This window comes from Streptomyces sp. NPDC054841 (assembly GCF_053611045.1).
Window position 1 is genome coordinate 1 of record NZ_JBSGZO010000003.1, and the last position, 57,671, is coordinate 57,671.

Here is a 57,671-nt window from a genome sequence, read left to right on the forward strand (position 1 = left end):
GGAGCGCGTGCCCAGGCACGCGCTCCGCCGTAGCCCTTCGGGCACGGGAGCTGCCCCCACGCTGCGTTGTCGTCAGTCGCCGACACTCCGCGTGGGATTTTTCCTCCGCCTTGCACACGCACCGCTGTGACATCAGCCGCTCACGCGGCGGGCCGCTCGCTGAAGCCTGATCCAGAAGACAGGCCCTGGCTGCTCACGTCGAGGGCGTGCCCGGGTTATCCACAGGTGGCGGGGGCTGTCGGACCCCTGCCCCACAATGGGAATCCGCAAGAGGAATCCGCAAGGGATCCGCAGCAACCCCTCGCACGACGTCGGAAGGCGGTGACGGCTGCATGGCCGTATGGGACGAGCTGGTCGGGCAGGAGCGTGTCCAGGCGCAGCTCGCCGCCGCTGCCCGGGACGCCGACGCGCTCGTCACGGCACAGGCGGCGGGCGAGCAGCCGCCCGACGCGTCCAAGATGACTCACGCCTGGCTGTTCACCGGTCCGCCCGGCTCCGGCCGCTCCACCGCCGCGCGGGCGTTCGCGGCCGCCCTGCAGTGCACCAGCCCGGACCGCGCGCTCGGCGGCGCGCCAGGCTGTGGATTCTGCGACGGCTGCCACACCAGCCTGGTCGGTACGCACGCTGACGTCGAGGTGGTCCGCACCGATCTGCTCTCCATCGGTGTGAAGGAGACCCGTGACCTGGTCCGCCGCGCGCAGCTCTCGCCTGCGGTGGGCCGCTGGCAGGTCATCGTCCTGGAGGACGCCGACCGGCTCACGGAGGGCGCGGGCAATGTGCTGTTGAAGGCCGTCGAGGAGCCTGCCCCGCGCACGGTCTGGCTGCTCTGCGCGCCGTCCCTGGAGGATGTGCTGCCGACGATCCGGTCCCGCTGCCGCCACCTCACGCTCCGCACCCCGCCCGTCACGGCCGTGGCGGACGTCCTCATCCGGCGGGACGGCATCGAGCCCGAGGCGGCGACGGTCGCCGCCCGGGTGACCCAGGGACACATCGGCCGGGCCCGCCGGCTCGCCACGGACGAGCGGGCCCGGGCCCGCCGAGCCGTCGTCCTCAAGCTCCCGCTTCGTATCGAGGACGTGGGCGGCTGCCTCAGGGCCGCGCAGGAGCTGGTCGATTCCGCCGCGGAGGACGCCAAGCAGGTCTCGGAGGAGATCGACGTCAAGGAGACCGAGGATCTCAAGGCAGCCCTGGGGGCGGCGGCGGGCGGCCGGATGCCGCGCGGCACGGCCGGGGCGATGAAGGAGCTGGAGGACAGGCAGAAGCGCCGCAAGACCCGCACCCAGCGCGACAGCCTCGACCTCGCGCTCACCGACCTGACCGGCTTCTACCGGGACGTGCTGGCGCTTCAGCTGGGTTCCGCGGTCGCTCTCGCGAACGAGGACGTGCGGGACGCGCTCGACCGTGTCGCCCGCGGCTCCAGCCCGGAGCGGACCCTGCGCCGGATAGAAGCGATCCTGGCCTGCCGTGAGGCCCTGGACGCGAATGTGTCGCCGCTGCTGGCGGTGGAGGCCATGACGATGGCACTCCGTGCGGGCTGAGCTGTCCCCGCCGGTGCCGGCGCCGGATTCCGCAGAATCACCCATATGGGAGCGAAGGGGTATGTTCCGGCATTCGGGCGGCTAGGCTCCGAGAATGGACACCAGGCAGCTCCTCCGGACCTCGGCCATCGCGCTCGCCACAGCCCTGGGGCTGCTTGTATCGGGGTGCAGCAGCGGCAGTTCCACCCCGGAGGCGTCCGAGCCGCCGGCGACAGGAGCGGCCGCGCCCTCGCCGGTGCCGACGGCCGCGCTGAAGCCGTTCTACCAGCAGCGGCTGAGCTGGCGGGACTGTGGTGTGCCCGGTTTCCAGTGCGCCACGCTCAAAGCCCCGCTGGACTACGCCGAGCCGGACGGCCCCACGATCAGGCTTGCCGTGTCCCGGGTGAAGGCCACCGGACCGGGCAAGCGCATCGGCTCTCTGCTGGTCAACCCGGGAGGGCCGGGCGGTTCGGCGATCGGCTACCTCCAGGGGTACGCGGGCATCGGCTATCCCGCCCCGGTCCGGGCCCGGTACGACATGGTGGCCATCGACCCGCGGGGCGTGGCCCGCAGTGAACCCGTCGAATGTCTCGCCGGCAAGGCGATGGACACGTACACACAGAGCGACCAGACCCCCGACGACAAAGCCGAGATCAACAAGCTGAGCACGGCGTACAAGGGCTTCGCGGCAGGCTGCGAGTCGCGGTCCGCCACGGTCCTTCCGCATGTCTCGACGGTCGAGGCCGCCCGGGACATGGACATCCTGCGAGCCGTACTGGGCGACGAGAAGCTGTCGTACGTCGGGGCGTCGTACGGCACGTTCCTCGGCGCCACCTACGCCGAACTGTTCCCGGACCGGGCCGGCCGGCTCGTCCTCGACGGGGCGATGGACCCCTCCCTGCCGGCCCGCCAGATGAACCGCGACCAGACCGCGGGCTTCGAGACGGCGTTCCAGTCCTTCGCCGCCGACTGCGTCCAGCGCGCGGACTGCCCGCTCGGCACCGCCTCCACAAAGGACGCCTCGGCCCGGCTGAAGGCCTTCTTCACCAAGGTCGACGCCGCCCCGGTCCCGACCGGCGAGCACCGCGAGCTCACCGAGTCACTGGCCACGACGGGGGTGATCGCCGCGATGTACGACGAGGCGGCCTGGCCACAGCTCCGTGACGGCCTGACCAAAGCCATGAACGGCGACGGCGACGGGCTGCTGGCACTGTCCGACACGTACTACGAGCGGTCGGGCGACGGCTCGTACTCGAACCTGATGTACGCCAACGCCGCCGTGAACTGCCTCGACCTGCCCCCCGCCTTCAACACCCCGGCCCAGGTCTCGTCCGCCGTCGCCGACTTCGAGAAGGCCTCCCCGGTCTTCGGCGAGGGCTTCGCCTGGGCTTCCCTGAACTGCGCCTACTGGCCCACCCCGGCCACCGGCTCCCCGCACCGCATCGAGGCGAAGGGAGCCGATCCGATCGTGGTCGTCGGCACGACCCGCGACCCGGCCACCCCTTACAAATGGGCCCAGGCACTCGCCGGCCAGCTTTCCTCCGGCACCCTGCTCACCTACGACGGCGACGGTCACACGGCGTACGGCCGCGGCAGCGACTGCGTCGACACGGCGATCAACACCTACCTGCTGGAGGGGACACCGCCACCGGCGGGCAAGAAGTGCTGACCGCGACGGGCGCTCCACAGACCGGCCCACGGACCGGCCCAGGGGCTGGTCAGGGGCTGGTCAGGGGCACCCCGATTAACCCTGTAGACTTAGCGCCGCTGCTGATGCGAGCCTGCTCCTGCCGGGACGGGTATATCCGCAGCTTGCCGCCTTAGCTCAGTTGGCCAGAGCAACGCACTCGTAATGCGTAGGTCTCGGGTTCGAATCCCGAAGGCGGCTCACTCTGTGACCAGCGGTTTCCTTCGGGGAGCCGCTGGTCTTTTTTGTGCCCCGTTGCAGTTCCCGTTGCGATAGAACGGATGCTCACCCCCATAGGGCGTCTCCCATCCGCTTCGCCGCGTCGTTCGCGAGCACCGATCCAACGTGTAATGGTGGGCTCGGGTATTGGAACCTCCCGAATGCCTGCCTGAGGGCGGCCGCCCTTTGCGCCTTTTACATTGATATGCCCTGTCCTTCGTAGGACAGCCTCAGCAGGTCTTGCCGCCGCTGACCGAGATACCAATTGCCGGACTGATCGAGATCGATGGTGGTTCTGATGACGGCGGTGTCGCCGGAGGTCACCTCGGCCAGGACCTCTCCTCGCGGCGAGATGATCATGCTGGGGCAGTGCTGGTGAGCGTCCGCGACGTTCGCCGCAAGGACGAACCGCTGGTTCTCCGCTGCGCGGCTGATGAGGTGGCTTCTCCAAACCCCAGCTGGCTCGGCTGTATTTGCGGCGTGGGTGAGATAGATGAACGCCTGTGCTCCGCTGCTGGCAAGGTGCTGCCATTGCTCGGGAAAGCGGATCTCCCGGCAGATCTGGACACCGAGGCTGACTTGCCCGCCGGCCATCGGGATGGAAAGGGTGGAGAGGTCGGTCCCCGCTTCCAGTCGGCCGCGTTCGTTCATCGCCAGGTTGATCTTCCGGTAGATCCACCTCGCGCCGTTGGGTGAAAAGTAGATGGCGGCGTTGCTCCAGACTCCCTGGTCGAAGAGCAACGTGCCGCAGAACAGATGGACCGCTTTCCGCTGCGCCAGGTCGGCGACACGGTCTGTGGCGTTCGCCAAGGCCAGAGTGTCGAGGTCGCCCAGGACGGACAGGTCGCGCCCGTAGCCGGACAGTGCGCCCTCGGGCAGGACGACGATGTCGTCGGGCCGGGCTTCGGCCAAGACCTCGGAGATCAACTCCACATTCCGCTTAACGTCCCAGGTGATAGGGAACTGTGCGACCGTAAGCGATACCTTCATGAATCCTTCTTCCGGCGGCTGATCTCGGCTGCGTATGCCGCCCAGTCTCCGGCGGCGGCTCGTTGCCATTTGACGGCGACGGTGATGTCGATGCCGAGGGTGCGGGCGAGGACCGCGGCGGGCAGTTCGGTAGCGAGCTGGAACAGGGCGGTCGAGCGGGCCTGGGCGAGCCGGATGCCGAGTTTGCGGAGTCGTTCGCCCATGGCCCAGGCGCTGATCGGGCGGCCGGGTTGGCCTCCGGGGAAGAGCCAGGGCGAGTCTGTCCGGGCGAGGACGGCAGGGCTGCGGCGGGCCTCGACCTGCAGTCGGGCCAGGTCAGCGACGGGTGCGGGAAGCTCGACCGGGACAGCGCCGAGACGGATGCGGATTGCTCCGTCGGTCTCCTCGATGTGGTCGACGGTGAGCCGGGAGATCGCCGCGGGCCACTGGGCATAGAGGAGCAACAGCAGGCCGGCGAGGCGGTCTTCGGGCTTGAGGGTGTCGTCGTGCAGCAGACGTCGGGCGGTGGCCCAGCGGGCCTCGTCGTCCATCGGCTGCGAGGGGCCGTTCCATCGCTCGGCCGGGAAGCTGAGATCGCGGGCGATCTTCTGGGCCAGGGCCCAGCGCACGAAGTGGCCTGCCTCCTGGCGAAGACGGGCGTCGTCGCTGGTCATCCAGCGTTCGAGGTCGGTCTGTCGGCAGGAGGCAAGGGTCAAGTTCTGGCCTTCGAGCCAGTTCAGGAGATAGACGCCTGCTCGAAGGTGTTGCCGCGCGACCTGGAGCTGGTAGTACGTGGTCTCCTTGCCGCGACTGCGACGGCGAAGCCGTCGTAGGAGGTGCCAAGTCGCGTACCGGTGCAGGATCTTCCGCCCCTCGGCCGTCTCATGGGAGGTGACGAGGTCTTTGACGTGTCGTTCGAGACGGACCATCTGCTCGTCCCGCATGGGCAGGGCGCCGCTGGCGACGAGGACGCTGCGGATGTGCTCGACGACCTTGCCTTCGGGGAGTTCGTCCAGGGCTTCGTGAGTGAGGAGGCGGCGGCCGGAGCCGAGGTCGGACAGTACGGTGGAGACGATGCCGCCAGAGGGCCAGCGCAACCCGGTGGCGGCTCGTTCGGTGCTGGCCAGGGCCTCATGGAGGGCTTGAAGCTTCGGAGGTATGGCGCCCGAGTCGTTGGCGAGGAGTTCGTGGAGCCGCTGCTTGAGCGTGCAGCGAGGGCACGGACCGGAGGATCGCAGTCGTTCCGCTTCCCCGCAGGTGGGACACGGGCGCCAGAGCTCGGCGTCCGGTGCGGTGCAGGGTCCGCAGATGGGGGCTTCGGCGGTGCCGGAGTGGATGCCGCGGAGCCTCCCGCAGGAGGTGCAGTGAGCTTGGCGTCTGTCGCAGCCACCGCAGCGGGGCAGTCCGGTCAGACGGGAGTGGGTGCCGGGTGCGGTGCGACCACAGATCGAGCAGACCAGGATGGGCAGGGGGCAACAGTTGGGGCAGAGAGGACCGTCAGAGGTGCGGTTCTGTACTCGGCGACGCTTGCCGCAGCCGATGCAGACCTCGACGTTCGCAGGGTCGGTGACCAGGCAGTTCGGACAGAGCGGCCGTCCCTGAGCGTCGCGGATGGCCGGCTCGCGCTGGGCTCCGCAGCGTACGCATTCTTCGATGCGGGACTTGGCGATGCAGTTGCGGCAGACCCGCTGCCCGTCGAGCGGCTTGTCGATGCGGACAACCCGGTGGCAGCGGGGGCAGGCGGGCCTCACGATCCCGGCGACACCGGCCTCGTGCAGAAGGTCGATGAACTTCAGGATTGCGCGATGCGGCGCCAAATGGCCCTCCCCGGTCAGCAGTCGGGGATTCCCTTCCAGGGCCCAGACCAGTCGCTGCCGGTAGGCGGGACGCTGGGGTGCCGTGCGGCGGAGGGCTTCGGCGATCGCATCGCGGTCGGCGCCTGAAGCTATCGTGGTGATCAGTTCGTGGACGACCGTGACCGGATCACGGTCGTCGATGTCGGGGCACATCTTGCAACGCGGCAGGCCCTTGCGGTCCCGGAAGCCGACGCGTCGGACGTTTCCGCAGGTGGTGCACTCGGCGGTCTCCTGTCCGCAGACCGAGCAGAACCAGTCCTGGCCCTTGCGTTGGAGGGTTCGCAGTTGCTTGCCGCACTCGGCGCAGACCGGCGCCGCGATCGCCGCGGCGCCGGCCTTGCGGAGCTCGATGAGGAGATCACCGATGGCCCGTGGCGCCGGGGACCGGCCGTCGGTCAGGACCGCGGGCCTCATCGCCAGGGCCTTGGCCAGGTGCCGCGACTTCGCGCGGCCGCCGACGACGGCGGTGACCACGACCCGGATCGTGTCAGCGTCGAGTGCCTTCTCGGCGTCGGCGACGAGGTCCGTGATCAGGCCGATCGGGTCTGCGACGGCGCGATCGAGATTGTCAGCGGCGGTCATGACCGGTCAACACCCCTGATCCTGGCCCGCTTTGGCCGCAGCCCGCCGAGTCCCTCCGAACCGGATGACGGGCCGCCGCCGACGGCCGCCTTCTTCGGCTTCTTCACGGTGCCAGCCACGGCGATGGGCTCGATGAGGTCGTCCATGGCGCAGTCCAGGATGTCGAGCAGGGCCATGAGGATCTTCAGGCTCAGTCGCTCCGGTCGCTCGACGACGAGCCGATAGACCTGGCTGGAGGACAAGGTGATGCCGCGTTCGGCGAGCGGAGAAAGGAGGTCGGTGGTGGAGAACATCCCGCTGTCGGCCATGACTTTGCGCAGGTGCCAGTGGTAGTCGAGTTTGGCGGCCATCGCCGGATCCCTCCTGTCAGGCTCCGGCGAACGCCGGGGCCAGTGCCTTGTGCAGGGAAGTGTTCATGAAGTCGTCGCTGACGTGCGTGTAGATGGCCAGGGAGCTGTCGCACTCGTGGCCGACCTGCTGCTGGATGAAGCGCCGGTCCACCCCGTCCTCGGTCAGATGCGTGACGTACGAATGGCGAAGTCCGTGCGGGGTCAACTCTTTGTGCAGCCCCAGGGCATCCCGGTATGCCTCGAACCGATCGTTGATCGGCCCGGGCTGCAGGCGGCCCCGCGCTCGGTGATCCACAGAGCAGGGTGATCGGGGAACCCGAAGCGCGGGCGGACATTTTCGACGTAGTCCGCGACCGCCTCGACGGCCCAGTCCATCACCGACAGCACGTTCCGCCGCCGCGGCGGCTGGCCCTTCTTCGCCTTGCCGTAACGGACGTTGAGCGTGCCGTACCGGCCGAACTGCCGAGCCTGCGGGTTGCGTCCGAAGTCGACCACATCGAGCTTGGACGTCTCGGTCCGGCGAAGCCCCCACCCGTAGATGACCTTGAAGAGGGTGGCGTCGCGGTAGGCCGCCAGGACTCCCTTGCGTTTCGCCCGTACCGCTCGTTCGACCTGGTCGTCGGCGTAGTCGAGGAAGAGCTGCAGCTCTTCCCTGGTGAACGGCCGTGCCTCCGGGTCTCCTTCGTAATCCTGCAGGTGAGGGACGGTGTTCCATTCGTGGCAGATCGCCACCGGGAAGGTGCCGAAGGCTTCCTCACAGGCCGGGACCCAGCCGTAGTGGGCGTCGATGAGGAGTTCGGTGAACAGCCGGACCGTGCCCTGGTAGCTGCGGACCGTGGACGGCGCCAGGTGCCTCTCGCTCGTCAACGACGCCGACCATTCGTCCAGGTGGGCAGGCGTCCACCGCCACGGGTACTCGTTGGTGAACTCCAGGAACCGGCGGATCAGCCGTTCCCTCGGGTCGATCGTGTCGTCCTTCAGCCCCCGCGACTTCTGCTGAGCCCGCCAGCCCCGCAGCATCGCGTCGAACATCGCGTCCTCAGGACGCAGCTGGACCACCCCGGAGACGAGCTCCAGGTGAGCCGACCCGGCCAGGGCCACCTTGCGCTGATGCACCACTCCAGACCATCCCTTCTGGAGGGCAAATCATGCATCAGAAGGGATCAGTTCGGCAACATGCCTGCTCAGGAGGCCAGTTCGTAGAGGCTATGAACTGCTTCCGCTTCCTGTCGCGACCAGGTGACCTGCTGATCCTCACCCGTCTGATGCAATTCCCGAGGGTTCGTGTACCGCTGCGTCATTCGCATCGACGAGTGGCCGAGGATCTCCATCACCACGCGCGGGCTCACCCCGGACTCGATCAGCAGAGTGCCCGCTGTGTGCCGGCCGTCGTGCACGCGCGCGTCCCGGATCCCGGCTGCGTCGAGGATGTCCTTCCACTCCTCCCAGTCCATCCGTGGATCGATCGGGCGCCCGTTCTCCTGGCAGAACACGAGGTCGTGCTCCTCCCAGAGCTGACCGGCCGCCAGGCGTTCGCGCAGCTGCTCGGCCCGGTGTGCCCGCAGGATCGGCACCAGCGGCGGCGGGATCGGCGCCAGGCGCTTGTTCTTGCCCTTCGGCTCGCGGAAGACCAGCCCGCCGCCCCTACGCTGCGGGCACACCTTGGCGTGCGCCGTGCAGCCCTTCGGGCACGGCTTCGGGCAGCCGTTCTTCAGCTTGGCGTGCTGCTTGCACGTCGCCTTGCATGCCTTCCGGTGGTGCTTCGTACCGCAGTCGTGTGGGTCCTCGCATCCGTGCTGCCATGTGAGCCGTTGGAGCTGCCACCAGATCTTCATGGTGCCGGTGTCCAGGTCCACGTACTTCCAGCGCAGTCCGAGCGCCTCGCCCTGGCGCAGGCCTTCGGCGAGCGCGACGGACCAGCGGGCCCCGTTTCGGCGCTTGCTCGCATCGGTGAGTACTGCCTTCGCCTCGGCCTGCGTGAGTGGGTCGATCTCCACCTCGGCCGCCGACGGCGGCTCGACCAGTGTCGCTACGTTCCGCGTGACGATGTCCCGCTGCATGGCCACCTTTAGCGCGCGGGCGATGATCCGATGCGTCTTCAGCACGGTGCCCGACGACAGGTCACGGCGCAGCATGCCGAGGTACATCGCATCGAGGCGGTCGGGCGCGAGCTTGTCGACGCGGTGCTTCCCGATGCCCGGGAAGATGTACAGGCGGCACTTGGAGCGGTAGTCGTCCAGGGTGCGCGGCGCCATGGTGCCGTCGGCCACCTTGCGGGCGCACGCGATGTCCATCCAGGTTGTCAGCCACTGCTCGATGGACGGCGGGCGGCCGGCCTTCCGCGTCTTACCCGCGTCCCGCTGCTTCTCCAACTCCTTGACCTTGCGGCGCACCTCCGCCTCATCCGGGCCCTGGCGGTGCCGCCGATCGGGCGCGCCGTTCGGCTTCGTGCCGACGGTAACCCAGCCGTGCCATCTGCCGTCTGCCTCGGAGAAGTAGACCGAGGATTCGCCGTTGCTCCGCCGGCCGCTCATCCCGCCCGCCCCGGACGCCCAGGCGGTACAGGTCACTCCGAAGGTGCGGAAGGTGCGGCCCTACAGGAGAGAGGCCCCATGAAGCCCCACCGCTCCAACCTCATCGCCGGACCCACCGACCTCATCGCCGCCATCGTCCGCAGCTACAAGTGCGGCCACTGCAACAGCGACACCGAGGCACGACGCGACCAGCACGGGAACCCCCACCTGGTCATCCACCACGACGACGGATGCCCCGTCCTCACCGGAGCCATCAGCAGCATCCCCGACACCCTCCGAGCCGCCGCCGGCCAGCCCTGACCGCGCGCACGGCCCAGTTCAAGCCTTACGCGCGAGAGGAGATCAACCCCGATGCCCGCACCCCTCACCCCCGAACAGCGCGAGGCCGTCCTCGACGCCGCCCGATCCGGCGCCTCCCGTAATGAGGTGGCGCGGCAGACCGGCGTCTCACCCGCCTCCGTCACCCGGATCTGCTCGGCCGCCGGCGTCGCCTTCGACCGCACCGCGACCGCCGCCGCCGTGGAGGCCCGCGTCATCGACCTGAAGGCCGCCCGCGTCAACCTCGCCGGGAACCTCCTTGACGACATCACCGAGGCCCGCATGAGGCTCCACCAGACCACGGAGCCGCGGGACTTCTTCGACCTGGCCCGCTCCGTCGCCGTGCTGACGAACGCGCACGTGCGGATCGTCGGCGTGGATGGGCCGCCCGACGAGTCCGAGGGGGCCCGGAGCATGCTCGGCAGCCTCATGGGGCTCCTGAAGGTGGCTTACGACGAAGGCGCTGGCGAGCACCCCACGGCCGCTCTGGACCCCGCAGAAGAGGCCGAGCAGCCGTGACCGACGACGAGCTCCAAGACCGCACGTGGGCCATCGTCGCCACTGTGGCCGATGGCCGGTACGAGGACGTCGATGCGCTTTTGGTCGACCTTGACGAGGACAACCTCGGTCACGTCGTCACCGGCCTGGCTGGCCTCGCCGTGGGTTTCCTGATGCCGCGCGGCACCCGATGGCAGGACACGGGCCGACGGTCCCGTGTCGCGGACACGCTGCGTGCCGAGCTGCTGCGCCGTGCTGTGGCCTATGGGCCGCCCGATGACGCCGCGTAGGCCCGCGGTCATCGAGGCCGGCGGGGTGTTCCTGCCCGCGGAGGTCTGCCACCCCCTGTGGCTCGCCCTTCGGGCCCAGCTCGCCCGCCACCGCGCGGACGGAGGCCAGGTACGGCCCGAAGTCGCCGCGGCGCTGGACGCGTTGCGCGCTGCCGCCCTCACCCACCTGTCCGCGAACGGACATCCCGAACGGACACCAGCGGACATCAGCGCACCCTCGACACGTCGCCTGGTCACCACCGAGGAACTATCCGGCCGCCTCGGGGTGACCGGGCGCCACATTCGTCGCCTTGCTGCACAGCACGGCGTCACAGCCGCCGCACGGGGGTTGTGGCACCCGGAAGACGCCGAGCACCTCGCCCGCCTACGGAAGGACCGCTGATGGCCCCCCAGCCGCTCCCCACCCAGGACCAGGACCCCGACGTACAGGCCGCCCGCACAGCGCAGGCCGCGTACCTCACCGCGGCGCAGGAGGCCCGCTCGTCGTACCGGCTGTCCGCCCTCGCGAAGGCCGAAGCCGTCGATGCTGCGTACACCGCCTACCTCGAAGCGCTCCAGGGCGCGTGGGACCGGCTCCAGGCCCGCCGCCGCGAGCGCCTCGAATGGCTGGAGACCCAGGTGCCGACCGGTCCCGGTATCCCCGCCGGCACGTCCCCGGCCGACCGTGCGGTCCTCATGGCCGCGTTCCGGGCCGCGTACGACAAGGCCGCCGGCACCGACTGCGCAGGCCGTATCCGGCTGCTCCAGGAGGCCGAGCGGTTCGACGACGACGCTGGCCGCCGCGGTGCGCTCACTGCGATCGTCGACTTTTCCGAGCTGCACACGATCCGCGATTGGGCGAACGAGCACCTGACCACCGCGGGGTACCTCGACGAGGTGGCGAGCCTGCGCGAGGCCATCGCAGGCCGCTCGACGCGCCCGGATCACCGGCTCGCGGTGCAGGCGTTCCGCGCCGTGCGGGCCCCGGAGGAGGTCCGGCAGCTGCCGCAGCTCCTGCGCCTGCGGGACGCGGCGGAGACGCAGGGACAGGGCCAGTCCACGGCAGCTCGCGCGCACAGCGTGGCGCACTCCCGCTTCCCCCAGCCCGGCCGCTTCTGACCTCTGCCCGTCCTTCGAGGCGGGCTCCCCTGCGCCCGGCACCTCACCACGAGGCGCCGGGCGCCGCTGTGTTCATCGCGTCAGCAGAGCAACCAGCCGGGCCGTGTCAGCCAAGTCGGGGAGCGTCACCGCGGCCCCGGCCTCCGTGAGGTCTTGCTCGCTGCTTCGCCCCGTGGCTACGGCGACCACCCGGACGCCCGTGTCCAGCCCGGCCCGGACATCCGCTGGGGTGTCGCCGACGAGGACCGCGTCCGCGGCCGAGACCCCGGATCGCGTGAGAGCGAGGCCCACTAGCGTGGCGCGTTCGTCAGCGTCCTCCCCGTACGCGCCGGCCGTCAGGTCGATGTGTTGGTCAAGGCCGAACGCGGTCAGCTTGACCTCGGACACGGCTCGGATGTTGCCCGTCACCACGGTCTGGACGACGCCGGGTACCTCGGCCAGTGCAGCGAGCGCGGAGGCTGCCCCGGGCAACGCGTGCCCCCGCTCGCGCAGTTCGGCGACCTGCCGCAGGTGCCCCTCGGCCAGTGCCTTCGCGAACGCCTCGAAGTCGTCCCGCCCAGTCTCCAATCCGTGCAGCTTCGCTGTCTCCCGGAAGATGACCGGCTCCGTCAGACCGTCGATCCTCGCCTGATGCGCCATCTGCCGTCCGGTCACCTGGCGGAAGGCGTCGGCGAACAGAGACCGGCCCACGCCGCGGGTGTCAACCAGCGTGTGATCGATGTCCCACAGCACGAGGCGCCTGGCCATGTTCCCTCCCGGACGTCGACAGCGGACCCCCAGCGTTTCACACGCCCAACCAAAGCCGTGACCCCCCGTGCAGGCAGCGTCTACGCTGAGGAATCGAGCCGAAATCGTGGGAGAGGGGGCAGGCCATGGTGGCTCCAGACCTGCCCATCGGAGACCGCATCCGCCACCACCGCCAGGCAGGGCAGCGCCGGCAGGACGTCATCGCGGGACTGGTCGGGATCACCCCCGACTACCTGTCTCAGATCGAACGCGGTCTGAAGATCCCCACACTGCCCGTGCTGCACGCCATCGCCCGGGAGCTCGGAGTGCCCACCGCCGCCCTACTCGCCGAGAGCGCCGACCCTACCCCCGCGCCCTCGGACACCACCGCGCCAGCCATCACACAGGCACTCATGGGCTACGGGCCGCCGCGCAGCGCAGCCGTCGACCCGCCCCACGTGCTCCGCGAGCGTGTAGAGAGCGCCTGGCACGTCTGGCAGACCTCGCCCAACCGATTCACCCAGGCCTCCGACGTCCTGCCCGACCTGATCGCCGACACCGAGCACGCCTTACGCGCCCACCGCACCGGCAACGACGCCGCCGCCCGCCGGGAGACCCTGCGCGTCGCGGCAGACCTGTACTTCCTGCTTCGCTCGTAACCTCCGCCGCACCGGTCGAGTCGACCTGTCCCTGATGGCCGCGGACCGAGCAGCCCGCGCCGCCGAGGACGCCGACGACCCGCTGCGGATCGCCGCCGCGAGCTGGAACCTCGGGCACGTCCTGCTCGCCACACAGGAACCCGACGGCGCAGAAGAGGTCGCCGCACGCAGCATCGAGCAGCTGCGCCCACGCGTCACCGACGCGGCCCCGGACTACGCCGCGATGGTCGGTGCCCTCCAACTGGTCACGGTCGTCGCCGCCGCCCGCCGGAGGGACTGGTGGGCCGCCCGCGACCGGCTGTCAAAGCACGCGTGGCCCGCCGCCCGCCAGGCCGGGGAAGGCAACGTCATGTGGACCGTGTTCGGCCCCACCAATGTCGAACTACACCGGGTCAGCATCGAGATGGAAGCCGGAGAGGCGGCGGAAGCACTGCGCGCGGCGGACGCCATCAACACGGGCGATCTGCCATCGCTAGAGCGGTCGTTCACCTTCACCCTCGAAGTGGCGCGCTGCTACGACCTGCGCCGCGAGGACGCGGCGGTCCTGCTGCACCTGCTGGAACTGGAGCGGTTGGCGCCGGAAGACCTCGCACGAGCCCCGATGGCCCGGGCCATGATGCTCGGCCTGATCCGCCGGGCACGGGCGATGCACGCGCGGCAGGCCGAGGCGCTCGCCGAGCGGATGGGCGTGCTCTGACCCGAGCTGACAGTTCGGCTGAGCTGTCAGTTCGCGCCGCTCCGGGTCGCCATACCTACGGTCCTGGTCATGGAGACGGGAACCCGGCCTGCCGCGGCCGTGAGCGCGGCGAATCCAGGATGGTGCCACTGGCACGTGGGCTCGTCGGAGACGGCGGTGCTGATCCAGTACGGTGAGCGGTCCTCCGGGCCGCCGGTGGCTCTGTACGCGTGCGCGCCGTGCCGCGAGCAGCGCCACCTCGTACCTCTCCGGCGAGGTGCGTGATGCTCCGACAGTGGGACTACGCCAAGACCACTTATGACGGCCGCACAGGGCTGATCACGATGGACCTTGGCAGCATGTACCGCGTGCGTTTCCACCACGGGCCGGCCCCCCGGCCCGGACTCGTAGGAGAGGCGACCATCCGCCGCGAATACCTGGTGCGGGCGGACGAGCAGCAGAAGGCCGAGGCCATCGCGGCCGGACTTGTCCCGGAGCGCGAGCGCAGTTTCCTGCCCCCCAAGCCCCGCACCCGACGCTAACGGCGCAGCGTGCGGTGAAGCGGTCGCCCGACGGCGAGCAACACGAGGGCACCCGCTGCAACACCCCCGGTCGGCCATAGGTCCCGTCGTCCTGGCCGGCTGGGGCTCCCCAGACACCCGCTCTGGCCCCGTGGCCCTGGAACAGCTCGGACGCCATGCCGATCCGGGTGGGCCTTCGCAATGCGCATGTGGCCAGAGCGGGCCTCCTTCACGAACTCCCAACCAGAGAGGCACATCCATGGGAACCATCAGCAACGGCCGTACGACGAAGGCCTATGAGAACGTGAGTGCTCCGGGCCTGGACTGGCGTAAGGCGAGCCGGACGGACCTGGATCCGATCCTGAAGGACTGCGTCATCCTCGCCGAGGCACCGGCCGCCGAGGACCACCCGCACCCGCACGTCCCGGACGGAACCCGCATGGTCGCCCTCTCCGACGACAAGGACCCCGGCAGCCCCATCCTCTACTTCACCCGCGCGGAGATCGGGAAGTTCTTCGAGGGCGTGAAGGCCGGCGACTTCGACGACCTCATGCCGACCCACGGGGAGATGTTGCAGGCCGCCGCCGTGGCCAGCTGACCGTGAACGCGCAAGAGGTCACCGCGGCGTTCGCGCACGTGCAGAAGCAGTTCAGCCGCACCCCGTGCCGGGAGTGCCGCGGCCGCAATACGGTCGCCCTAGTGTACGAGGGCGTCGTCATCGTCTCGTGCGAGAGCTGCGGCGGCGCCACCCGCAAGGGCCAGCTCGCGCACCGCTGACCCGCCGCGAGACCGCCCCGGCCTGCCGTCCGTCCCCCGTCGGCCGGCCGGGGCAACACCCCAGCGCTACTTCCCCATCTGGTCCGACAGGTCCTGGACGAGACGCCAGTCGTCCCCGTCCCGCTCGAAGACGAGCCGCTGGGACGAACCCCATGGCGTGTTCGGACTCAGCTTCCTTCCGTACGTGTCGGAGGTGTACGGAGTGGTGATCTCATCGACGTCCACGATGAATTGGTCGCCCTTTTTCTTCACCTCGTCCACGACGGCTCTGGCGTCGGCCTGATTCCAGACCATGCCGGCCAGCGGGGCGTGCTGCCGCCACTGCGCCTCAGGTGCATCCGCGCGCCGCTGGAAGAACTCCTCGGCAGCCTGCTCGAGAGACTTCCGTTCTGCCTCCCGCTCGGCTGCCGCGGCCTGGTTCTTCACCACCAGTCCGCCGGGCACCGCCACAAGCACCGCCGCAGCCGCGGCCAGCCCCACCTTGTGCTTCTTCTGCACCTTGCTCCCCACCCCTATATGCATCGACATATCGATGCATCGATCTGCCGGGAGAGTAACAACGATCAAACCGCCTGCCTAGACAAATCCGCAGGCAGGAGCGTCTCGCTCGCCGCCGCACTGGCGGAAGTGGTCCTCATTGGAGGATGGCGACGCCGAGCGCCGCGAAGGTCAGGATGAGCGCGCACGTCCCGAGTGCGGGCAGCGCGTAGAGGTCGCGGCGGTGGGCCGGGCCCGCGAGGCTGAGCCCCACGAACCCGGCCACCGTCGCCGCGGCGAAGAACACGGCGAGAAGCACGGGCTACCCCGCCTCGGGGCCGTCCGTCGCGCGCCGGCTGAGGGCTGTCGCACGGCCGTCGTACGTCGGCACCCGGAGCGACATGCGCGGCGGCGCGACGCCTTCGGGATACAGGCCCTCGTCCCACGCCCACCGGTAGCCATGGGCGACGAACGCGACGGCCAGGCGTACGGCGTCGCGGGGCGTCAGTCCGGTGCAGGCGATCGTCGCAAGGTCGCGGCACAGCTGATCATCGAGCTCGAGCTCCAGACGCGGCGCGACGGGCGTCTCTCCGCTGTCGCGGCTCGGTGGTGCCGGCTGCGGCGGCGTCGCATGGGCCTGTCGTGCCTCGTCGCGTTCGGCCGCCTTAATGTCGCGCGACACGGTGTCCTTCGACGTGCCGAGTTGGTCAGCGATGGCTCGGAGCGACAGGCCGTCGCGACAGAGCCGCAGGGCCGTCGCGCGACGCTCTGCCAGGGCGGTACTCATCGGCCCTCACCTCCGCGGCGTGCCGGATCGCACATCGGGCAGGCGTGGAAGGCGTCCGTGGACTCGTGGCAGCGGTCGACACAGGCGCGGCACCACGGGGTGTCGGCGTGCCGGGCGCGGCCGTCGAACCGCTTGTCCGTAGGGTCGAACGGCTGACGGCAGTGCCCGCAGGCCGGGGCCGGCTCGCTGCCGTGGTGGCGGTATCCGTTGGGCGGGTGGTCGGCGAGCCGCTCGCGGAGGTACTGGGTGGTCCACTCGACGTTCGTCAGCGGCTTGTCGTCGAGGACGCTGCGGAGCGCGATCACCGAGTGCATGGCGCGGTCATTCAGCACGCGGTCGCGCGCCTCGCGGTCGCCGATCGTTGCGGGGGACGGGATGTCGAGCGCTTCGAGGACGGCCGCGAGGAGGTCGCGCATCGGGTCGGTGATCACTGCGACACCCCCTCGGCGACCAGCCGCAGGAGCGCCGCGTACTCGCCACGGGTCTGCCCGGGGCGTACGGGCGGCGCGGCGGCGAGTAGGGCCTGCTCGCCGCCGTATGCGGCCTCGGTGGGGCCGTGGAGTCGCTCGGCGAACACGAGGGCCTGCGCGAGTCGGGTTGCCTCGCGCATCTCGGCGTTGGGCCGGTAGCTGCTCAGTTTGTCGGCGAGCTGGGTGAGGAGGGTGCGGGTGTCGGCACTGAGTACGGGCGGACTGCCCGCAGCGGCCGTTGTACGGTCCTGCATGGGTCTGAGCTCCCTTGAAGCCGAAGGGGTTCGGATCAAGGCCCCGGGCTGGTGTTTGCGTCACCGGTTCGGGGCCGCCGTGTCTCCGGAGCGGAGACCGGTGGGGGAGCGGGGGGCCGCGGGCACCGGCCGTTGCAGTTGCCGTTGCAGTTCGCCACCGATCGGGGTGGGTCGTAGGCGTGCGATAGCGCGCGCGACCAGCGGTTTCGACCCGTGGCGACTCTCGGCAGCTACGCAGTACGGAAACTCGTAATGCGTAGGTCTCGGGTTCGAATCCCGAAGGCGGCTCCATTCATACCCAGGTCAGGCAGTGTCTGACCTGGGCTTTTGTGTTCCCGTGCTGACTGCCCGTCAGGTCGCGCGACGGTGGGACGGGCAGGGGAGCGCGAGGGGAGTGCACTGAAATCCTTGGATCACGACCATGTCCGCGTGGATGAGTTCCATGTCTGTGTGATGGCCGCACCTGAACCACCCGGGGTTCGGTGGGCCCCGTCCTCTCCGGGGTGAGGCCACGGCACGGTGCGGCCCCTACCGAGAGCTGACGTGCTTCTTCGCGAGTCGGGATCGCCACGCCCAGCTGGTGAGCCCCCCAACGGCGAGGGAGACGATGATGGCACCCCAGTCGATGACGTGGGGGAGGCCGGGAAAGAAGGCGAAGAAGGCGAGGACTGCGGCCGCGCCGACGAGGAAGGCGATGATGCCGGCGCGGCGGCGCTTGGTTTCCCAGTCGGGGACTTCGTTCGTGGGCTGAGTGCTCATGTGCGGCTCACTTCGTGATGTGGTGGCACTGGCTGACCCGGCGGACACCGTTGATGTTCAGGTGGGCGCATGCCTTGCCGTAGTGCGGAAGCTTCTGCGGTGCGTTGTTCCGCATCGGGTCGATCTTGCACTCGGTGTGGGTCTTGCCACGGGAGGTTCGGTACGTCTTGTTGCCGGTGTCCGCGTAGGTGAAGTCGATCCGCCAGTTGCAGAAGCCGGCGTTGAGGGCTCCGACGAATCCGCAGTCGACGCCAGCGTTCTGGTAGGTGATGTCCTTGCCCTCGCCGCGGATGATGTGGCTGAACATGCAGCCGTGGGGACCTTCATGGTGACGCCACCGACTTGGTAATCGAAGCTGGCCACGGGTGTGGACCCGATGGCCGTGGCGCGCGCCTGTGCCGGGGCTAAGAGCGCGAGTACGGATGCCGCGGCGACAGCTGTCGTGGTTCGGGCCATGAGGTGAGCGAACATGCTCGGTGCTCCTTTGGGTGAGTGTCCCTGCAGAGCAGAGAACGCCCCTGAACGGCCCTTGTTTCGTCTCGGTACGACGGTCCACTACGAAGAGTGATCAACAGATAGGAGTGCTGACCGGCTGTTGGGGCTGGAAGGGGCAAGGTCGGACGCGTGAGCGCTACGTGAGCGGACTGGATGGGCAGGGTGGATAGGGTGGGCACGCGGGCTGAGGGTCGTAGGTCCATGACCTGGGAAAACGGGATTCCGGAGCACCCTCCAGCACCAGCCGGGATGATCTTTTGGGGCCTCGTAATGCGTAGGTCTCGGGTTGGAATCCCGAAGGCGGCTCCGCGCAGGGCCAGGTCAGATATCAGCTGACCCGGCCCTTTTGCTTTCCCGTGACGTGCCGGGGCATGCCGCGGCTGGGTCCGGAAGGCCGTACGTGAGCATGTGTGAGTGCCGGACGGCGGAACTGACTCCGAGGTAACCGGCCGGGGCCGAGGGTGAGGGCCGATTCCAGGAGGCCGTCTCGTTCCAGGCGATCAAGTACATCACCCGCAGCGCCGTGTTCGCTGTGCACGAACTTTCGTAGGTGTCCCGGTCGGCCAGTAGGCACACCGGGGTGCCCGTCTGTGCGTACGCGCTCGGTTTCTCTTCCCGGTCGCGTTTGAGGGTGTCGGTTTCGGAGCCGTCCCGCGGCGGGGGGGATCGGGGCGGGCGCGTAGTTTACCTGCGCTGATGGATTCGTTGAGCAGGTTTTCCCCAGCCGGGGTCCGCGCGGCAGACTGGGGTCGGGCCCGGCCTCGTCCCGCCGGTTCCGCCCCGTCGTACGAGGAAGCTGCTGACGCCCGTGAGTGACGATTCCCTGGCCCCGCCCCCGGCTGTGCCGGCAGGCTCTGTGCCCCCGGGCTCCGTGCCTCCGGGTCCGACGTCCCCGGAGGACGGAGACGAGGATGCTTTCGGGATCGACGCCTTCACCCTCGACGACCGGCTGCGGCTCTTCCACTTCGCAGCTGCAGAGAAGCGTCACGAGTACCTGTGGCTGCTGCGTGCCTTCGAGAGGGGCCGGGCCAACTACCAGGTGCTGCTACATGCTTCCGACGCGGCCGCCCTGGTGGGCAGGCTGGTCGCGGACCATCCAGGGGCGGCCGTGGGCGACGTACAGCCGCTGCTGGACGCGCTCGCCGAGTGGCGGGTCCTGGACCGCAGCTACGACGGGACGCGGGCGGCAAACCTGGCGGAGTACCGCAACCGGCACTACGTGTACCAGTTCACCCAGGCCGGATACCGGGCCTACCGGGCGGTGGAGGACGTGCTCGGCGCCGCCCTGGAGGACGCGCAGCTCTCCCGGCTCGTCTTCCCCGACATCCTCGCCGACTTGACCGCGCTCGCCGAGGCGAACGCCGCGGGCGACGCCGAGGAGGTCTATCGGAAGCTGGGCCGCCTGGACTCCGTGCTGAACGAGATGGCGCAGCGGGCTGCCCGCTTCTATCTGATGCTCGGCGACCTGGCGCGGACCAATGACACCCGGCCCGAGGTGTTCCTCGCGCACAAGGACGCGCTGCTCGCGCACATGCGGGAGTTCACCGCCGAACTCGGGCGCTACGCCCCGCTGCTCGCCGAGGGGGTGGAGAAGGCCGCGGCCAGCGGCGTGGACCGGATGGTCGAGTACGCCGCGGAGGCCGACGAGCGGCTCTTCCGGACCCCGGCCGCCCGTCTGGACGACTGGCGGCAGCGGTGGGGCGGCATCGTGCACTGGTTCGGGGAGCGTGAGCACAGCGAGGCCGAGCGGCTGCAGGACGCCACGGTCACCGCGATCCGCTCGGTCCTCGCGCTGCTGAGGCGGGTCACCGAAGCGCGGCGCGGCGGAGTCAGCCGGGAGAGCCAGCTGCGCCACCTCGCCCAGTGGTTCACCTCATGTGTCAGCGACGACGACGCGCACGCCCTGTTCCAGGCGGTGTTCGGGCTCGGTGCGCCCCGGCACATCGCCGTCCCCTATCCGGACCCCGAGCTGATTCCCGGGCGTACCTCGTGGTGGGAGGCCGAGCCGGTGGAGCTGGCCCGCATCCTGGTGCAGTCAGGCCGCACCCCTGCCCTCAAGGGGCCGGGACGGATCGAGCGCAACGACCCCGAGCGGGCCCGGCTGCGGGCCGCGCAGATCAAGGAGCAGGCCGAGAGCCGGGGGGCGGCTGTCTCGCTGGCCCGCGACGGCGCGTACGGCAGGGTCCTGGACGAGGCCGAGACCCGCGCGCTGCTCTCCCTGATGGACGTGGCGCTGGCCGCGCGGGTGCCGGTCACCCGGGGTGTCGCGGGGCCGACGGCCTCCGGCTCGGCGCACGGGGTGCGGCTCACCCTCGTCCCGACGGGGCCCGGCGAGGCGTTCACCACGGTGCGCACCGTACGTGGCGACCTGCACCTGGACGGACTGCGCCTGGAGGTCACCGGATGAGCACCCGCGTCGCCGAGAACGTATCGGCCCTGGAACTGGCCGATTACCAGAAGGCCGTACGTCTCGTGCTGCGGCATCCGCTCATCACGCCGGTGCACCCGGACGGCGGCGCGCTCGCGACCGTGCGGCGCTGGGCCGAGCAGTTGCGTACCGATCTGATGGAGGTGCTCGGCTACCGGCTGATCACCACCGCCGACACCGCCCGCCTCCAGCGCGCCCAGGACCAACTGGACCCCACCCGGCCTGCGCTCAGCCGGTCCGGTCGCCCCTTCGACCGGCGCCGCTACGCCTACCTCGCCCTCGCCTTGGCCGCGCTGGGCCGGCACGGCGCGCAGGTTGCGCTCGGTGAACTCGCCGACGCCGCCGCCGCGGACGCCGCCCGCATCGACGGGCTCGGCCTGGACACCGGCCGCAAGCACGACCGCGACGCCTTCGTCGACGCCGTCAGCTGGCTCACCGAACGCGGCGCGCTGCGCCTGGCCGACGGCTCGGCCGCCTCTTGGGTCTCCGATCCGGAGCGGGCCGAGGCGCTGTACGACATCGACCGGGAGGTGCTCACCGCCGTCCACCAGCCCACCCGCGTCCTCCAGCACGTCACGTCGGTGACCGCGCTGCTGGACTCCGCGGGTGCGCGGAGTCTGTCCGAGGGGCGCCGGGCGCAGCGCCTCTCCGCGTCCCGGCGGGCGAGGCGCCTGGTCCTGGAGCACCCGGTCGCCTATTACGCCGACGCCGACCCCGAGCTGACCGGCCAGCTGCGTGCCCCCGCGCTCGCCGAGGACCTCACCCGCCTCACCGGCCTCACCGTCGAGCGGCGCGCGGAGGGCATCGCCCTGGTGGACACCTCGGGACGCCTCTCCGATACGCGGTTCCCCGGCGGCGGCACCGTCGCACAGGCCGCCCTACTGCTCGGCGCGCGGATCAGCGAGGCCGCAGTGCGCACCGGGCGGCACGCGCCCGAGTCGCTGCCCGCGCCGAGTGCCGCCGAGCGCCTCGCGGACCGGGCTGGCCGGATCGACCTTGCTCTCCCCGCGCAGGGTGTGTTCGAACAGGCCACGGCAGACCGGGAGGATACGGAGGAAGAGGCGGAGGGGGAGAACGAGGCGCCCGCCGCCCCGGAGGTCCGCCACCCCTTCGTCACCACCTCCTGGCTGCGCGCCCGGACCAAGGAGATCACCGAGCAGTACGGTGCCGGGTTCGCCGCCGACCTGCGCGGCGACCCCGACCGGCTCCTCGACCAGGCCTTGGACCTGCTGGCCGCCATGTCGCTCGTCGTGCGGGTGGTGGGCGGGGTTCTCGCGCTGCCGCTGCTGGCCCGTTACCGCGGGGTGACGGTTGAGGTGAAGGCGCGCCCCCGCGTTCGTACCACCCGGAGCCCCGGGAGCCCCAGGAGTGCCGGAAGTTCCGAAGCAGCGGCCCCCGACGCCCTGTTCCCCGCAGACGACGTGAAGGACCCTGCCCAGTGAGCACCCCACCCACCGACCTCCAGCCCCGGTTCGTTCCCACTCGTGCCGGGATCGTCAACCTGTGGGACTACCGCGACGAGGAGTTCTCCTTCGCCGGCGGTTGGCTCGTGCTGCGCGGCCCCAACGGATCCGGCAAGACCAAGGCCCTTGAGGTGCTTTTCCCGTTCGTCCTGGACGGGCGGATCGACCCCAAGCGGCTCAACCCGTTCGCCGCCGAGGACCGCACCATGAAGTCCAACCTGCTCTTTCGCGGGCAGGAGGGTGCACTCGGCTATGTGTGGATCGAATTCACCCACCGCATCACCAGACAGGCCGTCACCTGCGGCATCGGCCTGCACGCCCAGAAGCACCGGGACACCCCCGCCCGCTGGCACTTCGTCGCCGACGGCCGCATCGGCGAGGACTTCTCACTGCTGACCGACGACGACCGGCCGCTGACGAAGAAGCAGCTGGCAGCCGAACTCGCCCCGTTGAGCGCCGAGGTGATCGCCTCGGCCACGGACTACCGCACCTCCGTCGACCAGCGCCTGTTCGGCCTCGGCCGGGAGCGCTACGAACAGCTGCTCACCCTCATCCTCACGCTGCGCCGCCCGCAGCTCGCCAAGAACCTCGACCCGGCCAAGCTCTCCGACACTCTCACCGAAGGTCTGCGCCCGCTGGACGAGGACCTGATCGGTGAGGCCGCCCGCTCCTTCGACGACATGGAGTCCGTGCAGCGCACCCTGGAGGGCCTGGTCGCCGCCGACCAGGCCACCGGGTCCTTCCTTGCCGCGTACTCGACGTACCTGCGGGTCAACGCCCGCGTCGCCGCCGACAGGCTCAGCGCCCGGCGGGCCGAGAGCGGCGAGCGCGATCGCGCTCTCGCCGCGTCGGAAACGGAGCTCGGCGAGGCCCGCGAGCAGCGCGAGGCGGCCGGAGTACGGGCCGACGAGGCCGAGGCCGCGCTTGCCGCGCTGCGCGCCCGCCTGGAGCAGTTGCGTTCCTCGGCCGCCTACCAGGCCGTCGAGCAACTCGCCGATCTGGAACGCCTGGTGCGCACCTGCGAACAGACCGCCCGGCAGGCCGCCGTCGAGCGCGAACGCCGTACCGCCGCCACCGGCCGGGCCCGCGCCGAGGCCGAACGCGCCGGGCAGCTGGCCGCCGAACTCGCCACCGCCGTCAGCGCCTCGGCCGCCGCCCTCGCCGACCACGCGCACCGCGCCGGCATCCCCTGGACCCCTGCCGACGCCGTCCCCTCCGCTCTTGCCGAACGCGCCTCGGCGCGCGCCGTCGCCCGCCACGAAGGCGTACGGGCGGTACGGGCCGCCGCGGCAGACCTGCGCGAAACCGAGCGTGGGCGGGACGCGGCCCGCGCCGGACAGGAGCGCGCCCAGGAGGCGGCCCGGGCCGCCGAGACGGAGGAGCGAGCGGCCCAGGACGTGCTCAGCGCCGCCCACACGCGGGCCCGGGAGGAACTCGGACGGTGGCAGGACCAGTACGGGCAGCTGCTGCCCGAAGGCACCGCCGAACTGCTCGCGCGGGCCCTCGATGCCGCCGCCGAGCCGGATGGCCCGGAAGCCGGCACCCCCGCACTCACCGACCTGTTCACCGAGGCCACCGCCCCCGCCGTCCAGGGCCTGCGAGACCGGCTCGCCGCCCTGCGCGGCGAGCTCGGCGCGCTGGAGGCCCGCCGGGCCGAGACCGAGGCCGAACGGACACGGATCGCCGCCGAACACGACGACGCACCGCCTGCCGCCCGCGGCCGCACCGCCGACCGTGACAGCCTGGAAGGTGCTCTCCCCCTGTGGCGGCTGGTCGACTTCGCCGACGGCCTCGACGACACGGAACGCGCGGGTGTGGAGGCGGCTCTGGAGGCCTCCGGGCTGCTCGACGCGCTCGTCACCGTCGATGAGCCCCCCACCGGTGACGGCGACGGATACCTGCGCGCCACTGCCCCCGTCGACGGTCCCAGCCTCGCCGACCTGCTGCGCCCCGAGACCGGTACGGCCATCCCGACCGCTCGGACCACCGCCGTACTCAGGTCGGTCGCCGTCGCCGACACGGCGGGCGCGGCCACCGCCGTCTGCCCGGACGGCCGCTACGCCGCCGGAATCCTCATCGGCTCCCACAACAAACCGCACGCCGAGTACGTCGGAGCCACCGCCCGGATGCGCCGCCGCGCCGCGCGCATCGCAGCCTGCGATGCCATCCTGTCCGAACTGGCCTTCCAGCTGGAGGAGTTGGCGCAGACCAGGTCCCGCTGCGAGCAGAGTCTTCAGGAATACGACACCGCCCGCGCCGCCCTGCCCCGCACTGCCGCCCTCGCTCCGCACCTGCGCGCCCTGGACCGCGCCGTCGCCTCCCTGCGAGCCACTCGCACGGCCGCCGATGCCGCCCAGTCCGTCTACGACGAGACGCAGGCCGCCTGCGCGGTTGCCGCGCGCGTCCTGCACCGCGCCGAGTCCGAGCATGGCGTGACCGCCCAGGACGCCGACGACACCGAGGCCGCCACGCGCGCCTTCGAACGGGAGGCGGGCGAACTGGCCACCCGGCGTCGAGAGCACACCCGGCAGACCGAGACCGCCACCGCCGCCGCGGACCGGCTCACGGCCGCCGCCGAGGACGAGGAGGCCGTCGCCGGGGCCGAACGCGCCGCTCGTCGTCGCCACGCCGAGGAGGCCGCCGGGCTTCAGGCGCTGCGCGAGGCCGTCGGCGCCGAGGCGCAGCAGGTCATGGCCCGCGTGGAGGAGACCGAGAACAACCTGGAGACCGCCGCGCGGGAGACGGACGCCGCCCGCAGTCTCAAGGACGAGGCGATCGGCCGCCTGGCCGCCGCCCAGGCTCGCCGCACCGCCGCCGCCGAAGCGCTGCGGGTCGCGGCCACCGAGGAGAAGGACACCGCCCGCGGTCTCGCCCCGTACGCGGCCCGCGAACTCCTCGACCTCCTGCGCTGCCCGCCCGGCCTGGCCTGGCCCGCCCAGGAGGCCGACTGGACGGCTGAGCGTCTGCCGCCCGCCGCCGTCACCGTCCACGAGGCGATCCTGACCGCCACCCGTGAGCTCGCGCCCACCGAGTCCAGCGTCAAGCAGTCCGTCACCCGCCTCACCACGGCCCTGGAGGACCTGCACGCCCATCTCGCCGCCGCCGGGCAGGACTACCAGCCCGCCTGGGACAGCTCCAGCGGCGTCATCACCGTCACCGTCGCCGACGAACAGGGCCCGCTGCCCATCGCCTCCTTCGCCGAGAAGATCGCCTCCCACCGCCGTGACCAGGCCGAACTCCTCTCCGACTCCGAGCAGCGCATCCTCGAGGACGCCCTCCTCACTCGCCTCGCCCAACAGATCCACGACCGCACCGTCGACGCCCGCGACCTGATCCGCCGCATGAACACCGACATGCGCGAGCGCCGCATGTCCTCGGGCACCACGGTCGGCGTCAGCTGGCTGCTCGCCGACGGCCTCGACGACGAACAGCGCGCCGTCTGCGCCCTCCTGGACGCCGACGCCGCCCGCCTTGGCCCCGAGAAGCTGGCCCGTATGCGCACCCACTTCGCCGCGCAGATCAAGAACGCCCGCGCCCGGCAGCGCGAGACCCCCTACCGGCAGCTGCTCGCCGAGGTCCTGGACTACCGGCGCTGGCGCCAGTTCGCCTTCCAGCTCGTTCGCCCCGGCGGCGCCGAGGAACGTCTCACCCGGGCCCGGCACAGCCGCCTCTCCGGCGGCGAGCAGTCCGTCTCCCTGCACCTGCCGCTGTTCGCCGCCGCCCACGCCATGCTCAACTCCGCGCACCCCGACGCCCCGCGCCTGCTCGCCCTCGACGAGGCGTTCGCCGGCGTCGACGACACCGGGCGCGGCGAACTCATGTCACTGGCCGCCCAGTTCGACCTCGACCTGTTCATGACCGGGTACGACCTGTGGGCCGTGCACAGCGCAGTGCGTGCCGCCGCCCACTACGACCTCGCGCACTCCGCCGTCGACCACACCGTCTCCGCGCTCTTGCTCCTGTGGGACGGCGAACGCCTGCACGCCGACGACAGCGGCACCCTCGGCAGCATGCTCGGCTCACCGGGCACCCGCTCCGTAGGCCGGCAGGACCGGTGGGAACAGGAGGCCCGGCTTGTCGACTGACCAGCCGTCCCCGCCGGCGTACACCGAGCTCCACGAAGAAGGCTGGCGCCGCCTGCTCGCCGCCGCCCGCCGCCGCTTGGAGCGCACCGGCGGCGTCCTCGACGGAGACATCGGCCTCACCGCCCCCACCGAAGCCGAACGCCGCACCGTCATCGGCATCACCGGCCGCTATCGCCCCGAAACCGTCAAACGCCTCACCGTCCCCCTCGCCGACCTCGACGCCTACCTGCACGGACGCTACGGAACCGGCCTGCTCAAGACCCTGGGCCAGTTGCACGGACCTTTGCGCGACCGGCCGGCCGAGCGCGCCGACGAGGCGTCCGCCCGCACCCAGGCCCTTGAAGCCGCCCACGCCTCACCCCTCGCCGCCCTGGACTGGTACCGGGCCTGGCTGGAGCAGATCGCAGCAGACGGCACTCTCACCCGCCTCCTGCGGCGCGGCGACGGCGCCCTGCTCCAGGCGGCCGTCCGCGTCCTGGAGAAACTCCCCGGGGTGTGCGGCGACGCGGATCGGGGCCTGCTCCCGCTGCCCGTCCTCGCGGAGTGGGCCACCGGAGACACCAAGGCCCTGCTGCCGGGCGGCCCCCTCGAACAGCTCGTCTTGCGCGCCATCATCCTGCGCGCCACGGCAGGCGGAGCTGAACGGGGTCGTGTCCCCCGTGACCGGGCCGGACGCCGCACCCTGTGGGAGAGCGCCGGAGTCGTCGCCGACGACCTCGCCAGTCAGGTCCTCGTCCTCAACATCGGTGCCCGCGGTGACGATGTGGTGTGCGACTGGTTGCGCGACGCCACAGGCTTTGGCATCCCCTTCCGCCTCACCCTCCACCAGCTGACGGCCGCCGACGTCGTCCCCGCCGCCCGCGAGATCCACGTCTGCGAGAACCCGGCCGTACTGCGCGCGGCAGCCGCCGAGTTCGAAGAGCGCACGGCGGCCCTGGTCTGCACCGAAGGAATGCCCTCCGCCGCCTGCCACAAGCTCCTCGCCGCCGCCGCGCGGTCCGGCGCCCGCCTGCACTGGCGCGCCGACTTCGACTGGACCGGCCTGCGTATCACCGCCGCGGCCGTGGAGCGCCATGGTGCCCGGCCCTGGCGCATGAGCACCGCCGACTACCGCAGAGCCCTGGCTGGAGGCGAGTCCACTCCGCTGACCGGACCGCCCGCCGCCAGCCCCTGGGACCCCGCCCTCGCTTCCGCCCTGAGCGAGTCGGGCCAGGCGGTCATGGAGGAACGACTGCTGCCCGAACTCCTCTCGGACCTCGGCTGATGAGCTTGGTACCGGCGGCGTGCCGGCAAAGCCGGGCCCCGGACGTGACAGGCAGCGGTTGACGCTGTCGCGAGTCTCCCGTGCACGGGGGCGCGGCGTGGGTCAGATCTTGATCACGCGGATGCCGGGGCCGCACAGAATGAGGAGATCCTCAGGGTCCGAGGTGAGGACGGTCACAGGGGTGGGAGAGGCGAGGGCGGTGGCCGCGACGATTGCGTCGAGGGCGTATTTGTGGCCGTGCAGGCCTGCTGAGGCGAGGAGTTTGCTCGCGTGGCGGGCGATGGCTTCGGTGGGCGGGATGACGTTCACGCGTGAGACGGCGTAGTCGAAGCGGGCCTGGTTGGTCTTGGGGTCGCGTGCTTCGACGAGGGTGACGGAGCTGGTGACGACGCGGATGTCTTCGGCCTCGGCTGCGGCCAGCCACTCGGTGAGTTCAGGTGTGCGTCGTACGAGTTTGGACAGGCCCTCGCAGTCCAGGACGAGCGTGCCGCTCACGCGGCGTCCGCCGAGTTGGCCGTGTCGCCCCGCAGGACGGCTCGCTTGGCCTCGACCGCCGCTTGGTCGACCGGCCCGTGTTCGGCTTCTGCGTCTTCGATGAGTTCGTGGAGTCGGTCTCGCTCCAGTTGGCGTTGAATCAGGGCTTCGACGTAGGCGGACATGCCTCGCTTGCCGGTACGAGCCTTGAGGGCCGCGATGGTGCCTTCATGGAGAGAAACGGATACCGGCCGGACGGGTCCTTCGCCGGGAGTGGGGGAGGTGACCATGGCACCACTTTAACAAGAGTCTTATTATTTGGCTCGGACGATTCTTGATCCCCGGTGCCCGTCCGGGCCCGGGTGGCGGGTCGGTGTGCGGGGTAGAGAGCATCGGTGATCGACAAGCGGACCGATACGTCCCGGGCTCTGACGCGCGAGGAGCTGCTCGCGCTGCCGGCGGCCGTGGATCTGGAGACGGCGAACCGCGCGCTCCCGCTGAGCCGGACTACCGGGTACGCGCTGGCCAAGCGCGGTCAGTATCCGTGCACGGTTCTCCGCTTGGGTAACGCGTACCGGGTCGTCACCGCCGACTTGCTCAAGGTGCTGCACATTGACGTGCCCGAGCCTCCTGGTGTCGAGGGGTCGGCCGCTGCGGCAGGGAAGGCGGACGTGGATCGCCTTTGCCTGGGCGCTGCTGCTGTGCATGCCGCTGCGCTCGCCAGTGCGAGCATGGCGAGTGAGGGACCTGGATCTGCTCGGGTGTCGTCTCCGCCTGTGCGATCTCGACAAGCTGTGCCAACATGTTGTCAACGACGTGCTTCCCGTGCAGCTGTAGAGCTTCGTCAGACGGTGGGGAGCGCAAGGGGAGCGCGGACGCCTTTGGACGGTGCAACACAGGGCGCGAGCAGCGGGACCGTGGCATGTGCTCTGATCTGGGGAAACGGGATCTGACACGACCACGCGGCACAGCCCGACACGATCCCTGGTGGTCTCGTAATGCGTAGGTCTCGGGTTCGAATCCCGAAGGCGGCTCATCCTGAAACCCCAGGTCGGATTAACTCCGACCTGGGGTTTTCTCGTTCAGCGGATGCGGCGACGGCGGCGGGCGCGGGCCGCGCGGCTGTCGAGGGTCTCAGTTCTGGTCTCAGTGGGGCCCGGATCGGGCGCCGGGGGAGCGGGCACGAAGAACTCACCCATGCGCCGCATCGCGTCCCTCGACAGGTGCGATCTGCCCTTCACGTAGCGCCGGGTCTGGCTGATCTGGGTGTGCCGAAGGATCTCCGTGATCGTGGGCATGTCGACGCCCAGCTCGTTCAGGATCGTGCCGGCCGTGTGGCGGCTCCCGCCGTACAGGCGGCGGTCGTCGATCCCGGCCTCGGCGAGTAGCTCCTTGAACTCCTCGTAGTCCTGCCGTGGGTCGAGCGGGCGCCCGTCCGGCCGTGAGAACACCACCTGGTGTTCCTCCCACAGCTCCTCGGCAGCGGCTCGCATCTCCTCCTGCTGTGCCTTGTGGTCGCGCAGGAACGGGATGAAGACGGGCGGGATCGGGACGGCGTTCCGGCTCTTCTTGGTCTTGGGCCGGGTGAAGGTGAGTCCGCCCCCTTGCGCTGCGGGTAGGCGCTCGCGTGCCTGGCGCACGTCTTGGGGCAGGGCTTCGGGCAGCCCCGCTTGTAGTTCCGGTGCGTGCAGTCGGGCGGGCACGGCTCGAAGCGGTGGAGGCGGGTGCCGCATGCACGAGGGTCGTCACAGCCGTGGCGCCACGTGAGGCGCTGAAGTTGCCACTCCGGGCGGAACAGCTCCGCGGTCGAGGTTCGGATTTCTGCGTCATTGCGTCATCAGCGTCATTTGGGCTCCTGACTTGCGGTTTTGCTTGACGCAGTGGTCAGGGGGTGCGTCATCCGTGCGGCATGGACCACACGTCGGTGCAGTGCCGGGGCGATTCGCCCTTGGCCTGCGCGGCAGTGAACAGACGCGCGATATGGGCGTCGGTGAGGCAGCCGCACCGGCCGTGGGCGGACAGCACGGCGAGGAAGGTCCGGTAGACGGTGGCGTGGATTCCGTCGCGGGCTTCGGTGATGCGCTGCTCTGCCATGGCGATGCCACGGTCCAGGTAGGCGGGCGTACGGTGGCGGCACCCCCCGCCCCCAGCCGGTACGGGCGCGGTGATGGTCGGCAGCCGTCGTGGCTGCCTACGAGCGACTGTGCGCCGAGGGCTTCACGAATCGACTCCCGCCCGCTGACATTGCTGCCCGTCCTAGCGCTTGACGCCGGGACAGATGACAGTGCTACGTCACTCTGGGCAGCGTTCCGGATCTTCCCTGCCTCATCAAGGGCTCGCTCCGCTCGTCGCGCGCCCGGCTTAGCGCCGGGCGACGCTCCTGTCTCCGCCCCGCTCCGCCCGGCCGCCGGACACGGCACACCGAGGGCATGCGCGCCATGCTGAAACACCTGGGTGAGCCACGGCATCCTCGTAGAACCCGAGCCCGGCGAGCGCCGGGCCCGGGGCCGACGCGTGAGTCACGATCGTTTTCGCCGGGAGGGCGTGGTGCGGACCGCCCCCCCCCAGGGACGCAAGACGGCTGCGTCCCTGGGCTTTACGGCACGTCAGCTCACCCGAGTCACGTGCCGTCGACGCAGACGGCCCAGACAGTGATGTTGATGGAGGTGCCGGTGGCGTTGCGGTAGGTGCCGGTCCATGTGGTGTTGCTGCTCGGAAAAGTCTCCATGACATAGAGACCGCTGCTGGCCAGGACGGCACTGTCCAAGCCCCCACCCATGACCACCTGGCCAGCCTCCGGACAGCTCACCGAGATGGTGCAGATGTTGTCACCGGTGCACGGCACGGTGTTGGAGACCCTTTCGTACCCAGTGACCGGGCCAGAGCCCGTGGCGCCCGTCGCTCCGGTGGCGCCCGTCGCTCCGGTGGCCCCCGTAGCGCCGGTCGCCCCCGTAGCGCCGGTGGCCCCCGTCGCTCCGGTCGCCCCCGTAGCGCCGGTGGCCCCCGTCGGGCCGGTGTCTCCCGACGGTCCGGTCGGACCGGTGTCTCCCGTCGGACCGGTGTCTCCCGTCGGGCCGGCCGGACCCGTCGGGCCCGTAGCTCCAGTTGCACCCCTGCACTTGTCTCGGCCGCTCTCAACGCGCGAAAGACTGTCTTCATGGGGGTGCTTGTCGCAAGGGCGGTCCGCAAAGAGGCCTGCCGGGGCCGTCTCGGCGCCCGACCGGGGAGAGGGGCCCGTCGCAAGCGCGGGTGTGATCAGGTCGAAACTCAACAGAGCCGTCAGGGCCATGAGGCCGCCAGCCAGCACTTTTGTACCGCGCGGAAGGGGCCCGAGGCGGGGTCGAGCACGCATGACTGACCTGCTTTCGTCTTGGGATGTCATTTCCGGGGTGGCGGGGTGCGTCCTCCGGTCGTCCACGATCATGATTCGGCAATGTTCCGTTGCGTGCAGTACGGAGCAATCCAAATGGGTTCACCAGCGGTGCCCCGCCTTCGCGCCGGGGGTGAGGCTGCTCGAGGGCGAGCCTCCGAGGAAGTGCCGGGGCCGGGCCTACGTCAGGCCGTGCAGTTGTTATCCAGGGCGCCGGCGATGTCGGCGGCGAGGCCGTAGCCGGGGCTGTCCTCGAGCTGCTCCCTGGCCGTGGCCGGGAAGCTACCCAGAGGCGAGAAGACTTGCTTGCCCCCGGGCGCCCGTCGCGCACGGCTACAGCCACGAGCCGGGCTGGCGCCGAGGTGCCGGGCTGCGGTACAGCAGTGAAGTACAGCAACCCCGTCGACTGACCTTGGACCGCCCGGGCTCCGGATGCCCCTGGCGAGGCCGGTTCGGACATCGCTGACCGTTCTGCATAGAGCTACGGATCAGAAGGTCGAACCGACCCGTGCCGGTGCAGGAGGCGTGAAGCCGCGGCCTCAAGGCTGGCGGGCGAACTCACAAGCAGGTGGCGGAGGTTGAAATCCGACTACTCCCCGCGAGCCGAACGCTTCTGAGCTCTGGTCGAGCACGCCTTCTTCGGTCCCGGACGGGGTCTCACCTCTGGTCTCAGTTGATCGGAGATCCGTGGTGGTCCGTGGCGGTCCTCCGAGATGTAGATGACCTGTCACCTGGAGGCTTCCGGCGAGGCCGCACAGTGGGGGACGCCTCCGGACCAAGATCGGACAACTCGTAATGCGTAGGTCTCGGGTTCGAATCCCGAAGGCGGCTCCGATGAAACCCCAGGTCAAGCCTCTCACCTGGGGTTTTGCTATTTGTGCGGTCTCGGTTCCGGCCGGCGCCGGAGTGCACGAGGGGAGCGCATCGGTAACAGGGCGTGGGGGTGCGGGATCCCGGCACGGTGGTGTGTGGTGCGAGTGGAATCTTGGGGAGCGGCCGGAAGACCGTGATGGCCAGGCATTCCCGGTCCTGGTGTCAGGCCCCGCGGATACCGTGTGGGCCGTGGACGACCCATGCAAGAGCGACGGGCTGGCACCAGGGGGGCGGGATGGCCGACGGGCGGGTGCTCGCGGAGCTGCACTTCGGGCGTGAGGACGCCGAACGAGACGTGACAGAGGGGCTGTTGCTGCGCGGGGGGTTTCTGCCCAATGCCGCGTACCGGGGCGCGTTGAGCGGGCGCAAGATGCTGATCATCGGGCGCAAGGGGTCCGGTAAGAGCGCCATCTGCATGCAGTTGATGGCGGCGGACGGTGCGCATGCGCACAACGGCGGGAAGGTCCTGGTCACGCCGGACGAGGCGGCGGGGGAGGAGATCCGGCGGTTCGAGTTGCAGGGGCTGCCGGGGGACTCGGCCAAGGCGTTGATCTGGCGGTACGTGTTCGCCGTGCACGCGGCTCGGCATATCGTCGCGCATGCCAAGGGCACGCACGACGGTGGCCACAAGCTCGACTCGGTGAAGGCGCTCGGCCGCTTCCTGAAGCAGAACGGCGAGTCGGCGGACGGGGTGCCGGGCGGCGGTGGTGGCGGCCGGCTGGGGGAGCGGCTGGCGCAAGGGGCCCGGGGGTTGCAGACCTCGCTGTCGCTGGAGGCGTTCGGCGTCAAGGCGAGCGTGGATCTCGCCCAGTCGCCCTCCGAAGGTGCCCGGGCCGCACGGCAGTTGGAGATCGTCGAGCAAGGGGTGGCGCGGGCCTTCGCCGATCTGGGTTGCGACGGCGGCGTCCACGCACCGCTCCTGCTCATGGTCGACCAGCTGGAGCAGGTGTGGTCGGCCGAGCCGGACAGCAACTCGATGGTGATCGGGTTGCTGTTGGCGGCCAAGCATGCCGCGAGCCTGTACGGGCGTTCCGTACGGTTCCTGCTGTTCCTGCGCGCCGACATCTACGACTCGCTGTCGTTCGGGGAGGGCGACAAGTTCCACGGCGACGAACTGCGGATCGGCTGGACGGAACACGCACTGCGGGACCTTGCCCTGGCACGCGCTCGGGCCTCCGCCGGAGCGGCGCTGAGCGAGGAGCAGCTGTGGAAGGAGCTGTTCCCGGAGACGGTGGGCGGGGAAGAGACCGCGACCTACCTCTTCCGCCGCTGTCTGCCACGGCCGCGCGATGCGATCCAGTTCCTCAACGCCTGCCAGGAGACAGCCTGGTTGGAGCACGGCCGTGACCGGATCACGGAGGCGGACGTGGAACAGGCGGGCCGGCAGTTCTCGGCCTGGAAACTCAAGGATCTGAGCTCGGAGTACCTGGTTGCGCACCCCTTCCTGAAGAACCTGTTCCCGCTCTTCCAGAACACCGGATACGTCGTCACGCGCGGCGCGCTCGCAAGCCGCTTCGAGGCGGCGGCCGAGTCGCTCCATCATGATTTCCCCGCGTACGCACACGCGTTGACGCTCTCCGGAGTCATCGACGTGCTTTACGGGGTGGGCTTCCTCGGGGTGCGGCGCGGGAACGGCGTGGTATTCGCGGGCGCCGATGACCTTCCGGTCCAGCCGCACGAGACGGAGTTCCACATCCACGCCTGTTTCCGGGCGGCGCTCGGCGCGACCAGCCCCTTCGACCTCCGGCCCTACGAGCCGCAACTCGCGGACGCGCGGATTGCGTCGGGCAACTTCAGCCCTGGCACGTCGGGGTCCACCGCCCGCAACCGTGACGACCGGCTGCTCCAGCAGCTTGGGCGCTCCTGCCACTCCATCCTCGCCCAGGTCGGCCGGGCGGTGACGCTGACACCGGACGTCGGGGACGAGATCACGCGGCAGATCAACCGCGTTCTCGACGACGTCAACCGCATACCCTCAGGCGCTGCTTCGTCGATGGGTGTGAACGTGGACGAGTATCTCCTCGCCGCTGCCAACTACTTCAGCGCCCTCGCCGCCCAACTCCTCGCCAGCGGCCTGGACGACACCACGGGCGCCGGCGGCGTCGCGCACCGCATCGAGGAGGAGGCACGGCGGCTGCGGAGGGCGGCGGGCGGGTCATTCGGGAGTTCGGGCGACTCGTCGGGGCCGTGACGCGTTCGTAGGCAGCAACGGATGTGCGGTGTGACGGGAGGTGGCCGGGCGACGCAGGAGTCATACGGTCACCAGCTGTCCGCTGCCGCGAGGAGCGCTTGCCGAAGCTCCACGGCGGTCTGGAATCCCGGGGCCGGTTCCTCCTGGAGTGCCTTGTCGATCACATTGGCCAGTGCCTGGGGGACGCTCGGCTCGCGCTCATGGATGGGCACCGCCGGCGAGTCGAGTACGACCTGCCACACGTCCTTGCCCGGTGCGAAGTCGCGGGGATACTCCCCGGACAGGATGTGGTACAGACACGCGGCGAGGGCCCACACGTCACCGGCCGGGGTGGCGTTCTTGAAGTTGCTGACCTGTTGGCGAGGCATGAACCACGGCTTGCCCGCGGTGTCCCCGGTGCGCGTGAGGCCGCTGAAGCCGGCCTGGTCGAAGGCCTTGCCGAGGCCGAAGTCGCTGATCTTCGCGGTCGTGGAGCCGTCCGCCGCCGTGTGCAGCAGGATGTTGGAGGGGCTCAGGTCGCGGTGGACCACACCCTGACGGTGCGCGTGGTCCAGCCCTTCCAGCGCCTGGAGAACGAGCCGGACCGCCTCGTCCGCCGGCAGCCGTCCGTCGTTGCGGTCCACCAGAAGGTCCAGGCTGCCACCGGTGCAGTACTCGTTGGTGAAGAAGAACGTGCCGTTGGAGAACCCGGCACTGTGCAGAGTGGCGATGTTCGGATGGCTCAGGGCCTGGGTGATCGCCACTTCGCGCAGGAAGCGGGCCCGCGCTTCGGCACGTACGGCCACCCTCGGGAGCATCACCTTCAGCGCCACTTCCTTCCCGGTGGATTCATGGCGGGCGAGGTGTACCGCGCCCATGCCGCCGCGGCCGAGTTCCTTCAGGAGCGTGTACCCGGCGATGGAGGACAGTTCCGGGTGCTCGGGACGCGCCAGGTCGAGCAGCAGTCTGAGCATCGCGGCGGGCTCGGCCTGGCAGGACGCGCAGAGGTACTCGCCGGTTCGGACGCCCGCCTCGCCGCTGACATCCCGGCCGCATTTCCTGCACTGGATCCGTTCCAGGGTGTGCTGGACCTGGATGCCGACCCGGAAGACGGTGCCGCCGACCTTGATCTCGTCGCCCTCGAGCAGGTCGTACTCGGGGAACGACTGGGCCGCGCCCTCTTCGGGTGTCTCATCGTTCCGGCGCTGGCCGATCTTCCGGCCGTTGACGTAGGTGCCGTTGAGACTGCCGAAGTCGCGGACGCGTATGGCGGGCGGATTGATGTCGAGAAGGCAGTGGTGGCGCGAGACGGTGCGGTGGTGTTCGTCGTTGGGCAGCCGCGGTGAGCAGTCGCGGGCGCGGCCGAGCACGGAGGTGCTTCGCTCCTCGAAGACGTACTCGGCGCGATCGAGCCGTCCCTCGACGAGGGTCAGCGTGACGGTGGGCGGGCGCGTCATCGGGGCGTGTCTCCCTGGTCTCCTGCGTCGTCCTGGCCTCGGCGCTTCCTCTGCTGCCGCTTGTGGAACTCCTCCTCGCACTCGGCGATGGCCCGAGTCGGGGCGACGGAGGACGACGAGTGTTTGAAGCCACCGTCGTCGGTGACGTAGAAGATGGCGCGGCCGATGGCGATCTCACCGCGCGGCACGGGTACGTAGATCATCCAGCCGACGCTGAACCGCTCGGCTATCAGCTCCGACACCGAATACCCCGGGCCGTTCAGGGACAAGCTCAGCATGTACTCGCGTACTCGGGCGATGGCATCTTCCTCGTGCATCGGCTGCGGCACCGTGGTCACCAGGCCGGCGAGGGAGAGCTGGTAGAGGGCACTGTCGATGTCGAAACGGCTGTCGTCGCCGAAGGCGGCCACCAGGGTCTCGCGGGTGACGACCCCCTTCCCCACGGCGGACACCAGCGTCGAGGCCCTCGCCCGATGCTCCTCGCTCGGCGTACCCGAGCTCCCGATCAGACCGGCGACGATGCCGGTGACCGTGTCGGTGGTCCACACACCCGGCACCGCTGTGGCCGACTCCTCGGCCGACGCGGACTCGCCGCGGTACCACTGCCCGGCATCCCACCAGTAGCAGAACGACAGCAGACCCGTCGTGGCGCGCGGGTTCAGCACCGGGTCCGCCAACCAGTCCGGGGCGCCCGCGTACAAGGCCGGCAGTTCCTCGCCGTCGTTGTAGGCGGCGTCCAGCGCGGGGGCGTTCCACACGCCTCCCGACAACACGGCCCGTCCGTCGGGGAGTTGGTACAGCGTCGAGCCACCGCGACGGGAGCTCTCGAACCAGCCCATCGACGGCAGAACCCTGGGGCCCCAGTCCGACCGGGCGGCGACGAAGGACGCCGAGATCACCGCCCACCGGGCCCACATGCTGGGGAAGTCCGGGAAATCGTTCACGCTGAGGACCGGCCACACCTTCGCCCGGCGATCGGCGCGAGCTGCGGTGGCGGCCTGCTGCGGGGTGCGCCGCTGCCTGCCGTCGTGGTGAATATAGGCCGCGAGCCATACCGGCAGCCCGTCCCGCGGATACTCCTCCAGATCCTCACGGTACTTCTCGGGCGGGAACAACTGCTCGTCCGGGAAAGGCTCTTCGCCGAAGTCGCACATGACGTCCAGCTCACCGTCGTCGGTCAGCTCCAGCAGCAGCCGCCACCAGGGACCCGTGCTGAGCCCGGACGACACCTCGCGGTGCTCGCGCGCCAGCGCGAGGACGGACGGCGGGGGCTCGATCCGCGTCGACCGCTCGCCGTCGTCGACGATGACCGTCGACCGCTCGGCCGTGACCGTCAGGGCGAACACCGCGCTCAGGAACCGCCAACCGGGCGGAGCCGCGGCGATGAGCTCACGGGCGGCACGGCGAGCCAGCTGCCGTGCCTGTCCGGGTAAGCCGTACGCCTCTGCGTCGCCGTCGTCGATGTTCTCTCGGAAATCCATCAGAAACTCCTCCACCAAGGCTCCTCACCTTTCCGGACTCTGCCGGCCGGCCGGCTCGTGGGTCTCCAACTCCCAGTCGAGCAGCCACGACCGAAGAGTCCCGTCGGCGTCTCCGGAGACCGCCGTAAGTCCGTCGGGCGTCACCGCGAGACAGGTCGTTGCCGTCTTCTCATGGCTGTCCAGGGTGCGCAGACAGCGGCCGGTGGCGACCTCCCACAGCCTGATGCGGGAGTCGTGGTCGCCCGAGAACGCGAAGCGTCCGTCTGCGGTGATGCGCAGTGTGTGCGGGCTCGACTGCTTCTCGAACTCCCTCACCTGTTGCCCGGTGGCGGTGTCCCACAGCCGGATCTCCCTGCCGTAACTGCTGTCGCAGGACAGCAGGGAGGCTCCGTCCGCACTGGAGCACACCATGGTGACGCTGCTCATGTGGCCCTCCAGGACACGAACGCAACGTCCCTCCGCCAGATCCCACAGCCGCACCGTCCTGTCGGATCCGGCGGACGCGGCCAGATGCCCGTCGGCTCCGACCCACAAGGCGTGCACCGCCCCCTCGTGACCGGTCAGGGTCCGTGTGAGGCCGCCGGTGTCCAGGTCCCAGAGCCTGACCGCGCCGTCACCGCCGCCGACCACCGCCGACCGCCCGTCCGCACTCAACCGCACCGGCACCGAAGGCGACGGGAGGTACTCGTACATGTGCAGGACACGACGGCACTCCCCGGAGGCGACGTCCCACAGCCGTACCGTGCCGTCCTGGCCGGCGGACAGAGCCCGCCGGGCGTCGGCACTCAGGCAGACCGACCGCACCGCATGCTGGTGGCCTGTGAACAGACGGGTGCGGGCGCCCCTGCGGACGTCCCACAGCCCGACGCTCCCGTCCGAGCCGCCGACCAGCGCGTGCCGTCCGTCGTCGGTCAGGTCGAGCGCGTACACCGCGCCGGCCGACGCGGACATGGTCCGGGGCGACCAGGCCGTTCGCAGCCGGGTGCGCACCGCGTGCCGGCTCAGCTCCCGCCAGGCGTCCATGACCCGCGGCGCCCGTTCGTGACCGGGAAGCCTCCGGGCCCGCGTGAGCAGGTCCAACGCCTCGGCGAGACGTCCGTTCGTCAAGGCCCGCTCCGCCTTGGTGACCATGGTGGCCACCTGACTGTCCAGCGTCCGCAGTTCCGTGTGCGGGCGGGGCCGGCTCAGGTGCGGCGGGGCGGTGTGGCCCGCGGGCAGGTCCAGCTCCCAGGCATACACGCCGCTCTTCCGGTCGTCGTCGCCGTACGAGAGCTGACCGGCCGCGACGGCGAGCCCGGAGCGGCCCGAGGCGTCCAGCAGCACGGCGTTCACCCCGATGTCGCGATAGGTGCGCAGGCACCGGCCGCTCTCCAGGTCCCAGAACTGCGCGTCGCCCGTGCTGTCGTCGCCGGTGAGCAGGAACCGCCCGGCGGAATCGAGCGACATGAGGCGGGCGCGTCCGCCGCCCCGCAGAGCGCGGATGAGCCGGGGCCTGCGCACGTCCCAGAGGGCGATGGTCTTGTCCTGGTGGGCGATGACCGCGGTGTTTCCGTCCGGACGGAAACACAGGCCGATCACCGGCGACGTGTGCCCGGCGAGAACTCGCTCACAGCGGCCGCCGGCCAGGTCCCACAGCCTGACCGACGGCCCGCGTCGCTCCCAGCCGCTGGACAGGGCCCACCGGCTGTCCGCGCTCACCTCCACCTGCTCCGCGCCTGCCGCGTGCCCGTCGGGCGTCGTCGTGAGCTCCCCCGTGCGCGTGTTCCAGAGCCGGAGCGTGCCGTCGGACCAGCCCCACAGCGCCCGGCGGCCGTCGGGGCTCAGCCGGACTCCGTGGGACTGCTCGTCGAGGGTGCGCAGGCACCGCCCGTCGCTCAGATCCCAGAACCGTACGGTCTTGTCCTCGCCGCTGGAGACGGCGAAGCGGCCGTCCGAGCTGAGGTCGACGGAGCGGACGTTCGTGTAGTGCCCGTCCTTGTGTCCTTCGAGCGTCCGAAGACACCGCCCGGTCGTCAGGTCCCACAGCTGGATGGGGCCGTACTCCCCGGTCACGGCCAGTCGTCCGTCGGGAGTGACACGGACCGGCCGATGGGAGACCCCCTTCGGCTTGTCCCCGTACCGAAGAGTCCTGTACGTCGTGCGGACGTGCCCGGACCGGACCGTGCGGAGCACCGACCGGACCTCCGGCTCGTCGGGCCACTCCCGGGCCACCTCTTCCAGAAGCCCGCCCGCCGCGGCGAGATCGCCACGCTCCAGGTGCACCTGGGCCAGCAGCTGACGGGCCTGCCAGGGGTCGTCGGTGTCGGCCCGGGCGGCTTCCAGCGCGGCGACCGCCTCTTCGTCGGTGGCGGTACCGCGCCGCCAGCGCAGCATCGCGAGGTTGTACGTCGCTCCCGGGTGCCGGGGGTCGGCCTCCAGAGCCTCCGTGAACGTCTTCTCGGCCTCGGCTGTCCTCTCATCGGCTCCCTTGCCCAGGTCGAGCAGGGACAGAGCACGATTGTTGAGTTCGTCGGCGAGCAGATCGGCCTCGGCCGGCTCCAGATGCGGATACGCAGCTCCGGTCACCTCGTGTCGGATGGCGACGAGCTCGGCCGCGACATCGGCCATGGTCCTGGGCCTGCGCTGCGGATCCTTGGCCAGACACCGTTCGAGGAGGTCGGCGAGCGGATCGGGCAGGGGCGGCAGCCAGGCCTCGCCCGTCCCGCCCGCGGCACGGTACTCGGCCAGGGACCTCCCCACGGCGGGACCGGCAAGCCAGCTCACCCCGCCGGTGAACATCTCGAAGACCGACACCGCGAAGCTGTAGATGTCGGTGCGCCGGTCGAGCGGTCGACCCGCTGCCTGCTCCGGCGACGCGTATTGCCTGGTCCGCCCGCCGTTGGGGACGAGAACAGTGACACCGGGCCACGGATCCGGCTGAGGAGGGGCGTCGGGATCCGCCGATGCCCGGGCCGCACCGACGGCGGCCGCACGGGCCCTGGCCAGTCCGAAGTCCGTCACCTTCGCCGTGCCGTGCTCGTCGAGGACGACGTTGTCCGGTTTGACGTCCTGGTGCACGAGCTTCCGGCTGTGCGCGTGTTCCAGGCCCCATGCCATCTGGATCGCCACGTCCAGGATCCGGGCCTGCACATCCGACTGCCCGCCCGCGTACAGTCGGCGGCGGTCGTCGATCCAGTCCCGGAGGCTTCCTCCCGTGGCGTACTCGGCGAACACACAGGGGATGCCGTCGATCGTGCGCACGTAATAGCAACTGCACACATGCAGATGCAGACCCAGCGTCACCCAGGTCTCCGCCTCGGTGACGAACCTCTGTCGACTTGCGGCGTCCCGGAAGTGTTCCGGCTTCGGGCACTTCATCGCCAGGTCGGTCCCCCACACCTGGTGGCGCACCCGGTACACCAGCCCCATGCCGCCCACTTTGGGGTCGTCCAGCACTTTGTACCGGTCGTCGACGGTCTCGTTCTTCGACCAGTACGAAGGGGGTGCGGGGGCCCTGTCGAACATATGCGTGCAGACCTCCAAGTCACTGGATGCCGGGACGGTTTATGCCCTGTACAAGACGACAGGACACGTCCCGGCAAGCTTCCGGTTCCCCTCGACGTGCAAAGCCCGTGGCTCCTGGGCGATGTGGTGCTCCCTCAGCTCCGAACCGAGGGGCCGGGGCGGGGCCCTGGAGCCGGGGCGGGGCCGAGCTGCCCCCGTCGGCTCCGCATTGGGTCGCGGCCTGTTTGGGACACCCCGAAGCCATAGCTTCCGTATCGCGGGGTGAGCAGACTCATGGACATGCCCGGGCAAGCACGCCGGGGCACCAGTACCCAGGGGGAATCCACGATGAAGCTCATCGTTCGCGTTGTCGCCGCTGCTGCTCTCGTTCTGTTCGGTGCCGTGCCGAGCGTGGCGCAGACCGCTGAGGAGGCCGCCCCCGCTGTCGAGGTGGCGAGCAACCAGGACGGGAACATCTGGGGCTGAACGGTTTCCGCGCCGCATCGATCCGACGAGAGCCAGGCCGCATGTATGTCATCTCTGCACGGCTGCTGCATCCACGAGCAGAGGACAATGCCGCCGACCTGCGACGCATCGGTGAACTGCTCCGAAGCGCGGCTGCGGGCCCGCAGGGCCGGCTGGAGCATCACTGGATTCAGTCGACACCGGGCGGCTGCGCACTCGTCCTCTATCTTCTGGCACCGACGCTGGAGCAGGCGGAGCACACCGCAGGTGTGCTCCTCCGCCGAGCCCTGGCCGGCGAACCTGCCCTCGACGACTGGGTGATCGACCAGTACGCCGCGGATCTTCCTGTCGAGATGCTCGACACCCTGTGGGCTCGGTACGCCACCGACGAACTCTGACAGCGCCTACGCCGCGCTCCGTTCTCCCTTTCCCCTGCCGATACGGCTGCTTCGGGCTGCCCTTATGCCCTTTTCCCGACCCCGAAGGCGGAACCACGTGTCATGAACGCCACCCATCGCACCCTTGTCGAGAGATTCGACGAAGTCGCCGCGGCGTACCCGGAATCGATCGCCGTCGTGTCCGGTGCGAACCGGACGACGTATGCCGAACTGGCCGCGGCCTCGCGCCGCCTGGCTGCCCGTCTCGCGGATTCCGCGGGGGTCCGCGCGGGTGACCGCGTGGCCCTCTGCCTGGAGTCTTCGACCGAGGCGATCGCGTGTCTGATCGCCGTGCTGCGATGCGGGGCCTCGTACGTACCGCTCGATGCGCAGAACCCCGCCGAGCGCAACCGCCTCATCCTCGACGACTGCCGGCCTCGCGCCGTCATCGGTGACGCGAGGGTCGGGACGCCCGGTGTGCACACGGTCACCGCAGACGACGTGACCCGGATCGCAGAAGACGCGGACGCGCCGCAATTCGACGCGGCGACCGGCCGGCCGGGAGACGACTGCTACGTCATCTACACCTCGGGGACCACGGGCCGGCCCAAGGGCGTGCCCATCACCCATCGCAACGTCCAGGCGCTGTTCGAGGCGGCGGACGGGCTGTTCACGTTCGGCCCGGACGACACATGGCTGCTGTACCACTCGATCGCTTTCGACTTCTCGGTGTGGGAGCTGTGGGGCCCGCTCCTGTACGGCGGCACGCTCGTGGTCCTCGACCGCTGGACCAAGCTGTCGCCCGAGGCATGCGCGTCGATCGTGCTGGAGCAGGGCGTGACGGTGCTCAACCAGACCCCGACCGCCTTCTCCGTGCTGTCCCGTGCCCTCATGGACCAGCTTCCGGAGGGCGCCGGACTCCCCCTGCGTTACGTGGTGTTCGGCGGCGAGCGGCTGTCGATGCCGGCGCTGCGCCGCTGGCGCGACCGGTTCGGCCTGGACAGCCCGCGGCTGATCAACATGTACGGGCTGACCGAGGCCACGGTGCACACCACGTACCACCCCCTGACCGAGGCGGATCTGGCCGGGGAGGAGTCCGTGATCGGCCGGCCGCTGCCCGGCTTCGTCGCCCGAGTGGTGGACGAGACGGGCCGTGCCACCGAACGGGGTCAACTCGTGGTCGCGGGTCCACAGGTGGCCGCCGGCTATCTGGACCGCCCCCGGACGACGGCGGAGCGCTTCGGACCCGACCCGCTGGGCCTGCTCGACGACGCCCTGTTCTACCGGACCGGCGATCTGGTCGAGGACACCGGCGACGGACGGCTGGTCTACCTCGGCCGTGCCGACCGCCAGGTGAAGATCCGCGGCCATCGCATCGAGCTGGGCGAGGTGGAGGCGGCCGTGTCCGCCGTGCCCGATGTCACCGAGGCGGCCGTGGTGGTGCTCGGCACCTCCGACCGCCCGGTCCTGGCCTGCGGCTACACCACCCGCTCCGGCCGACCCCTGGAACTGCGGACGCTGCGCACCGAACTGCGCTCCCGGGTTCCCCAGTACATGCTCCCCGGCCGCTTCGAGTGGTTCGAGCAGCTGCCGCTGACGGTGAACGGAAAGACCGACACCCAGATGATCGCCAAGGAAATGGACCTCCGGACATGACCGTGACCAGTGACCCCATCACGCTCTCCGAACTGACGGAGACGATCCTGAGCCGGCTGCGCGAGCAGCTGGGCGACCGGTGGATCACCGGAGAGGACAACTTTCTCGACGTGGGCGGCCATTCGATGATGGCCATCGAGCTCAAGGCATGGCTCGCCGATCGCCACGGCGTGTCCATCGGGCTCCCCGAGCTGTTCCGGGGCACGCTCTCGGACGCCGCGGCCGCCGCCTTCAGCGGCAAGGGCCCGGTGAAGTAGCCGTGCGCAACTACCTTGAGGTTCTCCGCAACCGCGACTACCGCAAGCTGTGGATCGGCGCCGTCATCAGCCTGCTCGGCGACGGCGCGACCTGGACCGCGCTGGCCTGGATCGCCGTGTCGACCGGAGGCGCCAAGACACTGGCCGTCCTCGGTGTGTGCTACTCGGCGCCCGTTCTCTTCGGCGGGGTCCTGGCCGGCAAGGTGGTGGACCGCTTCTCCCGCCGCAAGCTGCTCGTCTTCGACTCGGTGGTGCGCGCCGCCGCGATGGCCGCCGTTCCGCTGCTGTACGTCATGGACGCCCTGAGCGTCTGGCATCTGTACGCCGTCGCCGCCGTCTACGGCCTCTTCAAGATCCTGCCGATCGGCATCATCCCGGCGGTCCTTCCCGATCTGGTGCCCAAGAAGCAGCTCGACACGGCCATCGCCCTGGAGGCGGTCGCCTACGGAGCCGCCGGTCTGGCCGGGCCGGCGCTCGGCGGCCTGCTGATCCCGTTCATCGGCGGGCACTGGGTGCTCGGCCTGGACGCCGTCTCGTATCTCGTCTTCGCCGGCCTCGTGATGAGCATGAAGGCACGGCTCGACCGGCCGGAGTCCGCAACGCGGGAAGCGGGCGGGAAGAGCGCCGAGGCCGAGCGCAGTTCGTGGCGACCGGTGCTCCGGTTCCTGGTGGGCGACCGCGTGATGCTGGTGATCACCATCGCGTTCACCGCCTTCAACATGGCGATGGGCATGCTCATCGTGACCCAGCCGTGGCTGGCCCACGAGCGGCTGCCCGGCGGCGCCACGATGCTCGGTCTGATCGTCGGTGTGCTGGCGGGTGCCGAGATGGTCGGCTCGCTGATCGCCGGGGCGGTCAAGCCTGCCGTACGCCCCATGGTCCGTATCGGACTCCTCCAACTCGTCGCCGGTGGAGGTCTGCTGCTGCTGCTCGGTGCCAATCCGGTGCTGATCCTGATCGGCCAGGCGATCTGCGGCATCCCGGCCATGGTGATGACGGTCTCCTCGCAGAGCGTCCGCTACCAGCGCACGCCCGAGGTGCTTCGCGCCCGCACCATGACGCTGATGCGCACGCTGATGCACAGCGCGGTGCCGGTCGGTTCGTTCGTCGCGGGTCCGCTGCTCGCGGGCGGTCACTACTCCGCGCTCGTACTGACCATGGCCGTCGTCGCCGGCGCGCCGGGTCTGCTGAGCCTGGTGCTGGTGCGCGACGCGGTGGTCAACGAGCCGGAGCCGGTCTCTGAAGCCACCGATTCCGCCGCCACCCCCATCCCCTCCACGGCCGAGCCCGCCCTTGCGACCAACTCCGCAGGAGATTCCCAGTGACGCACGCGCCCTTCACCTTCCACACGCGCACCGACGCGTACCTGGCCGCCCTGCGCAACCACCGCCCCGGCACGCCCGTGCCCGTGCTCGGCGAACCGGGCCCCGCCCACCAGGCCGTCATCGAGCTCAGCAGGCCTCAGCCGCAGCGAGCCGCCCCTGACCCCGGCGAGATCCTGGTGGTCTGGCCGGCCGGCTCCAAGGCCGCCGAACTCGCCGCCGCACTCGCCGAGGCCGTCCAGGGCCGGGGCCGGGAGCTCGCGCGGCCGGAGGACATCGGCGCGACCAGCGGCACCGCCCGCCACGTCCTCGTGGTCTCGCTCGCCGACGAGATGGACGAGCGTTCGCTGACCCGGATGCACGACAGCCTCTGGGAGCACCGCTCCGCGGGTGAGGGCGGTCATCTCGGCATGGTCGTCGGCGCCGACCTGGAGCAGCTCAGCTGGATCGTCGCCAAGGGCCTGGCCCTGCCCCATCGCATCACCCCCACCGAGCAGCACCTGCGGGTGTGGCCCGCCGTGCAGCGGATCTCGAAGCGCTACGGGACCGGCACCTGGGTCCTCCAGGACGATGCCAAGGCCGAGGTCGTACGGCCGCTGCTGCTGGACACGCACACGGCGGCGGTCTCCCTGGTGGCACACGGCCGCGACGACGTGATCCACCTCAACGACACCGTGATCTGCCCGATCGGCGCGCACACCATCGACCCCGGCTCGCCGTCGGCCTCGCACGCTCCGGTCTGCGCCTTCACCGGCCGCTGCTACCGGCCCGAGGTCGCGAACGAGAACATCATCCTGTCCGGCGGGATCGCGGCGGACGTGCTGTTCGCCAACTCCTGCATGGGCATGCGGGTCAACGAGGGGCTGTACCCCCAGGAGTACCTGATGCCGCACGGTTTCGTACGCGGCACGGCAGCCGCGTACCTGGCCACCGGGCAGGTCATCAACGGTCTGCTGAAGGTCAACGACATCTTCCACACGGCCTGCGGCACCGGGCGCACGCTGGGCGAGGCCGCCACGCTGATCAACGACCACCTCCGCTACGAGCGCGTCGACCTGCCGTACTACACACTGCTCGGCCTGCCCTGGCTGACCGTCGCCGAGGGCGGCGCCGAGGGAGGCGCCGAACCCGGGGCGCAGTGGGGCGAGTTCCTGCTCGCACAGGGCGAGCCGGGCGTGGAGGGAGGCGGTGTCCGCGCCGCCGCCGTAGCCCTCGCCGCCGAGGAGTCCACCGGCAGCAGCGCCCATGTGCTGTACGTGTCCGGGCGTGGGGCGGCCGTGCTCGGCGACGAGGCGCCGGAGGGCCTGGACCTCAGCGCCGTACCGCATCTGAAGCAGACGCTGCAGGCGATGGGCCGTGCCATGACCAATTTGGAGGACGTCGCCTTCACCGGTCTGAAGTACTCCCGCCAGGGGAACATGCTGGTCAACGTCCGCGATCAAGTCGCCTCTCTCTCGCAGGCGCTGCACGGCGCCGCGCTGATGGGGGACATCAAGCGGATCAGGCGGCGCATCGGAGCCATCACCACCGGGGTCGAGCGGGCCGAACTCACCCTGGCCGAGGCCCTGTTCGAGCGTGGTGTCCACAGCTTTCAGCACTACAACGACGTATGGGGCGAGACGCTGGAGCTGCACTCGCCGGAACTCTCCGACGAGGAGTGCCCGTACTGCGCGCGGTTGCTCGTGCGGCAGGGCGCGACCCACCCGATCATCGGCCGGATCGGCCGCGATGCCCAGGTGTGCCCGCGCTGCGGCATGATCCGCGACGCCGACGCACGTACCCCTGTCGCCGGCATGGTCGTCGACACCCCGGAGATCTGGCGCTGCGGTGAGACCCAGGACATCGCCCTGCGGTTCCGGCTGGCGCCCGTCGCGGGGGAGGGGGCCGGTCCGGACAAGGTGGCGGTCGGCATCTTCATGGCCAACGCGGCCAAGAACGGCATGGACTTCCCCTCGCCGCGCTTCGTCGAGCTCGGAGCCGACGGCACGGGAGAGCTCCGCGTGAGCGTCGAGGTGCCCGAGGGCGCACGGATGCATCAGGAGTACGTCCGCGGCCTCGTCGTCGCCGAGGGGACCATCTCGTTCGTCACCCGCCCGGTGTGGGTGCGCCCGGCCGTGGCCGGTCCCGTGCCGATCACGCTCTCCGCCCGGAGCTGATCCGCCGGAGCTGATCCGCCCGTTGCTCCGCGCGATCACCGATCCACCGACCCACCGATCCGCCGATCCGCCGATCCACCGATCCGCCGACCCACCGATCCACCGATGCACCGATCCACCGATGCACCGATCCACCGTTCTGCATCCGCACGGAAGGTCACACGCATGTCCGAGACAACCGTCACCACGGCGGCGGTTCCGGCCTCCTACACCCAGGAAGGTCTCTGGCTGCTGGAGCAGCTCGGAGCCGGCCCGGTGGCCAACAACCTGCCCATGGCCTGGCGGATCGCCGGCCCCGTCGACCCCGGCGCATTCCGCGCGGCGCTCCGTCTGGTCGCCGTCCGCAACCCGGTCCTGCTCTCCCGCTGTGACTGGGACGAGGCGGGAGACACCCTCCTGCTGACCCGCAGCCACGAGCCACAGGACATACCTGTGGACATCTCGTACGGCACCGGCGACGAGCTGGCGTACGCCGAGGCGTACGAGGAGTCGCTGCGGCCCTTCCCGCCCGGGCAGCCGCTCGTCCGCGCCCGCATCTGGGCGCCGGCCGGCGACGAGGGCGCGGACGGCGACACGCTGTTGCTCATCGTCATCAGCCATCTGGTCTTCGACGGCGGCTCCGAGGAGTCGTTCTTCGCGGAGCTGCTCGCCGCATACCGGCACGTCACCGAGGGCACGGAGCTCCCCGGCGCCCCGGAGCCCTACCAGCGCTTCGCCCAGGAGCAGCGCGAGCTGTTCGCCCGGCCCGATCAGGCCGAGCGTGTGGCGCGGCTGGCTGCCCGGCTGCCCGTGCCGCAGCCCGTCCCGCTGCCCCGCTCGGCCACCCGTCGCGAGCAGGGCGATCCGTCCGAGGGGCTGCGTCACTACGTGCTGCTGGACGCGGAACAGCTGGCGGAGATACGGAGGTTCGGCCGCGCGCGGGGGGCGTCCGAAGTCATCGTGATCCTTGCCGCGCTGGTGGCCACCGCCGCCCGCCTCGGCGACCAGGAGAACTGCGGCGTACTGCTTCCGTACGCCAACCGGGCGTCGGCGTGGGCGCGTGACGTGATCGGTCCCTGCCTCAACAGCCTCTACCTCACGGCCGGCGTGCCCGCGGGCCGCACCTTCGCCGAACTCGTCGACCAGGTGCGGGACCTGGCGTTCGAGGCGTACGACGACGCCGACATCCCCGCCGAGGCACTGCGCGCCCGCTGGGCGGAGAGCGGCGCCGAGGCACGCAGCAATCTGATGCTCAACCTGTTCCCCCGCGAGCGCGCCGAGCTCCAGCTGCCCGGCTGCACCACTCGCCGCCTCAGCTGGGAGGAGACCCCGGTACGCGCCCGCGCCGACCTGTGCGTCTACGGCTGGCCGCAGGACGGCGGGCTGCGTCTGGAGTTCCTGTACCGCACGGCCGCGCTGACCGCCGCCGACGCGGCGTCGTTCGCCGCTTCCCTGACCGGGCTGCTGGCGCAGGGCATCGCCGCTCCGGAACTGCCGGTCGCCGGATTCGCCCTGGACGGGGCCGGGGAGAGCCTGCGGGCGCTGTCCGCGCCGCTCGTCTCGACGCCGCATTCCTCGGTGGTCGAGCAGGTGTGGGCGGCCGCCGCCCGCGACCCGCACGGCCTCGCCGTCAGCGCCCCCGGGGAGGAGCTGACGTACCGCGGGCTGACCGGCCGCGCCGACCGGGCGGCTGCCCGGCTCCGCGAGCGGGGTGTACGGGCCGGGGACACGGTCGCGCTCGAGGCCCCCCACTCCCTGCGGACCGTGCTGGGCGCGCTCGCCGTCCTGCGGGCCGGTGGCGTGCTCCTGCTCGTACAGCCCGATCTGCCGCCGGCCCGCCGCGAGGCGGTACTCGGTCTCGCCGGCCCCGCCCTGCACCTCGGCGACGGTGATCTCGACGCGCTCCTCGAAGCGTCGGGCGCCGCGCCCGCGACGACGGGTGAACTGCCGCTGCCGGCCCCCGACGACCCCGCGTACATCTTCTTCACCTCCGGCTCGACCGGTGTGCCCAAGGGCGTACTCGGCCGGCACGGCGGACTGGGCCACTTCCTCGCCTGGGAGCGGGACGCGCTCGCCACCGCCCCCGGCGACCGCGTGGCCTGGCGCACCAACCCGGGCTTCGACGTCGTGCTGCGCGATCTGTTCCTGCCGCTGGTCTCCGGCGCGACACTCGTCGTGCCCGACCCGGCCGACCTGGAGGACCCGGCAGCCACCCTGCGCTGGCTCGCCGCGTCCGGTGCCACCACGCTGCACATCACGCCCAGCCTGGCCGACCTGCTCGTCGCCGAGCACGCGGACGACCCCGGTGCGGCGCCCCGTCCGCAGGCCCTGAGGGCCGTGCTGTTCGCCGGTGAGCCGCTCACCGGGCAGGCCGTGACCCGGTGGCGACGGCACTTCGGTGAGACGGCTCGCGTGGTGAACCTGTACGGTCCCACCGAGACGACCCTCGCCAAGTGCTGGTACGAGGTCCCCGCCGACCCGGTCGACGGTGTGCAGCCGATCGGCCACCCGTTGCCCGAGACGCAGGTCGCGGTGCTGGGCCGGGACGGCCGCCCGGCGGGCATCGGCGAGACCGGTGAACTCACCATCCGCACCCCGCACCGCTCGCTCGGCTACCTCGGTGCGACCGACGGGCCCGCCGCCGACCGGTTCGCGGTGAACCCCTTCCGCGACGACCCGGCCGACGTGCTGTACCGCACCGGCGACCTGGGGCGCCTGCGCGCCGACGGGCTCATCGACATCCTCGGCCGCGCCGACGACGAGGTGAAGGTGCACGGGGTCCGCGTCCAGCCCGCCGAGATCTCGGCCGCGCTCCGCGCCCACCCGGGCGTCGAACAGGCGGCGGTCGTCAAGAGCGACGACGGCCACGGGCTGATCGGCTACGTCGTGCCCGCCCCCGGGACACTGCTGGACGAGGCCGAGGCGCTGCGCCATGTGGCCGCGCTGCTGCCCCCCGCGTTCGTGCCCGCCCGGCTGGTCACCCTCGACCGGATGCCGCTTCTGCCCAACGGCAAGGTGGACAGGCGGTCCCTTCCGCAGCCCTCCGACCGCTGCCCCGAGGTGGAGATCGTCGCACCGCGCACGGCGGAGGAGGCCGCGGTCCTGGAGATCTTCCAGCAGGTGCTCGGCGTGGCACGGATGAGCGTGCACGACGAGTTCCTCGCGCTCGGCGGCCACTCACTGCTGGCGATGCGGGTCGCCGCCCGGCTGCGCAAGCGCTTCGGCGTCCGGGTGCCCGCCCAGGGCGTGCTCGACCGGGCCACCCCCGCCGTGCTCGCCGAGTGGATCGGACGGCAGTCCCCGGACGCCGGCCGGCCGTCGCCCCGTATCACCGGTGACCGCCCCTACCCGGCCGGGCTCGGCCAGGAGCGGATGTTCTTCCTGGAGGAGATGACCGGCGCCGAACCGGGCGTCTACAACATCCCATGGTGCTTCCGGCTGCGCGGCCGGCTCGACACGGACGCCTTGCGCGCCGCACTGCTGCGGCTGACCGAACGCCACGCGCCGCTGCGCACCGGCTTCGAGGTGACGCCGGAGGGTCTGCTGGCCCACCCCCGCCCGGCGGCGGAGGTCTTCGACTTCCGCACGGTGAGCCTGGAATGCCCGGACGACCTCGACGCTTTCGTACGGGCGGAGCTGACACGGCCGCTCGGTCTGCGCGCGGGCGGCGCGGTCCGTTTCGCGCTGGCCGAACTCGGCCCCGAGGACCGGGCACTGGTGTGCACCGTCCACCACATCGCCGCCGACGGCTGGTCGCTGTCGGTGCTCCAGAGCGAACTGTCCGCCCTGTACGCGGTGTTCGCCGGACACCCCGGAGCGGCCGAGCCGCCGCTCCCGGAGGGCGGTTACGCGGACTTCGCGCTCTGGCAGCGCGAGCGCACCGCCGAACTGGAGGCGGACGGACGGCTCGCCTCGGTGGCCGCGCGGCTGCGAGGTGCCCCCGAGCGCTACGGCATGCCGACCGACCGGCCCCGCGGCCGCCGCCAGACCTATCGGGGCGACCGCGAGGCGCTCGCCCTGCCCGACGGGTTCGCCGAGCGGCTGCGGACCGAGGCGACCCGCCGCTCCGTCACCCCCTTCACCCTGCTCGCCGCGGCCTACGCGGCGGCGGTCGCGGCCCGCGGCGGCGACCGGGAGCTGGTGCTCGGCGCGGCCGTGGCCAACCGTCCCGAGACCTTCCACCAGGAGCTCATCGGCTGCTTCATCAACACCGTGCCGCTGCGCCTGGCCATCCCGGCCGGCGGACTGCTCGACGAGCTGATCGACACGGTCGCGGCCGAGACGGCCGGTGCGCTGGCCGACGCGGACATCCCCTTCGAGCGGCTGCTGTCCGAGCTCGATGTGGAGCGCACCGCCAACCATCCGCCGGTCTTCCAGGCCATGCTGGTGATGCAGCAGGCCGAGCCCGCCGGGCTCGAACTGCCCGGCGTGCGGGTCACGGAGGTTCCCGACGTCCGGCCGACCGCCAAGACCGACCTGAGCCTGATCGTCCATCTCGACGGCGCACACCCCACGCTCACCATGGAGTACAACGCCGACCTGTTCGAACCGGCCACCGTCCGCGCGCTGCTGGACCACATCTGCCATCTGCTGGAGGTGACGGGACAGCCGGGCACGCGGCACGACGCTCTGCCGCCCGCCGAACTGGCCGCCGAACTGGCCCGGGCCGCGGGCCCGGACCGGCCGTTCACCCCGGGCGAGCCGCTCGACCTGCTCACCGGCATCCGGCGCACGGCCGCCCGTACCCCGGACGCCCCGGCGGTCAGCTACGCCGGCCGCACCCTGAGCTACACCGAACTGATCGGTCTGGCCGACGCGCACGCGCACCGGCTGCGCTCCTGCGGGATCACCACCGGCGACGTGGTCGCCGTGCACCTGGAGCGGTCCGCCGAGATGGTGGTGGCGCTGCTCTCCGCGCTGGCCGCCGGCGCCGCCTATCTGCCGCTGGACACCGGCGCCCCGGCCGAGCGGCTGCGGGTGATGATGGACACCGCGAACGTCCGGGCGCTGCTGACCACCGAGGGCGGTGTGCCGGACGAGCTGCGCCGCACCCACACTCTTTGCGTCGATCTGGGCGCCCCGCCCCAGGCGCCGCCGGCCCTGGCGGTGCCGCCCCAGGCACCCGCGTACTGCATCTTCACCTCCGGTTCGACGGGCACCCCCAAGGGGGTGCTGGTACCGCACATCGCGATCACCAACCGGCTGCGCTGGATGCAGAGTGCCTACCGGCTCGACGCCCGCGACACCGTGCTCCAGAAGACCCCGTACACCTTCGACGTGTCGGTGTGGGAGTTCTTCTGGCCGCTGCTGGCGGGCGCCAGGATCGTCATGGCCCGCCCCGGCGGACACCGCGACCCCGGCTATCTGATCGAGGAGATGCGCCGCGAGCGGGTCACGACACTGCACTTCGTGCCGCCGATGCTGGCCGCGCTCCTCGAACACCCGGAGGCCGGTTCGATCGCCGACTCGGTACGGCTCGTGGTGTGCAGCGGCGAGGCCCTGGAAGGCAGCCTGCGCGACCGGTTCCACACGGTGACTTCGGGCGCGGCCAAGGCCCCGCGGCTGGAGAACCTGTACGGCCCGACCGAGGCGGCCGTCGACGTCTCCTGGTACAGCGCCGCACCGGACGACTCCGGGGCCGCGGTCCCGATCGGCCGCCCCATCGACAACATCCGGCTGTACGTCCTGGACCGCGACACCATGCGGGTCACGCCGCCCGGCGGCGTCGGCGAGCTCCACATCGGCGGCACCGGGCTGGCGACCGGCTACAGCGGTCGCCCCGATCTGACGGCGGACCGGTTCGTCCCGGATCCGTTCGCCGGGCCCGACAACCCCGGCTCCCGGCTCTACCGCACAGGTGACCTGGTGCGACGGCAGGCCGGCGGCGAGCTCGAGTACTTCGGCCGTACCGACTTCCAGGTGAAGATCAGGGGCGTACGCATCGAACTCGGCGAGATCGAGGAGCGGCTCGTCGCCCAGCCCGAGGTCAGCGACGCGGTCGTCCTGGTCCACGAGAACCCGGGCGGTGGCAAGGAGCTGATCGGGTACGCGACCCCGCGGCCCGGCACCCGGATCGACGGCTCCGCACTGGTCGAGCGGCTGCGCACCTTTCTGCCCGACTACATGTGCCCCTCACTGGTCGTGCTGCTGGACGAGTTCCCGCTCGGCGCCACCGGCAAGGTGGACCGGCGTGCCCTGCCCGATCCGCAGCTGTGGCGGCCCGAGGCCGTCGCGTACGAAGCACCCGCGACCGACGAGGAGCGGGCACTCGCCGCCATCTGGACCGATGTCGTCAAACCGGCCGGACCGGTCGGCGCGGGAGACAACTTCTTCGCCCTCGGAGGCGATTCGCTCAGCGCCGTACGCGTCGTGGGCGCCGCGGCCGACCAGGGATGGCGGCTCGCCCTCGACGAGGTGTTCACCGCGCGCGACCTGCGGGAGCTCGCCGCCACCCTGACGCCGACGGACACCGCCGAGGCACCCGCCGCGGCCGTCACCGACTTCACCATGCTCAGCGCCGCCGACCGTGCGCTGCTCGGACTCTGAGAACTCTGGAGAACAGATGACCACCGCTACACCACAGCGCCGGGCAGCCACCAGCGCGGTCACGGACGCCTACCCGCTCTCCCGCCTCCAGGCCGGCATGATCTACCACGCCGAGCTGGAAGGGGACGCCTCCTACTACCACGACATCTACTCGCTGCGCGTCCACGGACCGTGGCAGGAGCAGGCCTTGCGGGCGGCCGCCGAAGGCCTCGTCGCGGCCCACGACACCCTGCGCACCTCCTTCGAGCTCGCCAAGTTCAGCGAGCCCCTGCAGCTGGTGCACTCCACAGCCGAGGTCCCGCTGGAGGTCGTCGACCTGCGCGGCCTGCCCGCCGCGGACGTCGAGCACACCCTGGAGGAGTGGCGGCGCGCGGAGACCCAGCGCCCCTTCGACTTCGCGAAGGCGCCGCTGTTCCGCATGGTCGTCCACCTCCTGGACGACGGGCAGTTCCACTTCTGGTGGTCCTTCCACCACGCGATGATGGACGGCTGGAGCCTGCACTCCGCGGTCACCGACCTGTTCGCCGGATACACCGCGATACGCAGGGGCGAGGCGCCGCGGTTCACCGCCCCGCGCACCCGCTACCGCGACTACATCGCCCTCGAACTGGACGCCCTCGACGATCCCCGGCAGCGCGACTTCTGGCGCGGCCGGCTAGCCGGGGCCGAGCCCGCCGCCCTTCCCGTACCGCCCCGGCGCACCAGCGACGAACTGGAGTCGGTCGTCGAGGTCGAGTGGCACGACATTCCCTCCTCCGTCCTGTCCAGGCTGAACGACCTCGCGGCGACTCTGCGCGTCCCCGTCCGTACGGTGCTGCTCACGGCGCATCTGCGGGTGCTGTCCGCGCTGCTGGGCCGCTCCGACGTCATCACGGGCGTCGTCGGCAACGGCCGCCCGGAGACCACCGACGCCGAGCAGGTCAAGGGCCTCTTCCTGAGCACGTATCCGCTGCGCACCGAGATCCCGGCGGGCAGCTGGGCGGAGTTCGTGACCGCGGTGTTCGCCGAGGAGACCGCGATCCTGCCGCACCGTCGCTACCCGCTGGCCGCGATGGTCGAGGAGACGGGCTGGAGTCCCTTCGACGTCGTCTTCGACTTCCGCCGGTTCCGCAGCTACGAGGGACTCACCGAGCAGGACGACCTGAGCTTCGACATCGGCGCCTACTACGAGCACACCAACTTCCCGCTCACGTCCGGGTTCGTCATGAACCCGGACGGCACCGAACTGCGCCTCCAGTTCCGCTACGACGCCCGGCGCTTCGACCACGACGACACCGCCCGCATCGCGCGCTCCTATCTCTCCGTACTGGCCCGGATCGCCGCCGACCCCGATGCGCCGGTCCTCGCGGAACCGGCCCTCGCGACCGAGGACATCGCCGTCCTCACCCGGCACGCGTCCGGACCCCGGCAGGACCCGGACGGTCCGCGTGGCGTCCACCAGCGCATCGAGCGGGCGGCCAGGCCGGGCCGTACGGCCGTACGCGCGATCGACGGAGAGCTCGACTACGACGATCTGCTGCAGACCGCGGGCCGGATCGCCGGCCATCTCCAGGACGCCGGGGTGCGCCGTGGCGACCCGGTCGGCGTCTGCATGAACCGCACCGTGCTGCTCGTCCCCACCCTGCTCGCGATCTGGCGGATCGGCGCCAACTACGTGTCGCTGGACCCCGCCTACCCGATCGACCGGCTGCGCTACATCGCCTCCCACAGCGGCGCCGGCTTCGTGCTCCACGACGCCGCGTCCGCGCCGGTCGCCGCCGAGCTGGAGCCGGCCGCGCTGGCCGTCGAGACGGCCGCCGCGCACCCGCGCAGCGCCGATGCGGTCGAGGTGTCGGGCGACGAACTGGCCTACACCATCTACACCTCCGGCTCCACGGGACTGCCCAAGGGTGTCCAGGTGCCGCACGGCGCGGTCGTGAACTTCCTCGACGCGCTCATCGAGGGGCTGGAGCTGGACGACGAGCACACCTACCTCGCCACCACGTCGATCAGCTTCGACATCCATGTGAACGAGATGTTCGTGCCGCTCGTGCTCGGTGCCCAGATGGTCCTCGCGGCCCGCAGCCAGGTCTCGGACGGCACCGCGCTGCGCGACCTCATCGAGGCCGAGCCCGACCTGATCGGCCAGGGCCCGCCCGCCATGTGGCGGATGCTGCTGGACACCGGCTGGCGGCCGTACGGCATGGCGGCCGTGCTCTGCGGCGGCGAGGCGTTCCCGCGCGACCTGGCGGAGAAGCTGACCCGCGACGGTGTGCCGGTGTGGAACATGTACGGCCCCACCGAGACCACCGTCTGGTCGGCCGTGCACCGCGTTGTGGACGGCGACGGCACCGTCCCCATCGGACGCCCGATCCGCAACACCACCCTGTGGGTGCTCGACCAGAACATGGACCCGGTCTTCCCCGGGGTGCCCGGCGAGCTCCACATCGGGGGCGAGGGCGTGGCGCGCGCGTACCACGACAGGCCCGACCTGACCGCCGACCGGTTCGTCCCGGACCCGTTCGCCGGCCCCGGCCGGCCGGGTGCTCGCCTCTACCGCACCGGTGACCTGGTGCGTATCGCCGAGAACGGCACCTTCGAGTACCTGGAGCGCGTCGACCTCCAAGTGAAGGTGCGCGGCTACCGCATCGAACTGGAGGAGGTCGAGGCCCGGCTCGGCGCCCACCCGGACGTCTCCGCCGCCGTCGTCGCGGCCCCGCTCGGCTCCGACGGCGAGCGCGTGCTGGCCGGCTACGCGGTCGCCGCGCCCGGCGTCGACGGGACGGAGCTGCGCTCCTGGTGCGCCGAGACCCTGCCGGACTACATGGTCCCGCAGGCCTGGGTGCTCCTCGACGCATTGCCGCTGACCCCGAACGGCAAGGTCGACCGCAAGGCGCTGCCCGGCATCGGCGACGCCGCGGCGCTCGTCCCGGCCGACAGCACTGCCCCGGGCAGCGACACCGAGAGGGCGATCGCCGCGATCTGGAGCGAGGTCCTCGGCATCACCGGCATCGGCGTCAACGCCAACTTCTTCGACCTGGGCGGTCATTCGCTGCGCGCCCTGCGCGTCGTACTGAAGATCCGTGACGAGCTCGGTGTGGACGTGCCCGTGGCCTCGCTGCTCCAGGCGTCCACGATCCGCCGGCTCGCCGCACTCATCGACCTGGAGGCCGGCGGGGACGCGAACTCCGCCCGCCCGCTCGTCGTACCGCTGAACGCGCAGGGCGCCACCCCGCTCTTCCTCTTCCACCCGCTCGGCGGCCACATCTTCGGCTACGGGCCGCTCGGCCGGGCCCTGGAGGGCGAGGTCACCGTCCACGGCGTACGCGCCAGCGGTATGGAGCCGGGGGAGGAGCCGCTCGACTCCATGGCGGAGCTGGTCGACCGCTACCTCGGTGAACTGCGCGCCGTCCAGCCCGAGGGCCCGTACCGGCTGGCGGGCTGGTGCATGGGCGCCACCGTTGCCGTGGAGATCGCCCGGCAGCTGCGCGCCGGGGGTGAGGAGGTCGGTTTCCTCGGTCTGATCGTTGCCAACCCCTTCGACCAGGCGCCACGGATCCTCCTGGAGGACCCGACCGCCCTGGTGCATCACATGCTCGGGCAGGGCACCGATGTGACGTACGAGGAGCTGGCGGCCCTCGACTCGCTCGACGAGAAGATCGAACGCGTCTTCAGCCGCAGCCGCGAGGCCGGTCTGCTGCGGGACGACGTCAGCAGCATGGACGACGCCCACCGGCTGCTGCGGGTCTACCAGGCCAACGCCAGGGCGATCAGCTCGCAGGAGCTGCCCCCGTACGACGGTCCGGCGCATGTCTTCGTCCTGCCCGAGGACGGCTTCCAGCCCGCAGACATGGGCTGGTCGAAGGT

At 70.8% G+C, this 57,671-nt stretch carries 45 protein-coding genes, 2 tRNA genes and 3 pseudogenes (1 of these 50 running past the window's edge); 28 read left to right on the forward strand and 22 right to left on the reverse strand.

Going from position 1 to position 57,671, the window contains the following annotated elements; translation table 11 throughout:
* Positions 1-332: 332 nt before the first annotated feature.
* The 3 genes from ACWGI8_RS00765 (at position 333) to ACWGI8_RS00775 (ending at position 3,405) form a co-directional block, all read left to right on the forward strand.
* On the forward strand, positions 333-1,538 hold the full coding sequence (locus ACWGI8_RS00765; RefSeq protein WP_453657303.1) for a DNA polymerase III subunit delta': 1,206 nt from the start codon (positions 333-335) through the stop codon (positions 1,536-1,538).
* Between the two features lie 94 nt (positions 1,539-1,632).
* Positions 1,633-3,186 (forward strand): alpha/beta hydrolase, encoded by a 1,554-nt coding sequence (locus tag ACWGI8_RS00770; RefSeq protein WP_453657305.1) that lies wholly within the window; start codon positions 1,633-1,635, stop codon positions 3,184-3,186.
* 145 nt (positions 3,187-3,331) lie between these two features.
* A tRNA-Thr gene (locus ACWGI8_RS00775) sits at positions 3,332-3,405 on the forward strand.
* A gap of 213 nt (positions 3,406-3,618) precedes the next feature.
* Here ACWGI8_RS00775 and ACWGI8_RS00780 read toward each other — a convergent pair.
* From ACWGI8_RS00780 to ACWGI8_RS00805, 6 genes are all read right to left on the reverse strand, one after another.
* Positions 3,619-4,413, reverse strand: coding sequence for a carbon-nitrogen hydrolase family protein (locus tag ACWGI8_RS00780; protein ID WP_453657307.1), 795 nt, complete (start codon positions 4,411-4,413; stop codon positions 3,619-3,621).
* A complete protein-coding gene (locus tag ACWGI8_RS00785) occupies positions 4,410-6,830 on the reverse strand; it encodes a site-specific integrase (protein ID WP_453657309.1) in 2,421 nt (806 codons plus the stop codon). The genes ACWGI8_RS00780 and ACWGI8_RS00785 overlap by 4 nt, the downstream gene beginning before the upstream one ends.
* Positions 6,827-7,180 carry a helix-turn-helix domain-containing protein gene (locus ACWGI8_RS00790; protein ID WP_453657311.1) on the reverse strand — a complete coding sequence of 118 codons (354 nt, stop codon included), beginning with the start codon at positions 7,178-7,180 and terminating at the stop codon, positions 6,827-6,829. Before ACWGI8_RS00790 ends, ACWGI8_RS00785 begins: the two co-directional genes overlap by 4 nt.
* A 16-nt stretch (positions 7,181-7,196) precedes the next feature.
* Positions 7,197-7,475, reverse strand: a complete 279-nt coding sequence (locus ACWGI8_RS00795) for a tyrosine-type recombinase/integrase (protein WP_453657313.1) — start codon at positions 7,473-7,475, stop codon at positions 7,197-7,199.
* On the reverse strand, positions 7,382-8,296 hold the full coding sequence (locus ACWGI8_RS00800; protein ID WP_453657315.1) for a tyrosine-type recombinase/integrase: 915 nt from the start codon (positions 8,294-8,296) through the stop codon (positions 7,382-7,384). The genes ACWGI8_RS00795 and ACWGI8_RS00800 overlap by 94 nt, the downstream gene beginning before the upstream one ends.
* A 68-nt stretch (positions 8,297-8,364) precedes the next feature.
* The gene (locus ACWGI8_RS00805; protein WP_453657317.1) at positions 8,365-9,714 is read right to left on the reverse strand and encodes a tyrosine-type recombinase/integrase; all 1,350 of its coding nucleotides are present in this window, start codon (positions 9,712-9,714) and stop codon (positions 8,365-8,367) included.
* Positions 9,715-9,792: 78 nt separating this feature from the next.
* Here ACWGI8_RS00805 and ACWGI8_RS00810 point away from each other — a divergent pair, with 78 nt between their 5' ends.
* The 5 genes from ACWGI8_RS00810 to ACWGI8_RS00830 are packed head-to-tail and all read left to right on the forward strand — an operon-like array spanning position 9,793 to position 11,918.
* Positions 9,793-10,014, forward strand: a complete 222-nt coding sequence (locus tag ACWGI8_RS00810) for a hypothetical protein (protein ID WP_453657319.1) — start codon at positions 9,793-9,795, stop codon at positions 10,012-10,014.
* Positions 10,015-10,065: 51 nt separating this feature from the next.
* Positions 10,066-10,551 (forward strand): hypothetical protein, encoded by a 486-nt coding sequence (locus ACWGI8_RS00815; protein ID WP_453657321.1) that lies wholly within the window; start codon positions 10,066-10,068, stop codon positions 10,549-10,551.
* Positions 10,548-10,820: a hypothetical protein gene (locus tag ACWGI8_RS00820; RefSeq protein WP_453657323.1), complete on the forward strand. Its 273-nt coding sequence runs from the start codon at positions 10,548-10,550 to the stop codon at positions 10,818-10,820. Before ACWGI8_RS00815 ends, ACWGI8_RS00820 begins: the two co-directional genes overlap by 4 nt.
* On the forward strand, positions 10,807-11,202 hold the full coding sequence (locus ACWGI8_RS00825; RefSeq protein WP_453657325.1) for a hypothetical protein: 396 nt from the start codon (positions 10,807-10,809) through the stop codon (positions 11,200-11,202). Before ACWGI8_RS00820 ends, ACWGI8_RS00825 begins: the two co-directional genes overlap by 14 nt.
* Positions 11,202-11,918: a hypothetical protein gene (locus tag ACWGI8_RS00830; RefSeq protein WP_453657327.1), complete on the forward strand. Its 717-nt coding sequence runs from the start codon at positions 11,202-11,204 to the stop codon at positions 11,916-11,918. Before ACWGI8_RS00825 ends, ACWGI8_RS00830 begins: the two co-directional genes overlap by 1 nt.
* Positions 11,919-11,990: 72 nt before the next feature.
* Here the strand turns inward: ACWGI8_RS00830 and ACWGI8_RS00835 are convergent, their stop codons facing one another.
* On the reverse strand, positions 11,991-12,665 hold the full coding sequence (locus tag ACWGI8_RS00835) for an HAD family hydrolase (protein ID WP_453657329.1): 675 nt from the start codon (positions 12,663-12,665) through the stop codon (positions 11,991-11,993).
* Positions 12,666-12,790: 125 nt separating this feature from the next.
* Here ACWGI8_RS00835 and ACWGI8_RS00840 point away from each other — a divergent pair, with 125 nt between their 5' ends.
* The 5 genes from ACWGI8_RS00840 to ACWGI8_RS00860 all read left to right on the forward strand — a co-directional run bounded on the left by ACWGI8_RS00840 (position 12,791) and on the right by ACWGI8_RS00860 (position 15,277).
* Positions 12,791-13,303 carry a helix-turn-helix domain-containing protein gene (locus tag ACWGI8_RS00840; RefSeq protein ID WP_453657331.1) on the forward strand — a complete coding sequence of 171 codons (513 nt, stop codon included), beginning with the start codon at positions 12,791-12,793 and terminating at the stop codon, positions 13,301-13,303.
* Positions 13,304-13,337: 34 nt separating this feature from the next.
* A complete protein-coding gene (locus ACWGI8_RS00845; RefSeq protein ID WP_453657333.1) occupies positions 13,338-14,000 on the forward strand; it encodes a transcriptional regulator in 663 nt (220 codons plus the stop codon).
* A gap of 263 nt (positions 14,001-14,263) precedes the next feature.
* Positions 14,264-14,521 carry a hypothetical protein gene (locus ACWGI8_RS00850; protein WP_453657335.1) on the forward strand — a complete coding sequence of 86 codons (258 nt, stop codon included), beginning with the start codon at positions 14,264-14,266 and terminating at the stop codon, positions 14,519-14,521.
* A gap of 238 nt (positions 14,522-14,759) precedes the next feature.
* Positions 14,760-15,098, forward strand: coding sequence for a DUF397 domain-containing protein (locus tag ACWGI8_RS00855; protein WP_453657337.1), 339 nt, complete (start codon positions 14,760-14,762; stop codon positions 15,096-15,098).
* 2 nt (positions 15,099-15,100) lie between these two features.
* Positions 15,101-15,277, forward strand: a complete 177-nt coding sequence (locus ACWGI8_RS00860; protein WP_453657339.1) for a hypothetical protein — start codon at positions 15,101-15,103, stop codon at positions 15,275-15,277.
* 66 nt (positions 15,278-15,343) lie between these two features.
* On the opposite strand, the gene ACWGI8_RS00865 is transcribed toward ACWGI8_RS00860, so the two are convergent.
* From ACWGI8_RS00865 to ACWGI8_RS00895, 7 genes are all read right to left on the reverse strand, one after another.
* On the reverse strand, positions 15,344-15,775 hold the full coding sequence (locus ACWGI8_RS00865; RefSeq protein WP_453657341.1) for a hypothetical protein: 432 nt from the start codon (positions 15,773-15,775) through the stop codon (positions 15,344-15,346).
* 136 nt (positions 15,776-15,911) lie between these two features.
* On the reverse strand, positions 15,912-16,073 hold the full coding sequence (locus ACWGI8_RS00870; protein WP_453657343.1) for a hypothetical protein: 162 nt from the start codon (positions 16,071-16,073) through the stop codon (positions 15,912-15,914).
* Positions 16,074-16,076: 3 nt separating this feature from the next.
* Positions 16,077-16,541, reverse strand: coding sequence for a helix-turn-helix domain-containing protein (locus ACWGI8_RS00875; RefSeq protein ID WP_453657345.1), 465 nt, complete (start codon positions 16,539-16,541; stop codon positions 16,077-16,079).
* Positions 16,538-16,972 (reverse strand): hypothetical protein, encoded by a 435-nt coding sequence (locus tag ACWGI8_RS00880; RefSeq protein ID WP_453657347.1) that lies wholly within the window; start codon positions 16,970-16,972, stop codon positions 16,538-16,540. Before ACWGI8_RS00880 ends, ACWGI8_RS00875 begins: the two co-directional genes overlap by 4 nt.
* Positions 16,969-17,265 (reverse strand): hypothetical protein, encoded by a 297-nt coding sequence (locus ACWGI8_RS00885; RefSeq protein WP_453657349.1) that lies wholly within the window; start codon positions 17,263-17,265, stop codon positions 16,969-16,971. Before ACWGI8_RS00885 ends, ACWGI8_RS00880 begins: the two co-directional genes overlap by 4 nt.
* 528 nt (positions 17,266-17,793) lie before the next feature.
* On the reverse strand, positions 17,794-18,024 hold the full coding sequence (locus ACWGI8_RS00890; protein WP_453657351.1) for a hypothetical protein: 231 nt from the start codon (positions 18,022-18,024) through the stop codon (positions 17,794-17,796).
* A gap of 7 nt (positions 18,025-18,031) precedes the next feature.
* Positions 18,032-18,331, reverse strand: coding sequence for a hypothetical protein (locus ACWGI8_RS00895; protein ID WP_453657353.1), 300 nt, complete (start codon positions 18,329-18,331; stop codon positions 18,032-18,034).
* 996 nt (positions 18,332-19,327) lie between these two features.
* On the opposite strand from ACWGI8_RS00895, the gene ACWGI8_RS00900 reads away from it, so the two are divergent.
* From ACWGI8_RS00900 to ACWGI8_RS00915, 4 genes are read left to right on the forward strand one after another with little or no spacing between them, the layout of a single operon-like run.
* Complete coding sequence (locus ACWGI8_RS00900; protein ID WP_453657355.1) at positions 19,328-20,926, forward strand: TIGR02677 family protein; 1,599 nt, start codon at positions 19,328-19,330, stop codon at positions 20,924-20,926.
* On the forward strand, positions 20,923-22,389 hold the full coding sequence (locus ACWGI8_RS00905) for a TIGR02678 family protein (RefSeq protein ID WP_453657357.1): 1,467 nt from the start codon (positions 20,923-20,925) through the stop codon (positions 22,387-22,389). Before ACWGI8_RS00900 ends, ACWGI8_RS00905 begins: the two co-directional genes overlap by 4 nt.
* On the forward strand, positions 22,386-26,495 hold the full coding sequence (locus ACWGI8_RS00910) for a TIGR02680 family protein (protein ID WP_453657359.1): 4,110 nt from the start codon (positions 22,386-22,388) through the stop codon (positions 26,493-26,495). The genes ACWGI8_RS00905 and ACWGI8_RS00910 overlap by 4 nt, the downstream gene beginning before the upstream one ends.
* Positions 26,485-27,759 (forward strand): TIGR02679 family protein, encoded by a 1,275-nt coding sequence (locus tag ACWGI8_RS00915; RefSeq protein WP_453657361.1) that lies wholly within the window; start codon positions 26,485-26,487, stop codon positions 27,757-27,759. The genes ACWGI8_RS00910 and ACWGI8_RS00915 overlap by 11 nt, the downstream gene beginning before the upstream one ends.
* Positions 27,760-27,861: 102 nt before the next feature.
* On the opposite strand, the gene ACWGI8_RS00920 is transcribed toward ACWGI8_RS00915, so the two are convergent.
* Positions 27,862-28,254, reverse strand: coding sequence for a type II toxin-antitoxin system VapC family toxin (locus ACWGI8_RS00920; protein WP_453657363.1), 393 nt, complete (start codon positions 28,252-28,254; stop codon positions 27,862-27,864).
* Entirely contained in the window at positions 28,251-28,523 is a 273-nt protein-coding gene (locus tag ACWGI8_RS00925; protein ID WP_453657365.1) for a hypothetical protein, read from the reverse strand. The genes ACWGI8_RS00920 and ACWGI8_RS00925 overlap by 4 nt, the downstream gene beginning before the upstream one ends.
* Positions 28,524-28,628: 105 nt before the next feature.
* Here ACWGI8_RS00925 and ACWGI8_RS00930 point away from each other — a divergent pair.
* Positions 28,629-28,841 (forward strand): annotated as a pseudogene (locus ACWGI8_RS00930) (hypothetical protein); the annotation flags it as partial.
* Positions 28,842-29,315: 474 nt separating this feature from the next.
* On the opposite strand, the pseudogene ACWGI8_RS00935 reads toward ACWGI8_RS00930, so the two are convergent.
* The 3 genes and pseudogenes from ACWGI8_RS00935 to ACWGI8_RS00945 all read right to left on the reverse strand — a co-directional run.
* A pseudogene (locus ACWGI8_RS00935) lies at positions 29,316-30,037 on the reverse strand (tyrosine-type recombinase/integrase); the annotation flags it as partial.
* Between the two features lie 92 nt (positions 30,038-30,129).
* A pseudogene (locus ACWGI8_RS00940) lies at positions 30,130-30,399 on the reverse strand (DNA primase); the annotation flags it as partial.
* Between the two features lie 454 nt (positions 30,400-30,853).
* Complete coding sequence (locus tag ACWGI8_RS00945; protein WP_453657367.1) at positions 30,854-31,000, reverse strand: hypothetical protein; 147 nt, start codon at positions 30,998-31,000, stop codon at positions 30,854-30,856.
* Positions 31,001-32,352: 1,352 nt separating this feature from the next.
* Here ACWGI8_RS00945 and ACWGI8_RS00950 point away from each other — a divergent pair.
* Both ACWGI8_RS00950 and ACWGI8_RS00955 read left to right on the forward strand, forming a co-directional pair.
* Positions 32,353-32,434 (forward strand) — tRNA-Thr (locus ACWGI8_RS00950).
* Positions 32,435-32,711: 277 nt separating this feature from the next.
* Complete coding sequence (locus ACWGI8_RS00955; protein ID WP_453657369.1) at positions 32,712-34,667, forward strand: P-loop ATPase, Sll1717 family; 1,956 nt, start codon at positions 32,712-32,714, stop codon at positions 34,665-34,667.
* 68 nt (positions 34,668-34,735) lie between these two features.
* On the opposite strand, the gene ACWGI8_RS00960 is transcribed toward ACWGI8_RS00955, so the two are convergent.
* The 3 genes from ACWGI8_RS00960 to ACWGI8_RS00970 are packed head-to-tail and all read right to left on the reverse strand — an operon-like array spanning position 34,736 to position 41,088.
* Positions 34,736-36,103, reverse strand: a complete 1,368-nt coding sequence (locus ACWGI8_RS00960; protein WP_453657371.1) for a protein kinase domain-containing protein — start codon at positions 36,101-36,103, stop codon at positions 34,736-34,738.
* The gene (locus tag ACWGI8_RS00965; protein WP_453657373.1) at positions 36,100-37,584 is read right to left on the reverse strand and encodes a hypothetical protein; all 1,485 of its coding nucleotides are present in this window, start codon (positions 37,582-37,584) and stop codon (positions 36,100-36,102) included. Before ACWGI8_RS00965 ends, ACWGI8_RS00960 begins: the two co-directional genes overlap by 4 nt.
* 24 nt (positions 37,585-37,608) lie before the next feature.
* The gene (locus tag ACWGI8_RS00970) at positions 37,609-41,088 is read right to left on the reverse strand and encodes a protein kinase domain-containing protein (protein ID WP_453657375.1); all 3,480 of its coding nucleotides are present in this window, start codon (positions 41,086-41,088) and stop codon (positions 37,609-37,611) included.
* Between the two features lie 327 nt (positions 41,089-41,415).
* On the opposite strand from ACWGI8_RS00970, the gene ACWGI8_RS00975 reads away from it, so the two are divergent.
* The 8 genes from ACWGI8_RS00975 to ACWGI8_RS01010 all read left to right on the forward strand — a co-directional run.
* Positions 41,416-41,553 carry a hypothetical protein gene (locus tag ACWGI8_RS00975; protein WP_453657377.1) on the forward strand — a complete coding sequence of 46 codons (138 nt, stop codon included), beginning with the start codon at positions 41,416-41,418 and terminating at the stop codon, positions 41,551-41,553.
* A gap of 41 nt (positions 41,554-41,594) precedes the next feature.
* Complete coding sequence (locus tag ACWGI8_RS00980; protein WP_453657379.1) at positions 41,595-41,930, forward strand: hypothetical protein; 336 nt, start codon at positions 41,595-41,597, stop codon at positions 41,928-41,930.
* 102 nt (positions 41,931-42,032) lie between these two features.
* Positions 42,033-43,565: an amino acid adenylation domain-containing protein gene (locus tag ACWGI8_RS00985; protein ID WP_453657381.1), complete on the forward strand. Its 1,533-nt coding sequence runs from the start codon at positions 42,033-42,035 to the stop codon at positions 43,563-43,565.
* On the forward strand, positions 43,562-43,822 hold the full coding sequence (locus ACWGI8_RS00990; protein WP_453657383.1) for an acyl carrier protein: 261 nt from the start codon (positions 43,562-43,564) through the stop codon (positions 43,820-43,822). The genes ACWGI8_RS00985 and ACWGI8_RS00990 overlap by 4 nt, the downstream gene beginning before the upstream one ends.
* A gap of 2 nt (positions 43,823-43,824) precedes the next feature.
* The gene (locus ACWGI8_RS00995; protein WP_453657385.1) at positions 43,825-45,147 is read left to right on the forward strand and encodes an MFS transporter; all 1,323 of its coding nucleotides are present in this window, start codon (positions 43,825-43,827) and stop codon (positions 45,145-45,147) included.
* Positions 45,144-47,300: a hypothetical protein gene (locus ACWGI8_RS01000; RefSeq protein WP_453657387.1), complete on the forward strand. Its 2,157-nt coding sequence runs from the start codon at positions 45,144-45,146 to the stop codon at positions 47,298-47,300. The genes ACWGI8_RS00995 and ACWGI8_RS01000 overlap by 4 nt, the downstream gene beginning before the upstream one ends.
* Positions 47,301-47,465: 165 nt before the next feature.
* Positions 47,466-53,825 carry an amino acid adenylation domain-containing protein gene (locus ACWGI8_RS01005; protein WP_453657389.1) on the forward strand — a complete coding sequence of 2,120 codons (6,360 nt, stop codon included), beginning with the start codon at positions 47,466-47,468 and terminating at the stop codon, positions 53,823-53,825.
* 16 nt (positions 53,826-53,841) lie between these two features.
* Positions 53,842-57,671 carry the 5' portion of an amino acid adenylation domain-containing protein gene (locus tag ACWGI8_RS01010; RefSeq protein ID WP_453657391.1) on the forward strand. 124 nt of this gene lie beyond the right edge of the window, so only the first 3,830 of its 3,954 coding nucleotides appear in the window; it begins with the start codon at positions 53,842-53,844; its stop codon lies beyond the right edge, outside the window.

What these genes read in the sequence shown, in the direction of transcription:
- ACWGI8_RS00765 (WP_453657303.1), top strand. Translation starts at nt 333, where the DNA reads ATGGCCGTATGGGACGAGCTGGTCGGGCAGGAGCGTGTCCAGGCGCAG.
- ACWGI8_RS00770 (WP_453657305.1), top strand. Translation starts at nt 1,633, where the DNA reads ATGGACACCAGGCAGCTCCTCCGGACCTCGGCCATCGCGCTCGCCACA.
- ACWGI8_RS00780 (WP_453657307.1), bottom strand. Translation starts at nt 4,413, where the DNA reads ATGAAGGTATCGCTTACGGTCGCACAGTTCCCTATCACCTGGGACGTT.
- ACWGI8_RS00785 (WP_453657309.1), bottom strand. Translation starts at nt 6,830, where the DNA reads ATGACCGCCGCTGACAATCTCGATCGCGCCGTCGCAGACCCGATCGGC.
- ACWGI8_RS00790 (WP_453657311.1), bottom strand. Translation starts at nt 7,180, where the DNA reads ATGGCCGCCAAACTCGACTACCACTGGCACCTGCGCAAAGTCATGGCC.
- ACWGI8_RS00805 (WP_453657317.1), bottom strand. Translation starts at nt 9,714, where the DNA reads ATGAGCGGCCGGCGGAGCAACGGCGAATCCTCGGTCTACTTCTCCGAG.
- ACWGI8_RS00810 (WP_453657319.1), top strand. Translation starts at nt 9,793, where the DNA reads ATGAAGCCCCACCGCTCCAACCTCATCGCCGGACCCACCGACCTCATC.
- ACWGI8_RS00815 (WP_453657321.1), top strand. Translation starts at nt 10,066, where the DNA reads ATGCCCGCACCCCTCACCCCCGAACAGCGCGAGGCCGTCCTCGACGCC.
- ACWGI8_RS00825 (WP_453657325.1), top strand. Translation starts at nt 10,807, where the DNA reads ATGACGCCGCGTAGGCCCGCGGTCATCGAGGCCGGCGGGGTGTTCCTG.
- ACWGI8_RS00830 (WP_453657327.1), top strand. Translation starts at nt 11,202, where the DNA reads ATGGCCCCCCAGCCGCTCCCCACCCAGGACCAGGACCCCGACGTACAG.
- ACWGI8_RS00835 (WP_453657329.1), bottom strand. Translation starts at nt 12,665, where the DNA reads ATGGCCAGGCGCCTCGTGCTGTGGGACATCGATCACACGCTGGTTGAC.
- ACWGI8_RS00840 (WP_453657331.1), top strand. Translation starts at nt 12,791, where the DNA reads ATGGTGGCTCCAGACCTGCCCATCGGAGACCGCATCCGCCACCACCGC.
- ACWGI8_RS00845 (WP_453657333.1), top strand. Translation starts at nt 13,338, where the DNA reads ATGGCCGCGGACCGAGCAGCCCGCGCCGCCGAGGACGCCGACGACCCG.
- ACWGI8_RS00850 (WP_453657335.1), top strand. Translation starts at nt 14,264, where the DNA reads ATGCTCCGACAGTGGGACTACGCCAAGACCACTTATGACGGCCGCACA.
- ACWGI8_RS00855 (WP_453657337.1), top strand. Translation starts at nt 14,760, where the DNA reads ATGGGAACCATCAGCAACGGCCGTACGACGAAGGCCTATGAGAACGTG.
- ACWGI8_RS00875 (WP_453657345.1), bottom strand. Translation starts at nt 16,541, where the DNA reads ATGAGTACCGCCCTGGCAGAGCGTCGCGCGACGGCCCTGCGGCTCTGT.
- ACWGI8_RS00885 (WP_453657349.1), bottom strand. Translation starts at nt 17,265, where the DNA reads ATGCAGGACCGTACAACGGCCGCTGCGGGCAGTCCGCCCGTACTCAGT.
- ACWGI8_RS00890 (WP_453657351.1), bottom strand. Translation starts at nt 18,024, where the DNA reads ATGAGCACTCAGCCCACGAACGAAGTCCCCGACTGGGAAACCAAGCGC.
- ACWGI8_RS00895 (WP_453657353.1), bottom strand. Translation starts at nt 18,331, where the DNA reads ATGTTCAGCCACATCATCCGCGGCGAGGGCAAGGACATCACCTACCAG.
- ACWGI8_RS00905 (WP_453657357.1), top strand. Translation starts at nt 20,923, where the DNA reads ATGAGCACCCGCGTCGCCGAGAACGTATCGGCCCTGGAACTGGCCGAT.
- ACWGI8_RS00925 (WP_453657365.1), bottom strand. Translation starts at nt 28,523, where the DNA reads ATGGTCACCTCCCCCACTCCCGGCGAAGGACCCGTCCGGCCGGTATCC.
- ACWGI8_RS00955 (WP_453657369.1), top strand. Translation starts at nt 32,712, where the DNA reads ATGGCCGACGGGCGGGTGCTCGCGGAGCTGCACTTCGGGCGTGAGGAC.
- ACWGI8_RS00960 (WP_453657371.1), bottom strand. Translation starts at nt 36,103, where the DNA reads ATGACGCGCCCGCCCACCGTCACGCTGACCCTCGTCGAGGGACGGCTC.
- ACWGI8_RS00965 (WP_453657373.1), bottom strand. Translation starts at nt 37,584, where the DNA reads ATGGATTTCCGAGAGAACATCGACGACGGCGACGCAGAGGCGTACGGC.
- ACWGI8_RS00970 (WP_453657375.1), bottom strand. Translation starts at nt 41,088, where the DNA reads ATGTTCGACAGGGCCCCCGCACCCCCTTCGTACTGGTCGAAGAACGAG.
- ACWGI8_RS00975 (WP_453657377.1), top strand. Translation starts at nt 41,416, where the DNA reads ATGAAGCTCATCGTTCGCGTTGTCGCCGCTGCTGCTCTCGTTCTGTTC.
- ACWGI8_RS00980 (WP_453657379.1), top strand. Translation starts at nt 41,595, where the DNA reads ATGTATGTCATCTCTGCACGGCTGCTGCATCCACGAGCAGAGGACAAT.
- ACWGI8_RS00985 (WP_453657381.1), top strand. Translation starts at nt 42,033, where the DNA reads ATGAACGCCACCCATCGCACCCTTGTCGAGAGATTCGACGAAGTCGCC.
- ACWGI8_RS00990 (WP_453657383.1), top strand. Translation starts at nt 43,562, where the DNA reads ATGACCGTGACCAGTGACCCCATCACGCTCTCCGAACTGACGGAGACG.
- ACWGI8_RS01005 (WP_453657389.1), top strand. Translation starts at nt 47,466, where the DNA reads ATGTCCGAGACAACCGTCACCACGGCGGCGGTTCCGGCCTCCTACACC.